General features: G+C 62.2%; 57 protein-coding genes and 1 pseudogene (2 of these 58 cut by a window edge). 14 read left to right on the top strand and 44 right to left on the bottom strand.

What is annotated here, in order from left to right; genetic code table 11:
* On the top strand, window positions 1–98 hold the final stretch of the coding sequence (locus ACT3TP_RS04000; protein WP_444619451.1) for a phosphoribosyltransferase. It extends 565 nt beyond the left edge of the window; the window shows 98 of its 663 coding nt (coding positions 566–663); its start codon lies beyond the left edge, outside the window; its stop codon occupies window positions 96–98.
* Between the two features lie 108 nt (window positions 99–206).
* Here ACT3TP_RS04000 and ACT3TP_RS03995 read toward each other — a convergent pair whose 3' ends face one another.
* The 7 genes from ACT3TP_RS03995 to ACT3TP_RS03965 all read right to left on the bottom strand — a co-directional run bounded on the left by ACT3TP_RS03995 (window position 207) and on the right by ACT3TP_RS03965 (window position 7,507).
* A complete protein-coding gene (locus ACT3TP_RS03995) occupies window positions 207–1,649 on the bottom strand; it encodes an MFS transporter (RefSeq protein ID WP_096283808.1) in 1,443 nt (480 codons plus the stop codon).
* A gap of 90 nt (window positions 1,650–1,739) precedes the next feature.
* Complete coding sequence (locus ACT3TP_RS03990; RefSeq protein ID WP_444619448.1) at window positions 1,740–2,483, bottom strand: TetR/AcrR family transcriptional regulator; 744 nt, start codon at window positions 2,481–2,483, stop codon at window positions 1,740–1,742.
* A gap of 75 nt (window positions 2,484–2,558) precedes the next feature.
* Complete coding sequence (locus tag ACT3TP_RS03985; protein ID WP_141393454.1) at window positions 2,559–3,545, bottom strand: hypothetical protein; 987 nt, start codon at window positions 3,543–3,545, stop codon at window positions 2,559–2,561.
* A 109-nt stretch (window positions 3,546–3,654) separates the two neighbouring features.
* A complete protein-coding gene (locus tag ACT3TP_RS03980; RefSeq protein ID WP_105554797.1) occupies window positions 3,655–4,548 on the bottom strand; it encodes a sugar ABC transporter permease in 894 nt (297 codons plus the stop codon).
* Window positions 4,548–6,143 carry an ABC transporter permease subunit gene (locus ACT3TP_RS03975; protein ID WP_105650790.1) on the bottom strand — a complete coding sequence of 532 codons (1,596 nt, stop codon included), beginning with the start codon at window positions 6,141–6,143 and terminating at the stop codon, window positions 4,548–4,550. Before ACT3TP_RS03975 ends, ACT3TP_RS03980 begins: the two co-directional genes overlap by 1 nt.
* 95 nt (window positions 6,144–6,238) lie before the next feature.
* On the bottom strand, window positions 6,239–6,544 hold the full coding sequence (locus ACT3TP_RS03970) for a hypothetical protein (protein WP_444619445.1): 306 nt from the start codon (window positions 6,542–6,544) through the stop codon (window positions 6,239–6,241).
* A 129-nt stretch (window positions 6,545–6,673) separates the two neighbouring features.
* Window positions 6,674–7,507 (bottom strand): sugar ABC transporter substrate-binding protein, encoded by an 834-nt coding sequence (locus tag ACT3TP_RS03965; protein ID WP_444619443.1) that lies wholly within the window; start codon window positions 7,505–7,507, stop codon window positions 6,674–6,676.
* 257 nt (window positions 7,508–7,764) lie between these two features.
* Here ACT3TP_RS03965 and ACT3TP_RS03960 point away from each other — a divergent pair, with 257 nt between their 5' ends.
* A complete protein-coding gene (locus ACT3TP_RS03960) occupies window positions 7,765–9,453 on the top strand; it encodes a glycoside hydrolase family 13 protein (protein ID WP_444619441.1) in 1,689 nt (562 codons plus the stop codon).
* Between the two features lie 82 nt (window positions 9,454–9,535).
* A complete protein-coding gene (locus ACT3TP_RS03955; protein ID WP_444619439.1) occupies window positions 9,536–10,543 on the top strand; it encodes a LacI family DNA-binding transcriptional regulator in 1,008 nt (335 codons plus the stop codon).
* Window positions 10,544–10,593: 50 nt separating this feature from the next.
* Here ACT3TP_RS03955 and ACT3TP_RS03950 read toward each other — a convergent pair whose 3' ends face one another.
* A complete protein-coding gene (locus ACT3TP_RS03950; protein ID WP_105554801.1) occupies window positions 10,594–11,934 on the bottom strand; it encodes an MFS transporter in 1,341 nt (446 codons plus the stop codon).
* A gap of 243 nt (window positions 11,935–12,177) precedes the next feature.
* Between ACT3TP_RS03950 and ACT3TP_RS03945 the strand changes: the two genes are divergently transcribed.
* Complete coding sequence (locus tag ACT3TP_RS03945) at window positions 12,178–12,912, top strand: IclR family transcriptional regulator (RefSeq protein ID WP_258133793.1); 735 nt, start codon at window positions 12,178–12,180, stop codon at window positions 12,910–12,912.
* A gap of 76 nt (window positions 12,913–12,988) precedes the next feature.
* Here ACT3TP_RS03945 and ACT3TP_RS03940 read toward each other — a convergent pair whose 3' ends face one another.
* From ACT3TP_RS03940 to ACT3TP_RS03930, 3 genes are all read right to left on the bottom strand, one after another.
* Complete coding sequence (locus ACT3TP_RS03940; protein WP_255248344.1) at window positions 12,989–14,251, bottom strand: MFS transporter; 1,263 nt, start codon at window positions 14,249–14,251, stop codon at window positions 12,989–12,991.
* A gap of 124 nt (window positions 14,252–14,375) precedes the next feature.
* The gene (locus ACT3TP_RS03935; RefSeq protein ID WP_444619436.1) at window positions 14,376–17,441 is read right to left on the bottom strand and encodes an AAA family ATPase; all 3,066 of its coding nucleotides are present in this window, start codon (window positions 17,439–17,441) and stop codon (window positions 14,376–14,378) included.
* Window positions 17,438–18,601 carry an exonuclease SbcCD subunit D gene (locus ACT3TP_RS03930; RefSeq protein WP_096283830.1) on the bottom strand — a complete coding sequence of 388 codons (1,164 nt, stop codon included), beginning with the start codon at window positions 18,599–18,601 and terminating at the stop codon, window positions 17,438–17,440. Before ACT3TP_RS03930 ends, ACT3TP_RS03935 begins: the two co-directional genes overlap by 4 nt.
* Before the next feature lie 51 nt (window positions 18,602–18,652).
* Here ACT3TP_RS03930 and ACT3TP_RS03925 point away from each other — a divergent pair, with 51 nt between their 5' ends.
* On the top strand, window positions 18,653–19,594 hold the full coding sequence (locus ACT3TP_RS03925) for an ADP-ribosylglycohydrolase family protein (RefSeq protein WP_176484083.1): 942 nt from the start codon (window positions 18,653–18,655) through the stop codon (window positions 19,592–19,594).
* A gap of 111 nt (window positions 19,595–19,705) precedes the next feature.
* On the opposite strand, the gene ACT3TP_RS03920 is transcribed toward ACT3TP_RS03925, so the two are convergent.
* The 3 genes from ACT3TP_RS03920 to ACT3TP_RS03910 form a co-directional block, all read right to left on the bottom strand.
* Window positions 19,706–20,203 carry a GtrA family protein gene (locus ACT3TP_RS03920; RefSeq protein WP_444619433.1) on the bottom strand — a complete coding sequence of 166 codons (498 nt, stop codon included), beginning with the start codon at window positions 20,201–20,203 and terminating at the stop codon, window positions 19,706–19,708.
* 51 nt (window positions 20,204–20,254) lie between these two features.
* The gene (locus ACT3TP_RS03915; RefSeq protein ID WP_444619431.1) at window positions 20,255–21,262 is read right to left on the bottom strand and encodes an exonuclease domain-containing protein; all 1,008 of its coding nucleotides are present in this window, start codon (window positions 21,260–21,262) and stop codon (window positions 20,255–20,257) included.
* Between the two features lie 421 nt (window positions 21,263–21,683).
* On the bottom strand, window positions 21,684–22,193 hold the full coding sequence (locus ACT3TP_RS03910) for an SRPBCC domain-containing protein (RefSeq protein WP_444619429.1): 510 nt from the start codon (window positions 22,191–22,193) through the stop codon (window positions 21,684–21,686).
* Window positions 22,194–22,488: 295 nt separating this feature from the next.
* On the opposite strand from ACT3TP_RS03910, the gene ACT3TP_RS03905 reads away from it, so the two are divergent.
* Genes ACT3TP_RS03905 through ACT3TP_RS03895 form a run of 3 tightly spaced genes read left to right on the top strand, consistent with a single transcriptional unit; the run spans window position 22,489 to window position 22,957 of the window.
* Window positions 22,489–22,743 carry a mycothiol transferase gene (locus tag ACT3TP_RS03905; protein ID WP_444619427.1) on the top strand — a complete coding sequence of 85 codons (255 nt, stop codon included), beginning with the start codon at window positions 22,489–22,491 and terminating at the stop codon, window positions 22,741–22,743.
* Window positions 22,706–22,831, top strand: coding sequence for a hypothetical protein (locus tag ACT3TP_RS03900; RefSeq protein ID WP_444619467.1), 126 nt, complete (start codon window positions 22,706–22,708; stop codon window positions 22,829–22,831). The genes ACT3TP_RS03905 and ACT3TP_RS03900 overlap by 38 nt, the downstream gene beginning before the upstream one ends.
* Window positions 22,832–22,855: 24 nt before the next feature.
* Window positions 22,856–22,957 (top strand): mycothiol transferase, encoded by a 102-nt coding sequence (locus ACT3TP_RS03895; protein ID WP_217990337.1) that lies wholly within the window; start codon window positions 22,856–22,858, stop codon window positions 22,955–22,957.
* A gap of 79 nt (window positions 22,958–23,036) precedes the next feature.
* Here ACT3TP_RS03895 and ACT3TP_RS03890 read toward each other — a convergent pair whose 3' ends face one another.
* The 11 genes and pseudogenes from ACT3TP_RS03890 to clpS form a co-directional block, all read right to left on the bottom strand.
* A complete protein-coding gene (locus ACT3TP_RS03890) occupies window positions 23,037–23,735 on the bottom strand; it encodes a hypothetical protein (RefSeq protein ID WP_096283840.1) in 699 nt (232 codons plus the stop codon).
* Window positions 23,723–24,652 (bottom strand): ABC transporter ATP-binding protein, encoded by a 930-nt coding sequence (locus ACT3TP_RS03885; RefSeq protein ID WP_444619425.1) that lies wholly within the window; start codon window positions 24,650–24,652, stop codon window positions 23,723–23,725. The genes ACT3TP_RS03890 and ACT3TP_RS03885 overlap by 13 nt, the downstream gene beginning before the upstream one ends.
* Window positions 24,645–25,034 carry a GntR family transcriptional regulator gene (locus ACT3TP_RS03880; RefSeq protein ID WP_255248346.1) on the bottom strand — a complete coding sequence of 130 codons (390 nt, stop codon included), beginning with the start codon at window positions 25,032–25,034 and terminating at the stop codon, window positions 24,645–24,647. Before ACT3TP_RS03880 ends, ACT3TP_RS03885 begins: the two co-directional genes overlap by 8 nt.
* Before the next feature lie 224 nt (window positions 25,035–25,258).
* Window positions 25,259–25,894 (bottom strand): RdgB/HAM1 family non-canonical purine NTP pyrophosphatase, encoded by a 636-nt coding sequence (gene rdgB / locus ACT3TP_RS03875; RefSeq protein ID WP_096283844.1) that lies wholly within the window; start codon window positions 25,892–25,894, stop codon window positions 25,259–25,261.
* Window positions 25,891–26,625, bottom strand: coding sequence for a ribonuclease PH (gene rph, locus ACT3TP_RS03870; protein WP_096283846.1), 735 nt, complete (start codon window positions 26,623–26,625; stop codon window positions 25,891–25,893). Before rph ends, rdgB begins: the two co-directional genes overlap by 4 nt.
* A 106-nt stretch (window positions 26,626–26,731) precedes the next feature.
* Entirely contained in the window at window positions 26,732–27,172 is a 441-nt protein-coding gene (locus ACT3TP_RS03865) for a PACE efflux transporter (protein ID WP_444619422.1), read from the bottom strand.
* A 196-nt stretch (window positions 27,173–27,368) separates the two neighbouring features.
* A complete protein-coding gene (locus ACT3TP_RS03860; RefSeq protein WP_444615473.1) occupies window positions 27,369–27,701 on the bottom strand; it encodes a carboxymuconolactone decarboxylase family protein in 333 nt (110 codons plus the stop codon).
* 295 nt (window positions 27,702–27,996) lie between these two features.
* Window positions 27,997–28,791: pseudogene (locus ACT3TP_RS03855) on the bottom strand (MBL fold metallo-hydrolase); the annotation flags it as partial.
* On the bottom strand, window positions 28,788–29,711 hold the full coding sequence (murI, locus tag ACT3TP_RS03850) for a glutamate racemase (RefSeq protein ID WP_444619420.1): 924 nt from the start codon (window positions 29,709–29,711) through the stop codon (window positions 28,788–28,790). The pseudogene ACT3TP_RS03855 and the gene murI, both read right to left, overlap by 4 nt.
* Window positions 29,712–29,714: 3 nt before the next feature.
* Window positions 29,715–30,293: a DUF2017 domain-containing protein gene (locus ACT3TP_RS03845; RefSeq protein WP_444619418.1), complete on the bottom strand. Its 579-nt coding sequence runs from the start codon at window positions 30,291–30,293 to the stop codon at window positions 29,715–29,717.
* Window positions 30,294–30,298: 5 nt separating this feature from the next.
* Window positions 30,299–30,583, bottom strand: a complete 285-nt coding sequence (gene clpS, locus ACT3TP_RS03840) for an ATP-dependent Clp protease adapter ClpS (RefSeq protein WP_105570124.1) — start codon at window positions 30,581–30,583, stop codon at window positions 30,299–30,301.
* Between the two features lie 117 nt (window positions 30,584–30,700).
* Between clpS and ACT3TP_RS03835 the strand changes: the two genes are divergently transcribed.
* Both ACT3TP_RS03835 and ACT3TP_RS03830 read left to right on the top strand, forming a co-directional pair.
* Window positions 30,701–31,999 carry a nicotinate phosphoribosyltransferase gene (locus ACT3TP_RS03835; RefSeq protein ID WP_444619416.1) on the top strand — a complete coding sequence of 433 codons (1,299 nt, stop codon included), beginning with the start codon at window positions 30,701–30,703 and terminating at the stop codon, window positions 31,997–31,999.
* Window positions 32,000–32,057: 58 nt separating this feature from the next.
* Complete coding sequence (locus ACT3TP_RS03830; protein ID WP_444619414.1) at window positions 32,058–32,675, top strand: isochorismatase family protein; 618 nt, start codon at window positions 32,058–32,060, stop codon at window positions 32,673–32,675.
* 62 nt (window positions 32,676–32,737) lie between these two features.
* On the opposite strand, the gene ACT3TP_RS03825 is transcribed toward ACT3TP_RS03830, so the two are convergent.
* Together ACT3TP_RS03825 and ACT3TP_RS03820 are read right to left on the bottom strand one after the other, a co-directional pair.
* Window positions 32,738–34,504 carry a DEAD/DEAH box helicase gene (locus ACT3TP_RS03825; protein ID WP_096283862.1) on the bottom strand — a complete coding sequence of 589 codons (1,767 nt, stop codon included), beginning with the start codon at window positions 34,502–34,504 and terminating at the stop codon, window positions 32,738–32,740.
* Window positions 34,505–34,543: 39 nt separating this feature from the next.
* Window positions 34,544–34,795, bottom strand: coding sequence for a DUF3039 domain-containing protein (locus ACT3TP_RS03820; RefSeq protein ID WP_096283864.1), 252 nt, complete (start codon window positions 34,793–34,795; stop codon window positions 34,544–34,546).
* Between the two features lie 265 nt (window positions 34,796–35,060).
* Here ACT3TP_RS03820 and ACT3TP_RS03815 point away from each other — a divergent pair, with 265 nt between their 5' ends.
* Complete coding sequence (locus tag ACT3TP_RS03815) at window positions 35,061–36,746, top strand: HNH endonuclease signature motif containing protein (protein ID WP_176484086.1); 1,686 nt, start codon at window positions 35,061–35,063, stop codon at window positions 36,744–36,746.
* Window positions 36,747–36,868: 122 nt separating this feature from the next.
* Here the strand turns inward: ACT3TP_RS03815 and ACT3TP_RS03810 are convergent, their stop codons facing one another.
* The 4 genes from ACT3TP_RS03810 to ACT3TP_RS03795 form a co-directional block, all read right to left on the bottom strand.
* On the bottom strand, window positions 36,869–38,434 hold the full coding sequence (locus ACT3TP_RS03810; protein ID WP_096283868.1) for a transporter: 1,566 nt from the start codon (window positions 38,432–38,434) through the stop codon (window positions 36,869–36,871).
* Window positions 38,416–39,174: an ABC transporter ATP-binding protein gene (locus ACT3TP_RS03805; protein WP_096283870.1), complete on the bottom strand. Its 759-nt coding sequence runs from the start codon at window positions 39,172–39,174 to the stop codon at window positions 38,416–38,418. The genes ACT3TP_RS03810 and ACT3TP_RS03805 overlap by 19 nt, the downstream gene beginning before the upstream one ends.
* 152 nt (window positions 39,175–39,326) lie before the next feature.
* The gene (locus ACT3TP_RS03800) at window positions 39,327–40,235 is read right to left on the bottom strand and encodes a tetratricopeptide repeat protein (RefSeq protein ID WP_444619411.1); all 909 of its coding nucleotides are present in this window, start codon (window positions 40,233–40,235) and stop codon (window positions 39,327–39,329) included.
* The gene (locus tag ACT3TP_RS03795) at window positions 40,235–42,001 is read right to left on the bottom strand and encodes a hypothetical protein (protein ID WP_444619409.1); all 1,767 of its coding nucleotides are present in this window, start codon (window positions 41,999–42,001) and stop codon (window positions 40,235–40,237) included. The genes ACT3TP_RS03800 and ACT3TP_RS03795 overlap by 1 nt, the downstream gene beginning before the upstream one ends.
* A 159-nt stretch (window positions 42,002–42,160) precedes the next feature.
* Between ACT3TP_RS03795 and ACT3TP_RS03790 the strand changes: the two genes are divergently transcribed.
* Complete coding sequence (locus ACT3TP_RS03790) at window positions 42,161–43,435, top strand: AI-2E family transporter (protein WP_444619407.1); 1,275 nt, start codon at window positions 42,161–42,163, stop codon at window positions 43,433–43,435.
* Here the strand turns inward: ACT3TP_RS03790 and ACT3TP_RS03785 are convergent.
* Window positions 43,432–43,773: an ATP/GTP-binding protein gene (locus ACT3TP_RS03785; RefSeq protein ID WP_096283878.1), complete on the bottom strand. Its 342-nt coding sequence runs from the start codon at window positions 43,771–43,773 to the stop codon at window positions 43,432–43,434. The two genes, ACT3TP_RS03790 and ACT3TP_RS03785, sit on opposite strands and share 4 nt — an antisense overlap.
* Before the next feature lie 55 nt (window positions 43,774–43,828).
* On the opposite strand from ACT3TP_RS03785, the gene nucS reads away from it, so the two are divergent.
* Together nucS and ACT3TP_RS03775 are read left to right on the top strand one after the other, a co-directional pair.
* Window positions 43,829–44,524 (top strand): endonuclease NucS, encoded by a 696-nt coding sequence (nucS, locus tag ACT3TP_RS03780; protein WP_096284256.1) that lies wholly within the window; start codon window positions 43,829–43,831, stop codon window positions 44,522–44,524.
* A 9-nt stretch (window positions 44,525–44,533) separates the two neighbouring features.
* Window positions 44,534–45,742 (top strand): N-acetylglucosamine-6-phosphate deacetylase, encoded by a 1,209-nt coding sequence (locus ACT3TP_RS03775; protein ID WP_096283880.1) that lies wholly within the window; start codon window positions 44,534–44,536, stop codon window positions 45,740–45,742.
* A gap of 82 nt (window positions 45,743–45,824) precedes the next feature.
* Here ACT3TP_RS03775 and ACT3TP_RS03770 read toward each other — a convergent pair whose 3' ends face one another.
* The 12 genes from ACT3TP_RS03770 to ACT3TP_RS03715 form a co-directional block, all read right to left on the bottom strand.
* Window positions 45,825–46,253, bottom strand: a complete 429-nt coding sequence (locus ACT3TP_RS03770) for a DUF2550 domain-containing protein (RefSeq protein WP_444615465.1) — start codon at window positions 46,251–46,253, stop codon at window positions 45,825–45,827.
* A gap of 8 nt (window positions 46,254–46,261) precedes the next feature.
* Window positions 46,262–46,531 carry a F0F1 ATP synthase subunit epsilon gene (locus ACT3TP_RS03765; RefSeq protein ID WP_096283884.1) on the bottom strand — a complete coding sequence of 90 codons (270 nt, stop codon included), beginning with the start codon at window positions 46,529–46,531 and terminating at the stop codon, window positions 46,262–46,264.
* 2 nt (window positions 46,532–46,533) lie between these two features.
* Entirely contained in the window at window positions 46,534–47,979 is a 1,446-nt protein-coding gene (gene atpD / locus ACT3TP_RS03760; protein ID WP_096283886.1) for a F0F1 ATP synthase subunit beta, read from the bottom strand.
* A gap of 37 nt (window positions 47,980–48,016) precedes the next feature.
* Window positions 48,017–48,910 (bottom strand): F0F1 ATP synthase subunit gamma, encoded by an 894-nt coding sequence (locus ACT3TP_RS03755; protein WP_096283888.1) that lies wholly within the window; start codon window positions 48,908–48,910, stop codon window positions 48,017–48,019.
* 75 nt (window positions 48,911–48,985) lie between these two features.
* Window positions 48,986–50,623, bottom strand: coding sequence for a F0F1 ATP synthase subunit alpha (gene atpA / locus ACT3TP_RS03750; RefSeq protein ID WP_096283890.1), 1,638 nt, complete (start codon window positions 50,621–50,623; stop codon window positions 48,986–48,988).
* 126 nt (window positions 50,624–50,749) lie between these two features.
* The gene (locus tag ACT3TP_RS03745; RefSeq protein ID WP_096283892.1) at window positions 50,750–51,562 is read right to left on the bottom strand and encodes a F0F1 ATP synthase subunit delta; all 813 of its coding nucleotides are present in this window, start codon (window positions 51,560–51,562) and stop codon (window positions 50,750–50,752) included.
* Window positions 51,562–52,116, bottom strand: a complete 555-nt coding sequence (locus ACT3TP_RS03740; protein ID WP_096283894.1) for a F0F1 ATP synthase subunit B — start codon at window positions 52,114–52,116, stop codon at window positions 51,562–51,564. Before ACT3TP_RS03740 ends, ACT3TP_RS03745 begins: the two co-directional genes overlap by 1 nt.
* An 82-nt stretch (window positions 52,117–52,198) precedes the next feature.
* Window positions 52,199–52,411, bottom strand: a complete 213-nt coding sequence (locus tag ACT3TP_RS03735) for an ATP synthase subunit C (RefSeq protein ID WP_013348621.1) — start codon at window positions 52,409–52,411, stop codon at window positions 52,199–52,201.
* Between the two features lie 103 nt (window positions 52,412–52,514).
* The gene (atpB, locus tag ACT3TP_RS03730; protein ID WP_105554267.1) at window positions 52,515–53,306 is read right to left on the bottom strand and encodes a F0F1 ATP synthase subunit A; all 792 of its coding nucleotides are present in this window, start codon (window positions 53,304–53,306) and stop codon (window positions 52,515–52,517) included.
* A gap of 286 nt (window positions 53,307–53,592) precedes the next feature.
* Complete coding sequence (locus ACT3TP_RS03725) at window positions 53,593–54,027, bottom strand: hypothetical protein (protein ID WP_096283898.1); 435 nt, start codon at window positions 54,025–54,027, stop codon at window positions 53,593–53,595.
* Between the two features lie 145 nt (window positions 54,028–54,172).
* Entirely contained in the window at window positions 54,173–55,291 is a 1,119-nt protein-coding gene (locus tag ACT3TP_RS03720; RefSeq protein ID WP_444615464.1) for an MraY family glycosyltransferase, read from the bottom strand.
* A protein-coding gene (locus ACT3TP_RS03715) for an L-threonylcarbamoyladenylate synthase (protein ID WP_444619404.1) crosses the window boundary here: on the bottom strand, window positions 55,288–55,466 show its 3' end. Its footprint extends 511 nt past the window's final position; 179 of the gene's 690 nt are visible here — the last part of the coding sequence; its start codon lies beyond the right edge, outside the window; it ends in the stop codon at window positions 55,288–55,290. Before ACT3TP_RS03715 ends, ACT3TP_RS03720 begins: the two co-directional genes overlap by 4 nt.

The raw sequence follows: 55,466 nt of genomic DNA, 5'->3' as shown, positions 1-55,466 counted from the left end.
ACCTCCCGCAGTATTTTGGCGCCGTGGGCCGGTTCTACGACCGATTCGATGCCACCAGCGAGCAACAAGCGCTCGCCCTCCTGCGCGCAACAAGTTGAGCACGCACGACAGCTGCCATCACCCGACCCGGGGTGATCGAGGCCTCCACAAAGTTGAACTTCAGCAGCAAGCCGATGAAGCCGGCAGCAGCGCTTTCGAGCGGTCGCTTAGGCGATCGAGATCAGGTCCCGGTGCCCTTTGCGCTGATCGATAATGGCGACAAACATGGTGATCAGCACCAGCAGCGCGATGGCTACGAAGGAGAAGCTCATCGCGTTGGTCCAGCCGGACAGATGGTTCACACCGTAGAAGATCGCGGTGATCATTGCCAGGCCCACTGCGGTGCCGACACGCTGCGAGGTCTGCATGAGCCCTCCGGCGCTGCCGGAGTTTTCCACGGGAACTTCCATCAGCGTCAAGGTCTGGTTCGGGGAAATAATGAATCCCTGCGCGATGCCGATGAAGGCCAGCGAGAGCATCATCCACCAGATGTTGAGCAGACCCCGTGCTTCGAGCTCCACCACCATAATCGTGGCCAGCAGGCCGAACAACGCGCTGCCGGCGCCGAAGACGATCAGCTTGCGTCCGACACTCATCACGTAGTTTCCCGCCAGCTGGGAACTGACTGCCGAGAGCAAGGCCGCCGGCAGGCAGATCAGCCCCGCCTGCAGGGCGCTGAAGTCCAGCGCGCTTTGCACATAGATGGCCACCAGAACCCAGACGCTGCTGACTCCCATGAAGTACAGCCCGGCGATCAGGCTTCCGTTGGTGAAGCTGGAAATCTTGAACAAGGACAACTCGACCATCGGGGCGCGTCCGCGCGCCTTGTACTTCTTCTCCCAGTGCACCCAGAAGACCAAGATCCCCAGGCCCACGACGAGCAGCGCCCACAGGGCGGGGTTTTCGCGCCCCTGCACAAAAGGCAGCAGGAAGGCGAGAAGGCCGGCCGCCAGCAATATGCCGCCCACCGGGTCCAGATCCAGCTTTCCGGTGCCGCGCACGAGCAGCGGTCGGGGAAGCCACAGCAGGGCCAAGAGCACGGCGATGATGCCCACCGGTACGTTGATCAAGAAGGTCCAGCGCCACCCGGCATCGGGGCCGAGCCAGCCGATGAGGAAGCCGCCGAGCACCGGGCCGATCGCCACGGAGACGCCGATGACGGTACCGAGCAGCCCGTAGGCGCGTCCGCGTTCGGGGCCCTTGAAATGCTGCTGGATCATGCCCATCACCTGCGGGTTGAGCAGCCCGGATCCCAAGCCCATAATGAATCTGGCAATGTTCAGGCTCGTTGGGTCCGGCGCCAGGCCAGCGAGGATGGATGAGAGCGTGAAGATGACCACGCCGGCAACGAACACCACGCCGCGGCCCAGCACGTCTCCGGCACGGCCGGCGGCCACCAGCACCACACCGAAGGTCAGCGCGTAGCCGGCCAGCACCCACTGCATATCGGCTTCGGAGGCACCGAGGGTGGTCTCGATCGATGGCAGCACCACGTTCACGATGCTGACGCTGACCAGGGACATGAACATGGTCGCCAGCAGCACCCAGAGCAGTCGCCAGCGCGCGCCGGACGACAGCGGTTCCGGTACCGTCAAAGATCGCTCGGGCATAGTCCAACTTTCCACGATTTAGCTGCGCCAGCGGCGGTGGCCGGATGGCGTGCACAAGTAGTTCAGCGCACGGAGTCGAGAACTTATTCCCTAGTGGGAGGCCACGTTCTTGGCCAGGATTGCTTCGATCGCGATGATGCGCAGCTCGATCAGGTCCTCGAACATTTCGTCGCTGGTTTGACCGGGCAACTGCAGCGCCGCGCGGCATTGCGGCGTGGCTACCTGCGCGGCGGCATCCAGCCGCGATGCTGGCATCACCCGGGTGACAAGTTCTTTATGCTCCTCCGGCAGCCGGTCATAGGTGTAGTCGAAGCGCAGCCCGAAGCCGAGCACATCCTGTTCCAGCGCGCGAACCATGGTGACCGCGGTGTTCAGCGGCAAGTTGATATCGACGTAGAACTGGAGCAATCTCTCAACCAGCAGCGCATGCCGTGGACCGATGGTCACATTGACGTTTTCCTCCATGCCCACCAGTGAGGCCCGCGGGAACGCCCGATGGAGCCGGCGCGATTCGGCATAGGCCATGCGTACGCTCGCCTGCCAGTGCGCCGGATCAAAATCGATCAGCGGCGCCTTGTCCAAGAAGAGCTCCACCGCGAGGTTGATGATTTCCTGGCAGTCCTTGACGTAGTTGTAGAGCGCGCGCGGGGTCACCTTGAACTCGGCGGCCAGGCGGTGCATGGTCACCGCCGCAAAGCCTTCGTCCCCGGCGATGGACAGCGCCCGTTCGACAAGATCCTCGCGGGCGAATGTGGTCCAGTTGGAATCCTTGCGTGGGCGGCCGCGCCCGCGCTTTGCAGAAATCTCCGGTGGCTGGTTTGTGGCTTCGCTCATAGCAACAGTCTAGGCCTAGACAGCGCCCGCTTTCGGTATCTCGCCGGCCTACCGGTTTTTATCGCAACAATGGGTCTAATACAGCGCCAGCAGCTTGCGTGCCCGCTCGTGCCAGAGATTTCCGGCGAGCGCCAGATGCCCTACGGCGAACGCGACGCCTCCGGAAGCCCATGGGCCGATGAGCGCCAGCGAGCCGATGGAGTTGAACGCGGCGACCAGGCCGGCGGCGATCACCAGAATGCCGACGCTGACCAAGAGGATGTGCGCCCACCATTGGCGGGTGGGCAGCAGCACCGCGAGCAGGCCGAGCAGGCTCGCCGGACCGATGATCAGCCAGCCGTTCAGCTCACTGGTGCGCAGCCCCGCGGAAACCACCCAGACCCCGGTGGCCAGCACGAGCAATGCCCCGGCGATCAGCCACAGCGGGCCGGGCCGGGCCATGGAGCCGCGCATCATGATCAGTGGAGTGAGCACCTGCGCCCAGAGCAGCACGGTGATGGGCAGGAAGAAGAGTCCGATGCCCGAGGACCCCACGACCACCACGAGCGTCATGAAGCTCGCGCCAAGCAACCCGATGACCGTGGAGAAAATGTTCTGCAGGTAAAGGCCCACCACGCTGAGCAGCACCGGCAGGATCGCCACCCAGATCACCTGCGCTCCGACCAGCGCTTCGAGCCGCGCTAGTCCCCCGTTCGCGCCGTCGGCGAAGGGCGTCCAGTCGCCGGCGTTTCCCGGTGCCGCAATGGGGCCGAAGTACACCACTACGGTGGTGAGCAGCGCAAAGGCGAGGATCGGCCAGCCGAGGATGCGGTTCAGGAATTCCTTGCCGCTGCGCACCTGGAGCGCCTCGGGTGCGGTGCGCTGGAATTTCGCCGCGCGCATGCCCGCGGTTCCCAGCTGTTCGATCAGCTCAACCTGGGTGCGGCCACGCCCCGGGAGCTTGTGGATTTTTGCCCGCGTCTGCTCGATGATCTTATTTCGTTCCGCAGGAGTCAGGTGGCTCAACTCGTGGCGCAGCTGCTCCACATATTTGCGCGAGGCTCGGGGAAGGCGTGACTTCATGGGGCTTACTTTACGCGGTGGACCGGCCAGTTTCGCGAAGGCGGATGGGACACCGCGTTTGCAGTGTCCCATCACGTGGCAGTCCCTTTTCAGGGCGATCGGCAGGCGCCTATTTTCCGGCCCCTGCGGTCAGCCCGCCAACGATGTACTTCTGCAGGAAAAGGAACAGCGCCATCACCGGGATCGCGGCGAGCACCGCACCGGCGGCGAACACCGACCAGTTTGAGGTGAACTCCTCGGAAACGTAGGAGTACAGGCCCACCGCCAGGGTCTGGTTTTCCGGGCTGACCAGCACCACGGAGGCGATCACGAAGTCGCTGGTGGTGGAGATGAAGGACAGCAGCCCCACCACGGCGAGGATCGGTGCGACCAGGCGCAGGATCATGGTGAAGAAGATCCGTGCATGCCCGGCCCCGTCGATCTTGGCGGCCTCGTCGATTTCCACCGGCACGGTGTTGAAGAACCCGTACATCAGATAGGTGTTCACGCCCAGCGCGCCGCCGAGGTAGACCATGATCAGCGCGATCTGGTTGTCGATGCCCAACCCCGGGTACACCTCTCCCAGCGTGGTCAGCAGGATGAAGATCGCCACCACGGCCAGCAGCTGCGGGAAGATCTGCACGACCAGCAGCGAGACCAGCCCGAAGCGCCGCCCCTTGAAGCGCATCCGGCTGAAGCTGTAGGCGGCGAGCGCGCCGAGGAAGACCGAGGCGGCGGCGGTGGTCAGCCCGATGAACATGGTGTTGGCGAACCAGGCGGCGAAGGGACGCTGTTCGTTGGCGAACAACTTGGCGTAGCTTTCGAAGCCGATGGTGGAGAAGAAGCCGTTGGAGGAGAGCAGGGTGCCATTGGGATTCAGCGAGGCGGAGAGCACGTAGAGCAGCGGGAAGGCCGCGTAGATGCACAGGGCCACACCGATCAGGTGCCGCCAGCCGGTGGCCGCGAACCATTGGCCAAAGCCCTTTTTCGGCGCCTTGCGTGGGGTGGAAATCGAAGTACTCATTAGTTCAGTTCCTCCAAGGCCTTGGTCTGCTTGAAGCTGATGACCGCGACGAGCGAGACGATCAGGAAGATGATGATGGAAAACGCGCTGGCCAGCCCGTAGTCGCGTTGCGAGCCGACGAAGGCGACCTTGTACACCATGGAGATCAAGATGTCCGTGGCCCCGACGTTCATCCCCGAATCGGCTAGCCGCGGCCCGCCCTCGGTGAGCATGTAGATCACGTTGAAGTTATTGAAGTTGAACGCGAAGGAGGAGATCAGCAGCGGGGCGACGGAGACCAGCAGCAGCGGCAATTTGATCAGCCGGAAGATCTGCCAGGGTTTGGCCCCATCGATCTTGGCCGCCTCGGCCAGTTCGTCGGGAATCGACTGCAGCGCACCGGTGCACACCAGGAACATGTACGGGAAGCCCAGCCACAGGTTGACCCAGAGCACCGAGAACTTCGCCAGCCACGGGTCGGTCAGCCACGGGATCGACGCCCCGCCGAAGAGCACCTGGTTCACGTAGCCGAAGTCCTTGTTCAGCATGCCGGCCCAGACCAGGCCGCCGAGGAAGGCGGGGAACGCGTAGGGCAGGATCGAGATCACCCGGTAGACCTTGCGCCCCTTCATCCGCAGGTCGTTGAACACGATGGCCAGGAATAGGCCGAGGAAGAAGCTGGTGGCCACCGAGAGGAAGGCGAAGCCAAAGGTCCAGGCGGTCACGGAGATCAGCGAGCCGCGGATCGAGGAGTCGGTAACCGCGCGGGTGAAGTTGTCAAAGCCGACGTTGATCGACCAGCCGGGCATGAGCTGCTCGCCGCTTGGCGCGCTATAGGCTCCGACTCCGGTATCCCGGTAGACGAGGCCGGTGGTCGAATCGGTCATCGTGTCCGCGTTTGGCTCATAGACCAGGGTGGAGGTGTATTGGTAGGCGGTGCGCCCGTCGGAGGTGCGCAGCGTTCCGTCGGCCGGGTTCTCGCTCATCGGCACCGCCAGCGAGGTGACTTCCTGCTGGCGGCCGAGCAGGTCGGCGAAGGAAAGCTGGGTGTACTGCCCTAGCGCGTCCGGGTCGATGGGTGCCAGCGGGTGCTGGACGTCGCCCATCAGCGACTGCCCCTCGCGTTCGACCAGGAGGGCCAGGCCATCGGCGCCTTCGAGCACGGTGACCGGGTAGCCGGCGGATTCCGGCACGCGCTGCTGGTTGCTTTGCAGCAGCGACATGATCGCGTCGTCCTTGTCCGAATTATGCCCGGAGCCGTAGTTGGTGAAGGCGATATACCCGGTGTAGCCGATCACGAAGACCTGGAAGATCAGCAGGAACACCGCCCCGGGAGCCAGGTACTTTGCCGGCAGCCAGCCGCGCTTGAAGTAAATGGCGTTGATGACCAAGGTGATCACCGCGATGATGCTGGCGATCAGCAGCGCATCCTTGGCTACGGCCAGGAACACCGCGAAGAGCGCCGTCGCGTCGAGGACCGCGATGGCCAGGATCTTGACGAGCATCGCTCCGAGCCCGGTGTTCAGGTTGCGCGTGAAGCCTTGGGCCGTGGAGGAAAGCCTAGCTGGTTCATCCTGCGGCGCACGGTCTTTCGGCGCGGTGGTTTTCATGGTCATCCCGGAGTTCCTCGAGCGATCTTTAGTGAGCGATAATCGATGCTGCGGCCGCCGGGGTCCGCCCAGGCGGGTCGGATCCCAGCGGCCGCTGGTGTTTACTTGGAAATTGCGGCTTCGATGTCCGCAGCCATTTCATCCCAGCGCTTGACTGGATCCTTGGCCTTGCCGGAGATGATATCCGCCTCGGCCACACCCCAGAATTCCCAGACCGCTGCCATTTCCGGCACGTTCGGCATCGGAACGCCGTTCTCGCCGACCTCGCCGAAGGCGGCAACTACCTCGTCGGCTTTGGCTGCTTCGAAGGCAGCCATGTTTGCCGGCGGGCGATCGCCGACCGCATACAATTCGGTCTGCACCTCTTCGGTGCCGATGTAGTTGGTCAAGAATTCGGTGGCTGCCAACAGGTTTTCGGTCTTGGAGGAGACGAAGAACCCCTGGACGGCGACAAATGGCTGGGCCGGTTCGCCGCCGGCGCTGGGGATCGGGTCGATGGACAGCTCGATTTTCGCTTCTTCGGCGGCCTCGACGTTCTATGGGCCGGTGATCAGGAATGGCGAGTCTCCGGAGATGAACTTCTCCTTGGCGATGTCGCTGTCCACCGAGGTTTTCAGCGTGCCTTCCTTGCCCTGCTCGGCCATCCACTTGGCGAATTCTGCACCGCCGTCGTTGCCCAGTTCCAACTTGCTGGCGTCGTAGGCGCCGGTCTCATCGGTGCCGAAGACCGGTGCGCCGAAGGAGGCCTGGAATGGGTACAGGTGGAAGGGGTCCCCGGTTTCGGAGACCTGGACCAGGAATGGGAATTCGGCACCCGATTCTTCGCCCGCCTCGATCATGTCCTCAAAGCTTTCCGGTGCTTCACCGGCCAGCTCGGTATTGCGCAGCAGCGCCAGGTTTTCGGTGGCGTATGGAACGCCGTAGGCCTTGCCCTCGTAGCTCATCGCGGTGACCGCGACGTCTTGGAAGTCCGCCGCCTTATCGCCGAGTTCGACCGGCTGCACGACGCCGTTGTTTACCAGGTTGCCCAACCAGTCGTGGGCGCCGATGGTGATGTCTGGACCCTTGCCGGTGGGAACCTGGCGAAGGAAGTCTTCCTGGATCTTGGAAAAGTCCTTGATGACCAGATCCACTTTCACGCCGCTGCTGGCGGCGAATTCCTTGGCCGCCTGTTTCAGCACCGGTTCGCGGTTGGCATCCACCCAGACGGTCAGCGATCCGGCGGATGCCGGTGCCGAGGAGGAAGCCGCCGGGGAGTTGGAGGCCGCCGGTTCGGTGCTCGTGCCGGATCCGCCGCAGGCGGTCAGCGAGAGGGCGGCGATGGCCGTCATGGCCCCGCCGACTATCAGGGAGCGAGTGTTCACCTTCATTGGGTGTACCTTTCGTGGCAACTTGGTTCATCTGCGCCGGCTGAGTCTCGATCTGCTGCGCCTGGGCCGGACTGATTTTGTGTCGTGAATCACGACGTGAATGTAAGCGTTTCCAGAGTGACACAAATCATCAGGTTTGGCAACACCTCCCGCAGGCATCCGGAATTGATCGAACCTCACCACGCCGAACCCGTCTGCGTCTTCACGGTTTAATGGAAGCGTTTACAATCGTGCGTTCATCGCCTATCGTTACCGGCATGACTCAATCGCGCACTCTTTCGGAATCCCCAGCGTCCGGGCACGGCTCGGAATGGTGGCGCACCTCGGTGATCTACCAGATCTATCCCCGTTCCTTCGCCGACGCCAACGGGGACGGCATTGGCGATCTGGCAGGCATCACCTCGCGCCTCGATTCCCTAGCCGACATGGATATCGACGCCATCTGGCTCTCCCCCTTCTTCACCTCCCCGCAAAAAGATGGCGGCTACGACGTGGCCAACTACTGCGATGTCGATCCGCTGTTCGGCACCTTGGCCGACTTCGACAAGATGGTGGCCCGGGCCCACGAACTCGGCTTGCGCGTGATCATCGATCTGGTGCCAAACCATTGCTCCGATCAGCACCCCTGGTTCCAGCAAGCTTTGAACGCCGCACCTGGATCCCCCGAAAGAGACCGCTTCATCTTCCGCGACGCCCCCGCCGGCGCGCTGCCCAACAACTGGGAGTCGGTGTTCGGCGGCCCCATGTGGACCCGCACCGCCGCACCGGATGGCTCCCCAGGCCAGGCCTATCTGCACATCTTCGATTCCTCCCAGCCCGACTTCAACTGGCATAACGAGGAGGTGCGCGCCATGTTCCGCGATGTCTTGCGCTTCTGGCTGGACCGCGGCACCGACGGATTTCGCGTGGATGTCGCCCACGGCATGATCAAGGCCGAGGGCTTGCCGGATTTCACTCCCCCGGCGCACGGCGATTCCATGGGCGGCGACGAGGTGCTCGCCCCGTGGTGGGGCCAGGACGGCGTGCACGAAATCTACCGCGACTGGCGCCAGGTGCTGGACGAGTACGAAGGCGAGCGGGTGCTTTGCGCCGAGGCCTGGGTCAGCCCGCTGGAGCTGATGGCCAAGTGGGTGCGTGATGACGAAATGCATCAGGCATTCAACTTCCCGTATTTGGGCACCGAGTGGGATGCGCCCGCGCTTCGGCAGGTCATCAACGACTCCCTGCGCGCCTTCCGCGCCGTCGGCGCGCCGAGCACCTGGGTGCTCTCCAACCACGATGTGGTGCGCCATGCCTCGCGCCTGGCATTGCGCGACGACAACCCGCAGGGCGAAGGCATCGGCCCGCTCACGCCGAATCACCCGGATCCGGCGCGCGGACTGCGCCGGGCGCGGGCGGCGTCCGCATTGATGCTGGCCTTGCCCGGCGGGGCCTACCTCTATCAGGGCGAAGAGCTCGGCCTGCCCGAAGCCATGGAGCTGCCCGATGCCGCCCGGCAGGATCCTACCTGGTTCCGCACCAACGGCGAACGCTACGGCCGCGACGGCTGCCGCGTTCCCATCCCCTGGGAAGCCGCGGCCCCGGCCTTCGGCTTCAGCGCCAGCGGGGAAAGCTGGCTGCCGCAGCCGGCCAGCTGGGAGCGCTACGCGCGTTCGGAACAAGCCGCGCAGCCCGATTCGACCCTGAATATGTACCGCTCGCTGCTGCGCCTGCGCCGCGAAAACCAGTTGGGCTCCGGCGACGTGCAATGGCTGGAGACCGGCAGCGAGCAGCTGCTGGCGCTGCGCAACCGCGCGGTGACCGTCATCGTGAATTTCGCCGGGCAACGCGCCGAGCTACCCGGCCAGCTCGCCGGCCTGCCGGTCTTGCAGGCCAGCGCCGAACAGTCACGGCCCGGGGTCATCGAGGCCGAATCGGCCTTGTGGCTTGGCGCCGAGCGCCGGTAGCGCCCGGTAGTCTCGAAAGTACGTGCGGCATCCGGGCAACGGATGCCGCACCCGCTCAGCAATTCATCGAGGAAGGGTCAACGTGGCCGGTATCAAGGACGTGGCTGAAGCCGCAGGGGTTTCCATCGCCACCGTTTCCCGAGCGCTTTCGGGCCGCGGCAACGTCTCGGCCACCACCCTGGCCGCGGTGCGCCGCGCGGCCGACGAGCTGGACTACGTCGTCTCCTCCAGCGCCTCGGGGCTGGCCTCGGGGCGAACGCGCAATATCGGGGTGCTGGTGCCGATGATCAACCGCTGGTACTACGGTTCGGTGCTCGAAGGGATCAGCACGGCGCTGATGCGCGAAGGCTACGACACCACGCTGTACCAGTTGAGCAAGGACGTCGATCAGCGCGAAAAGGTCTTCTCAGATTTCCTCTTGCGCCAACGCGTGGACGCGGTGATCGCGGTGAACGTCGAGCTCAGCGAAGCCGAGGTAGCCGCCCTGCATGCACTGGATAAACCCCTGGTGGGAGTGGGCGGGCCGCTGCCCGGGGCACCCACCTTGTATTTGAATGAGGAAGCCGTCGCGGCCCTGGCCACCGAACACCTGATCACCTTGGGCCATACGCGGATCGCGCATATCGGCGGCAGCCAGGAAACCGACCTGGATTTCCAGCTCCCCACCCAGCGCCGCGCCGGATACGAACGCGCCTTGCGCGAAGCCGGCCTGAGCGTGGACGACGAATTGTATATGGGTGCTGATTTCACCATGGCCCAAGGCTACGAGGCGGCCAAGCAGCTGCTCGGCCACCCGGGGCACCGCCCCACCGCGATCTTTGCCGCGAGCGATGAGATGGCCATCGGGGCGATGCTCGCCGCCCGGGATCTGGGCCTGCAGGTTCCCCACGATCTGTCGGTGATCGGCATCGACAATCATGAGCTCGCCGAAATGTTCGGCCTGACAACCATCGAACAGCGTCCGCATGAACAGGGCGAAACGGCCGTGGCGATGCTGCTGCGCACCATCCGCGGGCTGGAAGCCGCCGAGGGGCACCAGATCAACCATCGGCTCATCGTGCGTTCATCGACAACGCGCCCACCGGCCTAGGCCGGTGGGCGCGTCGCCGCTATTAAGTTATTGTTTTGGCCGCGGCATGACTAGCCGAGGGTGGATGCCGGAGCCTCTTCGCCTTCAACTTCTTCCAGATGCAGGTTGCGGCCCTGGGTTTCGCCAACCCACAGCACGGCGCCGGCGGAAATCACGGTCAGCACCATAATGTAGACCGCGATCGAACCGGACCAACCGGTAGCGGTCAGCAGGATCTGCGCGACGGTCGCGGCGAAGGCGCCGCCGAGGATCGAACCGAGCGCGTAGCCGATGGAGATGCCCGAGTAGCGGATGCGTGCCGGGAACATCTCGGCGTACATCGCCGACTGCGGGCCGTAGGAAAGACCCAGGCCGATGGTGAGCACAAAAATCCCGATCGTGTAGAGCACGATATTCGCGGTGTCCACGAGCATGAACATCGGAATCATCCAGACGAACACAATCCCGTAGCCGATGACGAACGTATTGCGGCGTCCGATCCTATCCGAAAGCCAGCCGCCGACCAGGGTGAAGATCAGCCAGCCGACCGAGCCGATGGTGGTCGCCAGCAGGATCGGCGCCAGCTCCATCCCCAGCACCTTGGTGGTGTAGGAGATGAAGAACGCGATCACCAGGTAACCGGCCGCGTTGTTGGAAACGAAGATCAGCGCCGCCTGCAGTACCTGCTTGAGGTTCGTGCTCATCAGTTCGCGCAGCGGGGTGTGCTCCGAAGCCTTGCGCTGTGCCATGGCCTTGAAGACCGGGGACTCTTCCACCGCGCGGCGAATCATGTAGCCGACAAGAATCAGCACCACCGACAGCAGGAATGGAATGCGCCAGCCCCATGACTGGAACTGTTCGGGAGTCATCGACACCCGCAGGATGAACAGCAGCCCGGTGGCCAGAATCATGCCGATGGGCACACCGATCTGCGGGAAGGCGCCAAAGTAGCCACGACGGGCATTCGGTGCGTGCTCCACGGCCATCAGCGCCGCTCCGCCCCATTCGCCACCTGCCGAGAAGCCCTGGATCACACGCAAGAGCACCAGCAGGATTGGCGCGCCGATGCCGATCGCAGCGTAGGTCGGCAAGACGCCGATCAGCGAGGTGGCCACGCCCATGAGGATCAGCGTCAGCACCAGGATCTTCTTCCGGCCGTAGCGGTCGCCCAGGTGGCCAGCCACGACGGCGCCCAACGGACGGAAGAAGAAGGAAATGCCGATCATGGCGAAGGAAAGGATCTGCGCCAACGCAGGGTTCGATTCACCCAGCGGTTCCAGGAACAGCGGAGTCAGCAAGGTTGCGGTGAGCTGGGCAAAAATGAAGAAGTCGTACCACTCGATGGTGGTACCGACCAGGGTGCCGGCGAGAACGCGCCGCTCTTCCTGGGTGCGGGATACGGTTGTAGACATGTGCGAGTGTCCTCAGCTGAAGATGCGATTAAATACCGACCGTTCGGACGGGTAACAAACCAATAGTAGATTATGAGTGATCATCCTCACAAGCCAACGAGGTGCGGGCCACACTTCGGGCCGTGGGGCCACGGGCGATTCAGCAGACCTGCGGGGCAAGGAAATTCAAAAAACGAATTCGCCGTTCGGATAGAGAACCCTTAGACTCGCTTTGAGAACTACTAGCGTCGAGCCCAAGGCGATTTGTCCGTCGGAATTTTCGGCGGCAGCGCCGGAATGAAGAAGATGTCATCCTCGCAAACTTTGTCTCGTGGTATCCGGGTATTGGAGATCGTTGCGGACTCCACGGTCAATCTGACCATCGCGGAAATCGCCGCCGAGCTCGACGTGCACCGTTCCATCGCCTACCGGATATTGCGCACCTTGGAAGAGCACCGTCTGCTCAGCCGCGACGAAGCCGGCCGGATTCGAACCGCCTCGGGATTAGCGGCGCTGGCCCGGTCGGTGCAGCGTGACCTGCAAACCGCCGCGATGCCGGAGCTGACCAAGATCGCCAACGAACTGTCGATGACCGCCTTCATCGCCGTCTGGGAGCATGACATGTGCACCACCTTGCAGTCGGTCGAACCGCTGCACTCGCACCGCGCCATCGTTCACCGCCCCGGTTCGGTCCATGGCATGGATATCGGTGCCCCGGGGATCGCGATCCAGTCCAAATACACGCGCGGCCAATGGGACGCGATGCAAACCGGTATCGAGTACCGGGAGCCTGCGCGCGCCGCGCGCATCGAGGGGTACGCCACCAGTGAGGATGAAGTGATCCAAGGTGTCACGGCCATTGCGGTTCCCATCTCCCACAACGGGCCAACACCTGCGGCGATCGCGGTAGTCTTCGCCACGAGCACCGTGGATGATCGCGAACGCATTGTCCGCGCGCTCAAGGAAGCTGCGCTGAACATCGGCGACGAGCTGGACTAGCGCCAGCAAAAGCACCACAGATGAGCGAAGGCTCCTTCCCACCCGGGAAGGAGCCTTCGCTGAATCACAAGCTACGCTACCGCACCCGCGACAAGGACGGCGCCCGGGAGACGATCAGCTTCATGGCCAATGCGGCGAGCAGAATCAGGAATGCGGCCGCGCTGGAGACCCAGAAGGCCCCGAGATAGCCTGCCGAGTCGGCGAGCAGCCCGGCCAATCCGTTGCCGATCGAGGTACCCACCACGATGCCCGCCGACAGCAGCGTCATCACGGTGGACAGCAACTTCGGCGGAGCGACCTCACCGCCGAGGGTCATCACCGTCACGATTACCGGCCCCACCGCGAAGCCTGCGACGAACAAGGCCAGCAGCATCCATGGGACGGTTGCCGCAAAATGCAATCCGAAGCTGGCGATAGTCAGCGCCAAGCCGCAGGTGATCCAGCGGTTGATCTGGCTGAACCCTTGCGGCCAGGCGGCCACGGACACGGCAGCCAAGGCGCTGGAAATTCCCATCGCTCCGTAGAGCAGTCCGCCCTGGTTCGAGTCCCCCTGGGCGCCGGCAAAGGCGAGGGTGCCCGCGGCCGATGAGCCAAAGACGGTGCCCAATCCGATCATGCCCAAAACCAGTGCGCCGATCGCAGCGAGCCGGGCACGACCGATACGGACCTTTCCGGTCGGCGCGGTGGCGGCGTGCAGCTTCACTGCGTCACCGGTGCGGTGCTTGGCAAAGACCGGGACGAGCACCACGGTGAGTACCGCGGCAATCAACAATGGCAAGGTGGGGTGCAGCAGCGAGGCCAGCAAGCCAACGGCCACCGGACCAAAGACGAAGCCGAGCTCGTCGAGCATGGATTCCAGGCTGAGCGCGGCGGTGAGCACCTTCGGGTTTTTCTTCTGCTGGCGAGTCATCGAAATCCAGCGCACCCGCGACATCGGGCCGACCTGCGGTCCGGTGGCCCCGGCAAGCAGGGAAATCAGCACGAGCACGCCGACCACCATGCCCGCACCGCTGTTTCCATACCAGGTGAGTATGAGCAGCAAAATGGTGTGCAGGATCGCAGCCGGAATGAGGACCGGGCGCTGGCCGAAGCGGTCAGCCAGATAGCCGAGGGTCGGTCCGCCGATCGCCGAGCCCAAGCCGACCATAGCGGCGCTCAGGCCGCCGAGTGCATAGGAACCCGAGGAGGCAGTCACCAGGGTCATGGACCCGATGGTGAGCATTGCCAGCGGAAGCCGGGCAAAAAAAGATAATGGAAGGTACGCGGTACCAACCATCGGAACCAATGATGCAAAACCTGGTTTAGGTTCGATGATTTCGTTTGGTTCGTTGGACAACATATGTTGAGTCAACAATTCTCCACAACAAAGCGTGTGTCGTCCCACGCCCCCCGACACACAAAATTTCCCAGACATGCCTGCTGGCACTACTTTCAACATACCAGCGTCTTCGGCAATGTCTAGCTCATATAGCGAGCATCACTTCCGGAGTCATATCGATGGTGGACCCATGCTGCGTCTTGGTGACCGTGACACGGTTGGAAATGCGTTGTTTCATCTCGGAAACGTGTGAAACCAAGCCGATCATGCGCCCTCCTGCGCGCAGCGACTCCAGCGCTTCCATAACCTGCTCCAGGGTCTCCGCATCGAGGGAGCCAAAGCCTTCGTCGACGAAGAGCGTCTGCATGTCCACGGCACCGCTGTGATGGGAAATGACGTCGGCCAGACCCAGCGCGAGCGCCAGCGAGGCCATGAAGGTTTCACCGCCGGACAGCGTCTGGGTATCGCGTTCCTTGCCGGTCCATGAGTCACGCACACGCAAGCCCAGACCGGACTTCGAGTTGCCGCGGGTCGAATCATCATGGTGCAAGGAGTAGCGATTCGAGGACATGATCATCAACCGCTCGGTCGCGGCCGCCGCGACTTCTTCCAAGCGCGCCGCCAGCACATAGGTGCTCAGCGTCATTTTGTACCTGTTCTCTCCCCCGCCACGAATGACCTCGGCAAGGTCGCGAAGCCGCCGATATGCGTCGATCACCGGCCCCGAATCCGAACGATACTCGGCCAGTGCCGTGACGGATTTGCGCAGCCGTTCGAGTTGGGTCTGCGCGAGCACCTCGTCCTGGCGTGCGGTCTCGAACAGCTCCTCGGCCAACTTGGCGTTCTCCCCTGCCTCGTGCAGTTCTTCCTCGCTCGGTGCCTCGATACCCGCGGCGCTGAATTCCCGGGCACGCCGGTAGTCTTCGGAGCCCTTCAGCGTTGCAATGGCGCTGGAACGTACGGTGTCCTGGTGTTGGACGCGCTCGAATTCCTCGCGCGCCTCCGTGGACAGCAGCGCTGCCGCATATTTCGCGTCCTCCGCGAATCCGGCCTCTTCGCGTTCACGAGTCCAGGTCTCTTGGGCCTTCTGCGCGGCATCCACCGCCGCAAGGTAGTCATTGAGCGTGTTCAAGGCGCGATTGAAGATCGTGAATTCTGCGCGTACCTCCAGCACTAAGTCATCGATGCCCAAATCACTGCCTTCACGCAGCTGCCTGAGTTCCTCCTCGAGCTCGGAAATCTGCGTGTTCAGGGACTCCACTTGCTTGGTACTCGCGGCATGGTCCATCGCTGCCTCGGCGACCTTCGCGGTCTCTTCTTCGATGCGGGTGCGCAGCGATTCAAGTTTTCGTACCAGCTCGGCGGTCTCGGTTTGTTTCGCGACGGCCGCATCAAGTGCTTCCTGCGCTTCGCCGGCCTTGGCCTGGCCCTCCTCGATGGTGAGTTCCTTGGCGTCCTCGGCCGCTGCCTCGAATTTGGTGGTCGCAATGTCGCGGGCCTTGGCCTTGCGTTGCTGAAGGTCGCGTTCATTCTGGACTTCTTTCTCCAGCGCCTCGAGCCGTTCGTCGTCGATCAGTTCGGCACCGGCGGCGGCCCGGGCTGGCCGCGGATGTTCCAGCGAACCGCACACCAGGCAGGGCGCCCCGTCTTCGAGCGCGGCCGCCAGACGCAGGGCGCTCTGTTCCAGCTGGGTGCGTTGCGCGGCGATGTGCGCATTTTCCGCGGCATTGAGCTTCAGGCTCTGTTCGGCATACTCAATGTCCGCTTTGGTCAGCGCAATTCGGAGCTTATCGCGGAGTTTGACCTGCCCTACCAATTCCTGCGCGGCCTTCAGTTCTTCGGATGCCCGTTGTTTTGCCGTGGCGGCTGCTACCGCGTCGAGCTTTTCCGGATCCGCAGCAAGCTCATCGCGTCCAAGGCGCAGCTGTTCTAGAATCTTCTCCGCGTCGCTGCGGAACTCCAGCTGCTTCGCGGCCAGTTCGATCGATTCTTTGAGTTCTTGGCGAAGGCGCTTCTGCTTGGCCTCATCGCTCACCGCCGCCTTGAGGACCGCGAGCCGATTGTTCAATTTCAGCGTGCGCACTCGAAGAGTCTCAAGGTCTTCGGCGTTGGGCTGGACCTGCAGTCCGTGTTCCTTCAGCAGTTGGGCTTTGCTGTCTTCCCACGGTGCTGTTCGCTCTTTCAGCGCACGTTGCGTGTCTTTGAGTTGAGCCTCATAGCCGCGGATTCCGGCGGCCCGCCCATGGTGCTCAAGGCCCTGTCCGGCAAGAACGGCTGCGGGATGCATGCGTTCATGCTCTGCCTCCAGGGTCAGCAGTTCGGCGTAGCGGGCAAATACGCGGCGGCGTTCGTCCAAGAATTGCTGGTTTTTGCGCGCCTTGTCGCGTTGCACCCGTTGCTTGGCGGAGTTTTCCTGATGCGCCGTGGCTAGAGCAAAAATTCGGGCGTCGTAACCGGCAAATTCTGCAGCTAAATCCAGTGGTTCCTCCACCTCTTCCACGGGCTCTTCCGGGTCCGCCGTTTCGTGGACCGCCAAGTACTCGGTGGCTTCCTCGCGGATGCCATTTTCGCGCGCGCTGAGCGTCGCTTCAACATCGGCAGCCTTCTTGCGTTCCTCGCCAAGCCGTATGTTGAATTCCTCCTCGATCTTCGCGTAATCGCTGGTGTCGAAGAGGTTGCTCAACAGCTCTTCACGGGCGGAAGCCTTGGCGCGCAGGAAGTCGGCGAAACCACCTTGCGGCAGCATCACCACCTTGGTGAATTGATCGCGGTCCAGTCCCAAGAGGCCCCCGAGGACCTGGCCTACCTCGTCGTTGCGTGTGGAGAGAGCTTCCCATTGCCCCTTGACCAATTCGCGCAACGCGCTGGATGCCTTTTGCTCGGTGGTGCCATTCTTGCCGCGTTTGCTCGGGCGCATCCAGGCCGGCGAACGGGTGACCTCGAATCGCCGGTCTCCGATGGTCAATTCGCAGATGATCTGTGGTTCGACTCCCAGTGCCGCATGGTCCGAACGGATCTGCCGGCTGCCGGCTCGATTCCCTGGCAAGGATCCATAGATGCCGTAGCAAATCGCGTCGAGGATGCTGGATTTCCCGGCACCGGTCGGGCCATCGAGCAAGAACAGGCCGCCGGAGGCCAGCTCGTCGAAATTGACTTCTTCGACGCCCGCGAAAGGGCCAAAAGCCTGGATTCTCAGCCGATGGATTCTCATTTGCTCACCTGTGCTTCACGAGTGCTGCGGATGACCGATTCGAGCAATTCGCGTTCGAGGTCGTCGGGGTGCCGGTCCCGGACATGCTCGATGAAGTCCGAGCAGACCTGCGCGGTGCTGGTCGCCTTGGCCATGCGTTCGGAGTAGGTAGACTTTTCCTTCGCCTTGCCGCCTTGCGGGTCGAAAGCCAGCACCACCGTGTCCGGGAATCGGGTCCGCACCTTGCTCATCGCATCGGCCGGACGCTCGGGGTCGGTCAGGGTCACCTGGCACCAGGCGTCCTGGGCATATTCGAGGGACTCATCGGCGAGCAGATCATCCAAGTTCCCCCGGAGCACGGCCAGCTTTTTAGGCACCGAGAGGATGACCTCCTGGTATCCGGTGATGCCTTCGGCTCCGGTGTCGATCAGCCACACGCCCTTGCGCTGGTTCACCTCGGAGAACGAGTAGGCCAAGGGGGATCCCGAATAGCGGATGTGTTCGGTAATGCGTTGCCGGCCATGCAGGTGTCCTAGCGCGGTGTAGTCAAAGTTCTCAAACAGGTGCGCGGGCACCACATCCAGATTTCCGGTGCTCAGCTCTCGTTCGGAGTCGCTGCCCTGTCCACCGGCGGCGAAGAGATGGGCCATGGCTACGGAGACGACGGGCGATCCTTGCTGGCGCAGTTCGGCCAGATGCCCCTCGATGCGCGCGAGCGCGGCGCCGGCCACCGCTTCATGGCTGGCCCGGTCGACCTGCAGCTCGTCCATCACCATGCGTGGCTCCAGGTACGGGATGCCGTAGACGGCCACTTGATGGTCTTCGCCGTCGAGCAGCACCGGTTCGAGCATGCGTGCCGGTTCGGCGAAGATGTGCACCCCGGCGGAATCCAGCAGTGCCGAGGCGAAGCCCAGGCGTGAGGCGGAATCGTGATTGCCGCTGGTCAGGATCAGCGTCGCCCCGGTCTTGCGAAGTTCACCCAGAGCCCAGTTGCAGAGGCGGACCGCATCGACATGCGGCAGCGCCCGGTCGTAGATGTCACCGGCCACCAGCACCGCGTCCACCTGCCGTTCGCGGGTGATGTCGATGATCTCCTGAAGTACGCTGCGCTGGGTTTCGAGCAACGACGCACCATGGAAGGTCCGTCCCAAATGCCAGTCAGAGGTGTGAAGCAATCGCATGAATCCACCTTATGCACTTGCTCCGACAGAATGAGCATTAGAATGTGGAGTGTGAATGAAACCGGTGAAATTGCACTCCTGCCAGAGAACTACTCAGACAAGGTGTTCGCGATCCTGCTCGGCATAGCCGACGGCGCAACCCACGCCCGCGACGATATCGATCCCGGCGCCACCGAACTACTCCCGCTGTATATGGCCGACGGGCTGCTCGAAGCCCTCGAATGGGCCAACGACGGTGTGGGCAGCGACGAAGCGGCCTGCATGTGGCTTGCCTCGCTGCGCGGCTACGCACAGCTGACCGGGTCTTTCCCGACCGGCGCGCCTGAGCCGCTGAAACGGTGGATCGATGCCGAGTTCGCCAAGGTTGAACTGCACGAAGGCGTCCTGCCCGGCGACCCGCAAAATATCGCCGGACTGAACTCCGCCGATATGGGCCAGCGCGTTCGCCCCACGGGTCCCAACACCGACTCTACCGGCGTGCTTCCGCGTGCGGCCGTTGCCGCACTGCTGGCCCGCGTACCCGTGGACACCACGGTTGCCGTGGCCCGCTCGGCCGCATTCTTGACTCACGATACCCAAGCTGCCAATACGGCCATCGCCGCCGCGAAGATCATTCGTTCGGCCATGGAACGCTCCGAAGGCTCCGCCGACGAATGGGAAGGCATGCTTGAAGGATTGGAAGGTCCTTCGGCCGAGGCCCTGCGCCAGGTCGTTTCGATCGTCCGGGATTCGCTGGACCTGTCCCCGACCGATGCCTACGCTGCCTACTTCGCGGACAAGGGACCCGCCGAGACCGAAGAAGAATCCGATGTCGAAGCCGAAGAGGCGCCAGCGGAGGACGAGAGCAGCTCACGTGACCCGGAAACCGATGCCTACGCCGTAGCCCTGCTGGCTGCCGTTTATGGTTCCGATGCAGTCGGCGACCGTCCTGCCTCCGCGTTGGATGACATCATCTCCGAGCTGCATGACCGTTGGATGGCCCTGATCGTCTAATCACGCAGAGATTCAAAGGGGCAGTCCGAAACCAACTATTTGGTTCCGGACTGCCCCTTTGATGTTGAAGGCCGCACGCCATGCGTGGACCTTCGGCTCTGCGCGAAGATCCTAGGGCTTTGAAACCGAAACCAATTCTTGAGCATCATCAGCGGTGGAGTCCTTCTCAGCGTCTGGGAAGACAAATTTGTGCAGCGCCCACCAACGGAAAATCATGGCCAATAGCGTGCCGATGATCGGCCCTGAAACGAAGTCGGCGATTTCCTGGTTCAGGAAGGAAACCTGGGGATAGTGAAATCCCAAGATCCAGCGGGACACATACAGCGGAGCCGAGTTGATGCCAATGCCAATCAGTGAAACCGCGAAAAATCCGCTGGCCTGGATGCGCTTGCGGAAGGCATTGTTTTGATGCTGGAAGGTGTACTGCCGGGTCAGGACGAAGGAAACGATTGTCGCAACACAGTTGGCAATGATGAAAGCGGTCGTCGGGTGCGGTTCGAGCACCGTGAATTTCAGACCGTAATTCACCACTAGCGTCACCAGAAAGCAGAAACCGCCCACGCCGACGAAACGCATAAGTCTCGTTAGCACGCGATTTTTATCGCTCACAGTTACTCCGTGGTTGTTAGTGGGTGAAGAAATTATTGCGGATGGCCGTATTTAACCCTGGACGGCCATTCCGAAGCCTTCGACCAGTTGCATGAACTCACCCTCGGAGATGATTTCCACACGTTGGCCCTTGTCACGCAGTTTCAGTACGTGCTTGGCCTTGTTGGTCAGCCGCCCGTTGGAGAGATCCTGCGGCACAAATCCATCTCCGACGACCAGCGCGGTCGTTGCCCGGGTGACCCGCGAGGCGGTCTGCGCACCGTAATTAGCGGCCCATTGCTTTGCCTTGGGTCGGGGCACGGAGAGATTGCCGGTAAAGACCATCACCTGTCCGTATAACGGATGCGTGGGATCGGCACTCGAATTCGGTTCGGGATTATCGCCTTCCTGCGGCCATGAGCCGAAGGCGTCTTGGGGCGGCAGCGGTTGGCCGCTGGCTATCCAGCCTTGTGCGTCACGGGTAGCGCGGGAAAACTCTTCGCCAGGGTTCCACGCGGCAGTCAATCCAAGCCCGACCTTGTAATGATCGGCTGCCTGCAAGACGGTGCTCGCATTGCTGCGTTGTGTTATGTCGATCATCGCCCACGCGCAAGCCTCGGCATCAGCTAAGGCTTCGTGGTGGTTTTCGATGGGGTGCCCGGCCTCTTCGGCGACGAACGGCAGCGAATAGCTCGGCAGATCATAGGCCTTGCGCGAAAGCTTGACGGTGCATAGGTGGGCAATTTGCGGTACCGATAGCTCACTGGCTTCCGAAGCTGCTCGAATGACGCCCGAGTCGAAAGCCGAGTTGTGGGCTACGAGAACATCTGAACCGACAAATTCCAGCAGGTCGCCGAGCTTCTCGCCGATGCGCGGAGCGTGTGTGACCATATCCTCGGTGATGTGGTGAATCGAGACGTTGCGTGGGTCGAAATGATCGAAACCCTCCGGAGGCCGAAGCAACCACTGTTCGGTTTCGACGATACGTCCGGAACGGACCTTTACCAGGCCGACCGAGCAGGCCGAGCCGATAAATCCGTTTGCCGTTTCAAAATCTAGCGCTGTGAAGTCCAATGACACGCCTGCCAGTTTACTCCCTTTCGCTCGATCAACGTCATCGGTGTCCCCTCGACGGCAGCTTTCGACTACAGGGCTTCCTTCTGCCACCGCGTTATTTATCTCGGTAAAAACGAACTTGACCTGCGCCCATTAAGAATCGATTCGATTCGCCGCAAATTAGGGAGAGCAAGACAGCTCACATGAGAAGGCACTGCAGTTTCAGCGGTTCGCACCGTAATACTTCACGCATTCTGATGGCGTACCGCTCAAACTGCGCATTGCCAATTCCCCTTGCTGCCTCCGTTCGCCCAGAGTCCCTACGAGAATGCATCGCCCACACGACGGCAATCGGATTTCCGGGTTTACCAGCTAGTAGCCCGGAGCTGCACCGAACACGGCAATGGTTGCCCGCGTCGCCTGCATACCCGATATACGCAGTCGGTTACTGCCCGGGCGAGGGTGTGAAGAGCGACTCGTAGTAGCTGCTAAGTGCTGGGTAATAGTCCGGCTCGAACCGGATTTCATCGGCATTGGCACCGGACACGGCTGCCACCAGCCGGTCCAGGTAGTAATCCCATCCAGGGCCCACCGAGCCGGCCATCGCCGGATCGAGCCCCGGCATTCTGAACACCAGCTGGCTGCCGTCCGTAACTTCCTCAATCGATAATTCCAACCGCCACATTTCCTCGCCTTCCCCGGTGCTGACGCTCAGAAGATAAGCAGCCCGGTCACAGCTCAGGATCTCGACTTTCTCGCGGGGCGTTCCTTCCTCGGCAGTCAAAGCCACTTCCACTTCCCCGCTGCGCGGGTTACCTTGCCAACTGCCGAACCACAAGGCAGTTCGATCCGAGGCAGCAAGGTAGGTCCAAAGTTCTGCGACTGGCACCGTGAAAACTCTGCGCAGCTCCAATGCGCCATCGGGGGCGCGCGTTCCGGTCGGCAGGGCGTTCATGGCCACTCTCCTGATTCTCCATGAGTTGCCGAGGTGGATCCTGTATCCGTTGGGCTCGACAGCGGTGTATGTAGGGTAGCAAGAAAGGTGCTATCCGTCAGTGGAGAAGAAACGCCTTGCCATGCTCGCTCAAGGTCGAGAAATGATTTGTGGCTGTTCGGCGCATCCTTGCCTTGGCGGACAGATCCACCGCGGGAAAAGCGCTATTTCAAGCCCATCGATTGCTCAGCGGCGGAGCGCCCTATCGTTTGGCACAGCATTTCCCATCCAGGCATAGACCATTCCAAGGAGCACCGTGGCTTCGCTTTCTCCCGAACGCCATGACATCTTGGGCCTGCTGGCGGAGACATGTTTCTTCCCGAAGAATACGACCCGCGGGCTGAGCGATGATCAGGCTAGGCTTCGCCCCACGGCTAATGTGCTCTGCATAGGAGGAATCACTTGGCACGTTACCGCCACTGAGGATTTCTGGGCGCGTTTTGTCGTCGAAGGCATGGTGGCCCAGTCGGTCAATGGGGGCAGATCAGACTCTGGCGGAAATCATTGCTGACTATGATGCCTACGCGGCACGCACCGAGGACGTGGTGGCCACCGTTGCAGACTTTGCCCGGCGATTCGAGCTACCGCTGGCCCCATAGAACGAACCAGGTGTGAGCCTTCGCATGCGCTGGTCACTACTGCACATCGGTTCAGAGGCTTCGCAGCATGCCGGTCACCCCGACATCATCCGCGAGTCCAGCGACGGCGCGAAGTCAATGGGATAGGGGTCGCGCGCCGCCGCGTAGCAAAATACCCAAGAAGCGAGTGATTCGCTCCCTGGGTATCAGGCCGTTTAGCTTGCGACTAGGCCACTGTTGCCTTACGCAAGGTCAGATACGAGCCGCCGGCCATCAGCACCGCTACGACGCCACCCCACAGGGTCACCCCGGCCGCAGTCCAAGTCAGCGCCCAGCTCCAGAAGTTGTCCCAAAAATCACTGAAGGTCATCAGCGCGGCAACTCCGAGGAGCGCAACTCCTAGCCCAATGAAGAAGACCACCATGCCGGTCGTCTTCCAGCGCATGTAGATCGTGGCGATCAGGAAGCCAATCATGAAGAGCAGTACCATCAGCACGAAATAGAAACCTACCTGGACCGCCGCGTTGTTGTCCGCGATCCATTCCAAGGCGAAGAACCGGGAATCCAGCCACCAACCACCGGTCGCCTTTTCCACCAGTCCCATCAGGTAGTAGAAGATCGATAGCGCCAGCGCGCAGGCCGAGAACAAGAGGACCGTTCCGAGATAGAAACTGCGCCGCGAGACACTCATGGCCTGAGAGAAGGGGAAGGTTAAGGTCAATGCCTGGATACCCAACGCCAAGAAATACCACATGGGCGCCTGAGCTCCGCCGCCATAAACGGCTCCTTCGGCTCCGGCTTCGCGGACTATCCAGAAGATCGCCAGCGAGAAAAGAAAAGAGCAGCCAAGAATCAACAGCGGGAGGCCGATAAAGACCCATTTGTTGATCAGTTGCATGCGCACTACCTTTATTACACGCTCCATTGCTTTGCCTCCTCTTCACCCTCGGGTGTAGCGCTTTGCACCGGCTGCCCTAGTGCAGTCCGTACGACCAGTTGCTGTAGTGAAACCGGGCTTAGATCAAGACCCAGCTCTCGCGCTTCGGTTTTCTGCCTCTCCGTCAGCCGCGCTCGGATGCTGATGCTCGCCAGCGTTCCCAGAGAATCTCGGTGGATGACCGGGTAGCCCTCGATAAACTCGTGCACCGTGCTCGCGTTGCCACTGACCGTCAACGCCGAACCTTGCAGGGATTCAGCATCACTGTCCATCACGATGCGACCGCCATCGATGATGATCACGTGTTCGAGGAGATTTGCGACCTCGTCAATCAGGTGGCTGGAGAGCACGATCGTGCGCGGGTAGAGCGAGAAATCTTCAACCAGCCGGTCGTAGAAGATCTGTCGAGCCACCGCATCCAGGCCCAGGTATGGCTCGTCGAAGAAGGTAATTTCGGCCCGCGACGCCAGTCCGATAATCACTCCAACGGCCGAAAGCTGGCCACGGGAGAGCTTCTTGATTTTGCGTTTGATCGGCAAGTTGAAGTCGGCAATCAGCTCCTGGGCTAGCGCCTCGTTCCAATTTTCGAAGAAGAGGGACGCTGCTTTGAACGCCTGAAAGACCTTGTACTCATCGGGGTACTTCTGCGATTCACGAATGAAGCAGATACGGGACAGCGTTGCATCATGCTCAAAAGGCGCGTGTCCGAAGATCTCGATCTCGCCGCTGCCGGGGTACCCCTGACCGGTGAGGATGGACATCAGGGTCGTCTTACCAGCGCCGTTGCGGCCGAGCAGACCGTAGATCTTGTTGGATTCCAGCTGCAGGGTAACGTCATCCAGCGCTTTGACGTCCTTGAACGTCTTGGTCAGCCGGCGCGCCGAGACTGCGATTTTCTCAGACATCACTCATACCTCCGTGGCTCGAATCCAGTGGATGTGCGGATTTGATCATGTCCATCAGCTCCTCGACACCGATGCCAAGCTTCCCCGCTTCGGCCGTCAGCGGTTGGACGTACAGGTCATTAAACTTCTGTCGACGCTTTTGCCTCAGCCGTTCCGGCGCGCCCTGTGCTACGAACATCCCGATCCCCCGTTTCTTATACAACAGCCCTTCTTCAACGAGCTTGTTAATTCCTTTGGCCGCAGTTGCCGGATTGATCCGGTAAAAGGCGGCGAATTCGTTGGTCGATGGCGCTTGGGCCTCTTCGGCAAGCACGCCGGCGAAAATGTCATTTTCGATCAGCTCAGCGATCTGCATGAAAATCGGTTTCGAATCATCGATCACGCCATGCACTTCCCCTCGTCAGTGGAACCAAATCTCCCAACAAGTTCATTGGTTCATTACTCATGTAACTAACCATAGAACCTGGCTGGGATTTACGCAATACCCTCGGCTTCCGGACACGAAAAAACCGGCCGGCTCTCCGCTTTTCCCATGTCGGGAAAATGCGGAGAACCGGCCGGTTCGCCAGAAGCCAGATGGCTATCTGCGCCAAGTCACGCTGTCGCTTATTTGACGGCTAATACCTTGCTGACCTCAGTGATAATCGCTGGCAGCAACTGCTTGAAGGCCTGGGCGCGATGCGAGATCGTGTTCTTTTCTTCTGCCGAGAACTGCGCCAGAGAACGGTTGGAATCTTTGGGCTGGAAGACCGGATCGTAGCCGAAGCCATGCTCGCCGGCACGCTCGCGGCGCAACCGTCCGACAAGTTTGCCGAGTTCCACATGCTGCGCACCGCTCGGTGTAGCCAGGGCCGCGGCGCAGACGAACGCGGCCCCGCGGTGCTCCTCGGCGATATCGCCGAGCTGCCCCAGCAGCAGGTCGATATTCGCCTCATCATCACCGTGCGCCCCGGACCAGCGAGCCGAGAAGATCCCTGGTGCACCGCCTAAGACCTCAACGCTTAATCCCGAATCGTCGGCCAGCGCGATCAGCCCGGTGGCGGCACTGATCTCCTTGGCCTTCTTCAGCGCATTGCCCTCGAAGGTGATCTGGTCTTCGACCGGGTCCGGGGCGCCGGCGGTGGCCGCGTCGATCACCTGGGTGTCAACATCCAGACCAGGCACCTGGCCGCGCAGCAGCTCGCGCAGTTCGCGCAGCTTGCCCTGGTTGCGTGAGGCTAGGACGAGAACTGCCTTGCTCATTTGGCGTTTCGCAGGGTCTCGGTCTGGATCTGGGCCAGCTCCGTGGTCCCGATCAAGGCAAGGTCCAGCAGTGCGTCGAGCTCTGCACGCTTAAACGGTGCGCCCTCCGCGGTGCCCTGCACCTCGACAAAGTCACCGGAACCGGTGACCACAACGTTCATGTCGGTCTCCGCGCGAACGTCCTCCTCATAAGGCAGGTCGAGCATCGGGGTTCCGTCGATGATGCCCACGGAGATCGCCGCGACAGAATCGGAAAGCACCTTCGCGTTGGCCTTCAGGATCCCCTCGCTGCGGGCCCATTCCAGTGCTTCGGCCAGCGCCACATAGGCGCCGGTGATCGCGGCGGTGCGGGTTCCGCCATCGGCCTGCAATACGTCGCAGTCGAGCACAATGGTATTTTCGCCCAGCTGCTTGGTGTCAACCACCGCGCGCAGCGAGCGGCCGATCAGCCGGGAAATCTCATGGGTGCGGCCCGACAGCTTGCCCTTGACCGCTTCGCGGGAGTTACGGGTGTTGGTGGCACGTGGAAGCATCGCGTATTCCGCGGTAACCCAACCGGTCCCCTCACCCTTGAGCCAGCGCGGCACGCCCTGAGTGAAGGAAGCGGTGCACAGCACGCGGGTATTTCCGAATTCGATCAGAGCCGATCCTTCGGCCTGGGTGGACCATCCACGGGTGATGGTGATGTCGCGAAGTTGCGCGGCGCTGCGGCCGTCGGCACGTAAAGTCATGCTTCCATCCTAACGAAAACACCCCGGCTTCCGGGTCTGTGACAGCACCAGATGCCAGGGTGTTTAGTCCAACAGGCAGCCAACCCTATTTGGCCGGCGGCCGGTGCTAGATCACCGGCTCTTCAACCTCGGCAGGTGAGGATTTTGTGGCCAGTACAACACGGTCAAAAAGCCAGGCAAAGACGAAGGTGTAGATCAAGAAGAACACCAGCAATCCGGCTTCCAGCACCAACGCTTCGAGCAGCGTAACCGAGAGGATCCAGGCGAGAATCGGCACAAGAATCAGTACCAATCCGCCTTCAAAGCCGAGCGCGTGGACAATCCGGCGGGCCACGGTGCGCACCTGGGACTCCTGGCGCTGTTCCCATGCCTCGAACAGGGAGGTCCAGATGTAGTTCCAGATCAGGGCCACGACCGATGAAGCCACCGCGACAATACCGGAATGCCCGCCGCCAAACCCCAAGAGGATCAAGGCCACGGAGGTCAGCACAATGGCGAAGAGCTCATAGGAAAAGACGTAAATAATGCGCCGAAGAACCGAGGACACGAGGTACTCCTTAGAAGTAGTCCATAGGAAGTCCTTGCGGGTTCGCGTCCATGGTGCAGCTAATGATTTGCCCCGCGAAGCCTCAGCGGGGTGTGCTTTCCAAGCTAGCACGCGGCAATTCTGCTCGCTAGAGTTCGGTGAGTGAAATCACCGGCCTAGCTGGCTGGCCCCTCAGCCGCGCGGTGATTTCTGGTAGTCAGGGTGCGACGGGGTATTGGCTGCGAATCGCGCTCCGATTCCAGCTGTTCATCACGATGGCAAGCCAACTGATCGCGGAGACTTGCTCCGCGCTGAGCACCGCGGTGTCCTCGGCGCGCGACGGCGGCACCTCAAGCTGTGTGACCTCTTCGGCCAAGGCCAGCGCCGCGGACTCCAACTCGCTGAAATATTGCGATTCCCACCACGTAGCCAGCGCCGCCAAGCGGTCGGAACTCTCACCGAGTTTCAGCGCATCGCGAGTGTGCATTCGCAGGCAGAAGGCGCAACCGTTGAACTGCGAAACACGGATCTTGACCAGCTCACCCAGCATCGGGTCCAGGCCGCAGGCCGCCAGCGCCGCTTCGGCTGCGCATTCAACTCGATCAGGGCTCTTGGTAAGCCTCGGGATGCTGTTTGCCCAGATTTACGCCGTTTCGCGGTGCCGATGGCCTAGTTCGGTTCCTTCGTTGGGCTGCCCGCTACTTCTTGCGCTTGAGCAGCGGGAACTTGCGGACCTTCTCATAGTTGATCTTCGGCAGCGAGCCGGTGCGGGACTTGAGGTAGTCGGTTCCGCGGTCGCCCTTGAACAGCGTCGGGTGCTTGTCCTCTTTCAGGGAGCCGGAGTAGACCCCATAGGTCACCCCGGAAATTGCCACGGCGATCCCGCGGTCATAAGTTTCCTTCGCCTCGTCGACGACCTTGTTGATATCGGTCCACACCGGAATGTGGGTCAGCAGCAGGCGCTCGGCACCCGCCTCGGCGGCCATCTGCCCGGCGCGCTTGCCGGTCAGATGCACTCCGTCGATCGCGTCGTCGCGGCCCTCCTCGAAGGCCGCTTCGCAGAGGAAGATATCCGAATCCCGGGCGGCATCCACCAGCCCCTGGCAGGTATCGGTATCCCCCGAGTAGGTCAGCACACTGGTCAGCAGTTCCCCGTCGGGGCCCGGTTCGCGGGCCTCCACGCGCAAGGCGTAGGACTCTTCGATGGGGTGGCGCACCGGGTAGGGGGTGATGGTGAATGGGCCGATATTCACCGGCTGCAGTGCGGTCCACTGGCGGAAGTCGTAGTCCTTGTGCATGGTGTCGCCCTCGGGCAGGCCGTAGGCGGTCTCGATCCGATTGGCGGTATCCGCCGGCCCGTGAACCAGCATTCTTTCGCGGTTCCAGCCGTTTGGATCCCAGCGGATGGCCACGTGCATGCCGCACAGGTCCATGCAGTGATCCGGGTGGAGATGGGAAATCATGATCCCATCGAGGTCCTTGATATCGGTATAGCGCTGCAGGACGCCCAGGGCACCGGAGCCAAGATCGAGCAGGATCTTCCAGTCGCGAGTGCCATCGAAGGCAGTGACCAGATAACAGGACGCCGGGGAGCTCGGGCCCGGGAACGACCCGGTGCACCCGATAATGGTCAGCTTCATTGCTTACTCGCTTTCGCCGCGGCAATCAGTTCCGGGGTTAGCCTGGTGATCGCACCGGTGGGATAGTGGGCGGCCACATGGTCCACATGGCGCACCTGCACTACTTCCGGTCCGAGGAATCGGCGAGCCAATACCCCAAAACTATCAGCGTTCCCGGTGGCAAGGAATTCGTGACGCGCCGCCAGCTGGTCCTCGCGTACCAATTCATGGGTCGTCAAGGCGCGGAACGCATCCTTCGCGGTCTCCTCGGCGCTGGAGACCAGGGTGACCGAATCCCCCATCACGTAGGAAATCACGCCGGTGAGCAGCGGATAGTGGGTGCAGCCCAGGATCAGCGTGTCCACCTCGGTGGCCTTCAGCGGGGCCAGGTATTCCTCGGCCTGCGCCAGCAGCTCGGCACCGGCGGTAATCCCGGACTCCACGAATTCTACAAACCGCGGACAGGCCACCGCGTGCACCTGCAACGACGGAGCGGCGGCAAAAGCGTCCTCATAGGCACGCGAGCCCACCGTCGCCTGGGTGCCGATCAGCCCGATCTTCCCATTCTTGGTCGCCGCGACCGCACGGCGCACCGCCGGCTGGATCACCTCGACCACCGGGATCCCGTAGCGCGCGGTATAGCGTTCGCGGGCATCGCGCAGCACCGCCGAGGAGGCCGAATTGCAGGCGATCACCAGCAGCTTCACCCCGGCGTCCACCAGCTCGTCCATCACGCCCAGCGCATTGGCCCGCACCTGGGCGATCGGCAGCGGGCCGTAGGGCGAGTTCGCGGTGTCCCCCACATAGATCAACGATTCGCCCGGCAGCTGGTCGATGATCGCGCGGGCCACGGTCAGTCCGCCGACCCCGGAATCGAAGATCCCGATCGGGGTATTGGCATTTGGCGCGCTGAGCGGAGAACTGGCGAAGTAGGAGTTCATCGCCTAGCGCTCCGCATTCATCAGGGCCTGCATCAAGGTGTCCTGCACCCAGGAGACCAGGTTGTACACCAACCCCAGATACTCTTGGGGCGATTGCACGGCCGCGGCATCGACCAGCTGGGCGATGCGCTCCGAATCCGCCTCGTCGCGGATCTCCAGCCGCTCGGCGAGCACCAGGCGTACATCGTTCAACGCCCGCGCGAAGCGCTGGGCGGCCGGGATCTGGAGCACCAGCTTCTCGGTTTCCAGCAAGAGCTGGGCCTCGCGTAATAAAGAAGTCTTTTCGGCGATCAGATCCGCTTCGGTCAGCCGGCGGAATTCCGCGGCCACCGCCTTGTCCTCGCTGGCATCCGGAAGCAGCCGCTTGACCGCGGCATCGGATGGTTCGGGAAGATCCGCGCTCTTCGGGCGCATCCCGGTCAGCGCGTACAGCGGATCGATATCCTCGGGCAGCTCATGCACCGCGGCGCGTTCTTCGAGCACCGTGATCACGTCGCCGAAGAGTTCGCGCAGCAGTTTCCGTTCCGAGGCGTGCAGCGTACCGGTGATTCCGCGCGCGCCGGATTTAAAGGCCTTTGCCACGGGGTTCAGGCCTCCTGGGTCATGGTTGCCTGCAATCCGAAGCCGTGCATCGCATGCACGTCGGACTCGATCGCCTCCCGGGCACCGCTGCGCACGACGCAAAAACCGTCGTTATGCACCTGCAGCATCAGCTGTTCGGCGCGCTCGCGGGTGAAGCCAAAATACGACTGGAACACATAGGAGACATAGCTCATCAGGTTCACCGGGTCGTTCCACACGATCAGGCGCCAGGCCTTATCCTGCGCCTTGAGGGTCTCGGGGTTCGTCATTACATCGGGCATAGCGGTCATAATTCTCATTTTACGCCCCATCTTGCCAGGAGGCGCGGTGCGTTGTGAATATCACCGCAAGCGTGAGGCGTTATACAGTAAAGGCCGGTCCATCCACTTTTCGATCAGGAGCACCACATGCTCACCAGCCTTTTTACCGATCACTACGAGCTGACCATGCTGCAGGCGGCCCTCGCCTCCGGCGCCGCTCACCGCCCCTCGGTGTTCGAAGCCTTCTCGCGCCGACTGCCCGAGGGACGACGCTACGGCGTGGTCGCCGGCACCGGGCGCCTGCTCGAAGGCCTCAAGGACTTCCACTTCGGCGACGCGCAGCTGCGCTTCCTCTCGGATACCAAGGTGGTGAACAAGCAAACCCTGGACTACCTGGAGAATTTCAGGTTCACCGGCGACATCACCGGCTACGCCGAGGGCGAGCTCTACTTCCCGCACTCCCCGATCCTCACCGTGCAGTCCACCTTCGCCGAGGCCTGCGTGATCGAAACCTACATCCTCTCGGTCCTGAACCACGATTCGGCCATCGCCTCGGCCGCCTCGCGCATGATCGCCTCGGCCGGCACCCGTCCGTGCATCGAGATGGGCTCCCGGCGCACCCACGAGGAATCCGCGGTGGCCGCCGCCCGCGCCGCGATCATCGCCGGATTCGATTCGACCTCCAATCTGGAGGCCGGTGCACGCTACGGCATCAAGACGGTGGGCACCTCCGCGCACTCCTTCACCCTGCTGCACGACACCGAAGAGCAGGCCTTCGCCGCGCAGATCCAGTCGCTGGGCAAAGACACCACGCTGCTGGTGGACACCTACGAGGTGGAGGCCGGGGTGCGCACCGCGGTCAAGGTGGCCGGCCCCGAGCTCGGCGGGGTGCGCCTGGACTCCGGCGACCTGGTCCAGCAGGCCGGCTGGGTGCGCGAGCTGCTCGACGACCTGGGCAACTGGAACACCAAGATCACCGTCACCTCGGATCTGGACGAATACGCGATCGCGGCCCTGGGCAGCGCACCGGTGGATTCCTACGGCGTGGGCACCGCCCTGGTCACCGGCTCCGGGCACCCGACCGCCTCGATGGTCTACAAGCTCGTCGCCCGGCAGGATTCGGCCGGCAGCTGGATTCCGGTGGCGAAGGCCTCGGCGAACAAGGCGAGCGTAGGCGGGCGCAAGCACGCGGTCCGCCAGCTCAACGATCGCAACCGTGCCACCGCGGAGATCGTCTCGCTCGAGGAGTACAGCACCGGCGGGCCCGAGCGCCAGCTTTCGGTGCCCTTCGTCACCGCGGGCCGGATCGATGAGTCCTTCATCGGCGCGGCCGGCGTGGAAAAGGCCCGGGCGCGCCACCACGCCTCGATCCAGGAAATGCCCGGGGTGGCACGCAAGCTCCAGCGCGGCGAGCCGGTCATCCCGACGATCATCCGCGAGGACTGAGCGCCGAGGCAGTATTATGGTTAAAACCCTATTCACTCGCAATGATTAGGAGCAAAACATGACTCGAGCCCTGCTAGTTGTCGATGTCCAACCGGATTTCTGCGAAGGCGGCCCGCTGGCCGTGGCCGGCGGCAACGCCGTCGCTGCCGCGATCGCCGAGGATGTGATGGCCCGCCGCGAGTCCTACAGCGCGATCATCACCACCCAGGATTGGCATATCGATCCGGGAGCCCACTTTTCCGAGGCCCCGGACTTCGCCGACTCCTGGCCGGTGCACTGCGTCGCCGGAACCGAAGGGGCGGAGCTGCACCCAAGCATCGCCGCGCTGGAAGTCGACGCGCACTTCGCCAAAGGCCGCTTCACCGCCGCCTACTCGGGGTTCGAGGCCCGGGTCCTGGATCCGGGCGCGGCGCCCGAGGACGAGTCCGGCGCCCTGCTCGGTCACTGGTTGCGCGAGCGCGGCATCACCACGGTGGATATCGTGGGCATCGCCACCGATCACTGCGTGCGCGCCACCGCGCTGGATGCCGCCCGCGCCGGATTCAGCACCACCGTGCTCGCCCCGCTGACCGCGGCGGTGAGCCCGGAGAATCTGCCCGCGGTCTACACCCAGCTGCGCGAGGCCGGAGCCATCGTGCTCACCTTGGGGTTGGAACCGCTCAGCCCCGCGCCCTGAGCATTCGTTAAACGCCAACGGCGCCCCGCAGGATGCGGGGCGCCGTTGCACGTTCGCCGGCCCTATTTGCGCCCGACGAACCAGTCCTGCAGCTTGTCGATGCGTGCCTGCAGCTGGTCCGCGGTCGCCTGGGGCACCGCCGGACCGCCGCACACGCTGCGCAGCTTGTTGTGCACCTGCCCATGCGGCACGCCGGTGCGCGAGGCCCAGGCCGAAACGTTCTTCGACAGCTTCGAGCGCAGGTCCATCATCCGCCGGTGGTCGCTGACCGGTTCGGGCTTCGTGGCCCCGCGCGAAATCTGCTTGTTCTGCTGCTCGCGCAGCAGCGCGGACACCTGCTCGGTGTCCAGCAGACCGGGAATCCCGAGGAAGCCGAGCTCCTCATCGCTGCCCAGCTCCGCACCGGTGCCGAATTCGCCGCCATCGAAGAGCACCCGGTCGAAGGAGGCCTGGGAGTTCAGCGCCTCGAATTTGGCCTTGTTCAGCTCGTCGCTGGCTTTCTCCTCGCGATTCGCCTCTTCGAGGAACGCGTCGTCCAGGCCGTCTTCGAGCTTCTCCCCTTCGCGGTCCAGCGCGTGGTCGCGTTCGATCTCCATCTCGTTGGCCAGCGCCATCAGCACCGGCACCGAGGGCAGGAACACGCTGGCGACCTCGCCGCGCTTGCGGCTACGCACAAAACGCCCGACGGCCTGCGCGAAGAACAGCGGGGTCGAGGTGGAAGTGGCATACACGCCCACGCACAGCCGGGGCACGTCCACGCCCTCGGACACCATGCGCACCGCGACCATCCAGCGCGAATCCGAGGCGGCAAAATCGTCGATCTTCTGCGAGGCCTTCGGGTCATCGGAGAGGATCGTGGTGACCTTCTCGCCGCTGATCGCCTCCAGCTGGGTGGCATAACCGCGCGCATCCTCGTGGTCGGTGGCGATCACCAGGGCACCGGCGTCCTTCACGGTGCGCCGCACCTCGGAAAGCCGGCGATCCGCCGCACGCAGCACCGAAGGAATCCAATCCCCGTGCGGGTCCAAGGCGGTGCGCCAGGCATGCGCGGTGACATCCTTGGTGAATCCGGCGCCGAGCTCGGCTTCCATCTCCTCGCCCGCCGCGGTACGCCAACGCATCGCCCCGGAATAGGCCATGAACAGCACCGGGCGCACCACGTGGTCTGCCAGCGCCTTGCCATAGCCGTAGGTGTAATCCGCCTTCGAGCGACGGATGCCATCGCCCTCGTCCGCATACTGCACAAACGGAATCGGCGCCGCGTCCGAACGGAACGGCGTACCGGTCAGCGCGAGGCGGCGGGTGGCCGGCTCGAAGGCCTCGCGAATGCCGTCTCCCCAGGAGAGCGCGTCACCTGCGTGGTGCACCTCGTCCATCACGACCAGCGTGCGCGCACCTTCGGTTTTCGCCCGGTGCACCGCTGGCTTCTGCGCCACCTGCGCATAGGTCACCACGACGCCCAAGTAGTGCGAGCCGTGCCGCCCATCAGAGTTCTTGTAGTTCGGATCCAGCGCAATTCCCACACGTGCCGCGGCATCGGCCCACTGCTTTTTCAGGTGGTCCGTGGGCGCGACGACGATCATCCGGTTGATCTTGCCCGAATCCACCAGCACCTTCGCCAGGCGCAGCGCGAAGGTAGTTTTACCCGCGCCGGGGGTCGCCACGGCCATGAAGTCCCGTGGTTCGGCATCAAAGTATTTTGCCAGCGCCTCGGCCTGCCAGGCGCGAAGCTTCGGCCCGGTCCCCCAGGCCGCCCGTTCCGGGTACGCCGGAGGGAGCTTGTCTTCCAGCGGAAGCTTGTCACCAAAATCAAAAAGTGTCTCGGTCATTTACCTTTTCCCGATGGTTCCTGCTGGTTGTCCCGCTACTTAACCCATCATGGATTCGTAGATTTCCTTGCATTCGGGGCAGACCGGGAACTTCTTCGGGTCACGGCCCGGCGTCCATACCTTGCCGCACAGCGCGATCACCGGCTCGCCGGACAGCGCCGACTCCATGATCTTTTCCTTCTGCACATAGTGCGCAAAGCGCTCATGATCGCCGGCTTCGACACTTTGATTCGTGTCAGTGCGCTCGATCGTTGATGTTCCACCACGGGTTTCTTCAGACTGTTCCACCATGCCACCAATTCTAGTACGCCAACGCCGGGCACGGCACCCTCGGCGATGGGAGCTTATCCACATTGCCTTCCCCTTGACTCGCCTGCCGCCCCGGCAGGACGCGCATGAATACCCGCGCAACCAGCACCTTTATCCGCCTCCGCCGCCGCCCTGCCCCTCCGGGCTCAGCGCATTTCAAACCCCCGATGCCACCGGGTGTGTCTGCCTTATCCACAGTCGGCCCCACCTCCAGTGTCATCCGCGCAACCGCGCGCATACTCGACTCATGAACACCACCGCCCATGAGGATGCCCTCACCGAATTGCATGCGACGCTCACCGAGCTGACCGCAGCTACCAGTGAGCCGGAAAACCTCAGCGGTGAAACCCTGCGCACTCTCTCCAACGCCGGCGCAGCCCTGTTCACTTTCCTGCGCAAACACCTTTCCACCACCACCGATCCTCGCCTCGCTCTGGAACTAGCCACCACCGGCCAGAGGCTCGAAGACGAAGCAGCCCGGATGCGCGTCACCGCCGCAGACCGACTGGCCGCCACCAACGCCCACACCCTGCACGAGACAGAACTGGACAAACTCCGCGCTGAACCGCCAGACACCACCCGCGAGGCGATCCGCTGCCCGGGCAAAGCCAGCTTCCAAACCCCCGCAGCGCTGCTCTCCTCCTGGATACGCATCCCCTTCGCGGATGCGAACAAGCTCATCAACGACGCGAGCGACCTCATTGGCCGACGAGACATGGCAGGCAACCAAGTCCCACCGCGCTTCACCCACCTGGCCACCCTGTTCGCCACCCCGGACCCGGCGCTTCATCCGGCTGTGGTGCGGGAGACCAGCCAGAAACTAGCAAAACGCGAACCAAAAGACCTGACCTTTGACGGTGCGGCCACCGAACCGACCCTGTTCCATGCCGATGGGCGCCCGGTCGAAGAACATGCAGCCACTCTGCTCTCCGCCGGACAAAGTGTGTCTGAAACCAACAAACAAGTTAACGAGCTGATCACCAGTGTGAGTACCACCGAAGGGACCTCAACCGGATCCTCGCTGCAGCGTGGGTTCTATGCGTTGCCGGTGAAAAACTCGTTGAGCCGTGAATTCTTGCTCCGGGTCTCCACTGTGGAAGGTGAATTATTTGATTCGTTGATTGCGAAGTCCAACAATTCACGCACCCGTGCCGGCGCGCAGGCTCGCATCAACCGGCCACCGGTGGACACTAGGGCCCCCGAGCAGGCTTCCAGCCCGGATTCTGCAGCCAGCGAACCCGAGCTTGCAGTGGAGCCAGAAACAGAAGCGCTAGCACCTGAGCAGACTGCAACACCTGAAACGGGATACCCGGACTTCCTACCCGAGGGCGTCGGCAACGAAGCGAAATGGGAACCAGAAACCCCAGAAACCGTGGCCACCGTCCCCGAACGCGCACTGAACGCCCTCATGGACATCCTCACCATGCTCCCCAACGGCACCGGGGAGGGAAGCTCACGGATCAGGCCCGAAATCCTCGTCCATTTGAAGCTCGAAGATTTGCATGATCTCGCCGCAGGCAATGCCCGCACCGCGCACGGGGTGCATTTGCCACCCGGGGATTTGAGACGGCTCTTATGCCAAGCGGACATCATCCCCGCGGTGTTCAATTCGAAGAGCGAACTGCTCGATTACGGCCGAGCTCAGCGGCTGGTCCCGGAGAAACTTAAACGCGCCGTGCTGGCGCGTGATCGGGGGTGTATTGTGCCTGGATGCACCGAGCCGCCTGAGAAGATCGAATTCCACCATATTCTGGCCTACTGGTTGGGCGGGGAGACGAAGCTGAGCAATCTCGGCGGCCTCTGCCGCGGCGCACATATGGACGCGGATTCGGGGCGGATCAAGATCGTGATGGTCGACGGGTTGCCGCACGTGATTATGCCCAAGCATATCGATCCGCTGCAGTTGCCACGGCGTAATGCTTACTGGGACTAACCACGTATCGACTCTGCCCTCCGCCGCCCCACGCTAATCAAGCGCCCGAGCACAAAAACGCCCGTATCAGTCGAACCAGATTTCTGCGGTTCAAATGATACGGGCGTTGCAGTGTTGACTGTCTAGCGGTTGACCAGCACCGCTTGCATCAGCTCCGGCTGACGCGCGTCCATGGTCTTGCCACCAATCTTGATCCCAAGGAACAGCATGATGGAACCGGTGATCAGGCCGACCGCGACGGTAATGTATCCGGCCAGCATCGATTGGGTCACCCAACCGAAGATATATGGCACCAGCGTTGGAATCAGCAGCACACCCATGATGCCAAAGGTGGCCAGCTGAGTCAGCGCCACGCGGGCACCATTGCCTGGCGGAGTCTTCATCGGATTGTCCCCCGGCAGCGGCACCGCGTAGGTGTATCGCGCCGAAGCGATCGAGGCGACGCCCAACGCAATCAGGAACGCTCCTAAGGACATTCCCAAATCGCCGGGAATACGCCACGGCTGACCGATCAGCGCTGCCGGCAAAACTGCGGCCAGGACCAGCGGCACGATGACCAGTGCGAAGCACGCCAGCACGCGGCCCAAACGATCGTCCTTGCCCGTCACACCGGTGAGCACATGCAACGCAAAAGCGGTGTTGTCATAGGAGACATCCGCGGAGATCGAGAATCCCATCAGAATGCCGATCAATGGACCGAGCAGCAGCATCATGGAGTAGTTTCCCGTGGTTCCGCTGGCAAAGTAAAAGATGATCGGGAGCATCGGCACCATGATCACGCTCAACGCATAGCGCGGGTCTTTGAACCAATAGGTCAGGGCGCGCGCGGCCACCGCACCGCTGGGCGTGGCCGGGGTGATTTTGAAGAACCCCAATCCCTTCGCGCTCGATGCACGCTGCGCGGCCGGCGGAGTCACCGTGGCCTTGCCGGTGGCTCGGGTCAGCAAGAGATACAGCCCGGCCAGGTAGACCAGCGCCAATGCGAGGTGCAGTCCCAACGCCGCGAACTGACCGGTGGCAAAGTCATTTGGTACGGCTGCAAAGGCACCGAGCGGGGTGAACGCAAGGACCTTGGTGGCGGGGATCAGCAGGTCGAAGATCGATTCGACGTTGGTGGCGATCGTGGTGATGATCGGGCCCAGGCTGATCAACAGCAAGAACAGCACGCCGAAAGACAGCTCGCGGAAACGGCGCTTGGCGCGCAGCGCGGTGGCCATGATCGTCAGGTACTGGCAGAGCAGAATCGCCATCACCCAGGTGCCGATCGCGCAGAGCAGCCCAACGATGAGCGTCAATGGATCCAGTCGCCAGATCGTGGAAAAGCCCAGCACCGCAAGCATCGTCAGAATGGCCGGAACCGAGATGAATCCGGCGAGGATCAGCCCGCGGGCCAAGGTCTTGGCCTCGATGCCGAAGTGGACGAAGCGCTGTGGCTCCAGGGTCAGGTCCACACCGGTGATCATCGGCGGGACCACGGCCCAACCAAGCACAATCACCGAACCGACCAGCACGCTCACCCAGCCGCGCGCCTCTAAGTTATCGGCGCTAAACCACATGGCCAGCGACAGCATCACCACCATGCCCAGCGCGTAAAGCCCACCGAAGATCACGCCCGCCAGCTGCCACGGGCTGCGCTTGAAGCCGTTGGCCAGTAGCCGCAGCTTCAGCTTTAGGATGTACGCAACCATGACAGCCCTTCACTCGTGCCACGGCCGCCGACCAGATCGACGAAGCGGTCCTCCAAGGACATCCCGTCGCGTACCTCGTCCACCGTGCCCGAGGCCTTGAGCACGCCGCCGTCGATGACCGCAACATGCGAGCACATGCGCTGGACCAGGTCCATCACGTGCGAAGAAACGATCACGGTGCCGCCGAAGGCGACGTAGTCGTTGAGGATGTCGCGGATATTCGCCGCGGAGACCGGGTCCACCGCTTCGAAGGGCTCATCGAGCACCAGCAGCTTCGGCGAGTGGATCATCGCGGTCGCCAGCGAAATCTTCTTGGTCATACCCGCGGAGTAGTCCACGACGAGTTTGTCTCCATCCGCGCTCAAATCCATCACGCGCAGCAGGTCTTCGGTGCGCGTGGTGACCTCCTCGCGGTCCATGCCGCGCAGCAGGCCGGCGTAGGTCACCAGCTGCCGGCCGGTCAGCCGGTCGAATTGTCGCACCCCGTCGGCAAGCACGCCCAGGGTCCGCTTGGCGGTGTGCGGCTCCGCCCAGATGTCCACCCCGTTGACCAGCGCGCTGCCCTGATCCGGGCGCAGCAATCCGGTCGCCATTGAAAGCATCGTCGTTTTGCCTGCGCCATTGGGGCCAACTAGTCCGTAAAAGGACTTGGCGGGCACCTGGAGGCTGACATTGTTCACCGCAACCTTGTCACCAAATTGCTTGGCAAGGTTCCTTATTTCGAGCGCCATGCTATTCATGTGTCGAGAATATCAACCTGCCAAGTCAAGACGCATCATCCTTTGGAGTTAATCTCGTAGCCCAGGCCCGTGGTAGAAGCATTCAGGCAAAATAAAACGGCCCACTTTCATCGCCTGAGCAATGAGAGTGGGCCGCCATGGGCTGCGGGTGCTTAGAACAGCACGCGGGCCAGCTTCTGGCGCGATGCGGCCACACGCGGATCCGCGTTGCCGATCACCGCGTAGAGCTCGATCAGCCTGCGGCGGATCCGTTCGCGGTCTTCATCGGCCAACCGCGAGATCAGCGAAACCAGCCGGGCGAAGGCGTCTTCCACATGTCCGCCGACCAGGTCCAAATCCGCGACGTTCAGCTGCGCGGTGAGATCATCCGGGTTCTCTGCCGCGGCGGCTCGCGCCTCGTTCAGTTCCAGGCTCTGCGTGCGGGAGAGCAAACGCACCTGGTAGACGCCGACCTGGGCGTCCTGATCGTTGGGCTTTTCGTTGAGCGCTTCAAGGTAGGCGGCCTCGGCGGCGGCGTAGTCACCGGCGTCGATTGCATCCACGGCCTTTTGGTGCAGCGGCGGCAATGGCTGCTCTTCGCTTCCGCCGGAGAAGGCCGGAACGCTCCCGGCCAAGCCCTGCTGCACGCCCAGTTCGGCCAGCTGGTTGAGCACCTGGTCGATCTGCTCGGCAGCTGCCGGGCCTTGGAAGAGCGGGACCGGCTGGCCGTTGACCAGCGCGATCACCATCGGGATCTGCTCCGCCTTGAACGCTTGGGCGATATTCGGGTACTTCTCCGCGTCCACCAGGCCGAGCACCATCTTGCCGGCACGGCGATCCACGAGGGTTTTCAGCGCGGTGTCGAGGTCTGCGGAGACCTGCACGCGGGGCGAACCCAGGGACACGATCGCCGGCACCTGCTGGGAGAGCCCGACAAACTGCTGGAATGCCGCCTCGTCCAGGGTCAGCGTCCAGCTAGCCGCCGCGCCGGGTGCGTTCTCCTCGGTGGCCTGCGGGCCATTGGCGGCCAGGGAGCCTAAATCGATGGCTCCGCGAGCCGAGGGAATATGTGGTTCGGTCATTAGTTCTCCTCCGCCTGCTTGACGCTCAGCAACACTACCTCGCTGGCGACTAGCTGAATCTTGTCGTCATTGCCGGACGCTGGGATGTACATCATCACCGGTTCGGCGTACGTGATCTCTACGTTACCGGTAGAGGTGCTCGATCCAAGCAACTTCTTGGTCAGCTCGTCGGCGCTCTCCAGCGGATCTGCATCCTCGGTGCGCTCGAATACTGCCTTCTGGTTCAGCCGGCCGGTGACGATCGCGCCGCCATCGGGGGTGGAAATCACCTGCGTGTCATTCTTGGTGACCGAGCGCGAGTACTTCACATTCGCCTCGTTGGCTTCTTCCTTTTCCTTCTTCTGCCCCGAGTGGATCGCCTTGATGAATTCGGATTCCGCAAAGTTGCCCTTGTGCTTGGACTTCTCGTTGGTCAACACGTCCGCCAGCTGGTCGAGCGCCTCTTCCGGCTTGACCTTCAGCCCTTCGGCGTTGTTGCCCAGCTGCTGGATCGAGGGGTCGCCCACCGCGATGCCCGGGAAGGTCGAGTTCGGCAGCATCTGCGCGGCGAAGCTGACCTTGTAGTTATCGCGAGCGCTGTCCTGCTTCAGGGTCAACGCCATTGGCAAGGTGGCCGGATCCGAGTCCTTTGCGGTCACCACGGAGATCACGCGCGGAAATTTTGCCTCGGAGCTATTCGGCACGGCGGCCGAGCGAATCACCGCGGTCTTCAGCGCCAGCGGCTTGGCGATCTCGATGTCGTCGTTCAGGATGTCGTAGCGCTTGGTGCGCAGGTCCTTGAAAGCACCGGAAGCGCGGGCATCCAGGTCCTTCTTCGTGTTCTTCTCGTCGGCCTTGCCGATCTGCTTCTCCACGTCGCCCAGGATCCGCTGCAGCTGCTCCTCGGTGAGCACCGGGTAGCTATCCGGTTCGGCTTCCGCGGACGTCGATTCTTCGGCAGGCTTCGAGTCGTCGGCGGGCTTGGATTCCTCGGACGGCTCCGATTCCTCGGATTTCGCGGAGTCCGAGGCCTTGGCCGATTCGGCTGGCTGGTCTTCCGAGGGTGCCATCGGCACGCTGACTCCGCCCACGGCCAACGCGAGCACCGCGGCCATGGCCAGCGAGTTCTGCGTGGTCGAGCCGCCCTTGGTGCCCGGGGACGCCGCTTCGGCGCGGCGTGCAGGCTTGGAAGGCTTGATTACGCGCATCAGCAGCAGGGCCACACCGAAGACGAGCAGCAGCGCGCCGATGATGATCAGCGGCAGCGCCCAAGGCATGGCATCGTCGTTGGCGTAGGTGACCGAAATATCGGTTGGCGCCGCCTTGGTGCCATCGGCGGCCAGCAGCAGCGACCAGTCGCCGTCATCCGGCGCGGTCCAGCGGTAGGTCATTGTGCCATCGGCCTTCTGCGAGTCGAAGAACAGGTCATCGCCAGCCGGGTTCGGGGTCTTCTTCTCCCCGTCGAGCAGTTCGGCGACCAGCTGGTGGTTTTCGCGGTCCACTCCGGTCAGCTCCACATGCGAGGCGTCGTCGACCCACGCCTCGACGTCGTAGCTGCGCGCCAGCGAGGCGGTGAATTCGCCCTCTGCGCTGATCACCAGCTCGACCGGTTCGGCGTTGGCGTTCTGCACCGACGGTTGGATAACCGTCAGCGGCGCCTCGGATTCAAATTCTGGCATGCTTGCGGTGACCGTTTCGGGCGGAGCCCAAAAGGTCTTCTGTCCGATCCCTACCACCAGGGCAACGGCCCCAAGCAGGATCGCGATCACGGAGATAACTTTTCGCACGACTTCACCTATTCGCCAACGGTCACAGCTGTTCTTTCACAAGTCTAACGAGTCCATCGCCCCAATGGTTCCGCGGGCTACCTGTGAAGTGGCTCAAATGACCATGTCGGAGTGTCATAGAGCACTTTCAGAACCCATTCCGGCGGTATGCTCGGTGCCATGGAGAGTAATCAGCCGCCCAATGAGCTTCCGGACCCGGCGGCTAACCCCGCGCATCCTTCCGCCACCGGGCCGGCCGCCGGGCGGCGCGAACCGGGTTCCGCCGAGCCCGATTCCCCCACCGCGCAGTGGGCCCGCCGGCTTTCCGCCAAGGTGAATGCGCTGCTCAAATCCCCGCGGCGCCCCAATGCGTTCGGTGAACTCCCCGATGCCACCGATCAGGAGACCCCCGAGCCGATTCCCGCCCTGCACCCGATCTCCATGGGTTTTCTGGGCACCATCGGCGTGGGATTGGCGCTGGCCGGCTACTACCTGCTGACCAATGTCGGCTCGCTGATCACCTGGATTTCGATCGCCTTGTTCATTGCCCTGGGGCTTGACCCGGTGGTGCGGTTCCTGATGCGCCGCGGGTTGAACCGGCCGCTGGCGGTCACCTCCACGATGGTCGGGCTGCTGGCGATCTTCGCGGGGTTCATGGCGCTGATCATCCCGACCCTGGTCACCCAGATCACCCAATTCATCTCCCGCGCCCCGGAAATCACCGACAACTTCCTCAATAGCCAATGGGTCAGGCAGATCGATGCGCAGTATGCGCTCTCGGCGCGCGTTAATACCGAGGTGCAGCGCTTCTTCGGCGATTCCGGCGCGGTCACCAATGTGTTCGGCGGCGTGCTGGGCGTCTCGCAGACGGTGGCCCAGTCGATGTTCGGGGTGCTCATCGTGCTGGTGCTGGCGATCTACTTCCTCGCCTCACTGCCGGGCATGATGTCGTTTTCGATGCGCCTGGTTCCGCGCTCCAAGCGGGTGCGCGCCAGCGAAATCGCCACCCGCATCACCCGCTCGGTGGGCAACTACGTCATGGGACAGGCCTCGGTGGCGGTGCTCAACGCGCTCGTGGCGCTGGCGCTGATGACCCTGCTGGAGGTCCCCTTCGCGGCGTTGCTGACCTTGCTGGTCGCGATGCTGGCCTTCATTCCGCTGGTCGGCGCGGTGATCGCCGGGGTGCTGGTCACCCTGGTCACGCTCACCCTGGGCTGGCAGACGGCGCTGATCTACGCAGTCTGCTACTTCGGCTACCTGCAGCTGGAGGCCTACTTCGTCTCCCCGCGCATTATGAACAAGGCCGTCGCGGTGCCCGGGGCCGTCGCGGTGATCTCGGTGATCGCCGGCGGCACGCTGGTGGGGATCACCGGGGCGCTGATGGCCATCCCGGTCGCCGCCTCGGCGATGATCCTGCTGCGCGAGGTGTTCATCGCCCGCCAGGACCGGCTCTAGTAGCGGTAGGAGCGCGATTCCCAGCAGTTCGGATGCCAGTGCCGGCGATTCGCGGCGGCCGCATCGTCCCCGGACCAATGATCGGCCCGCCAGGTCACCAGGTGCGCCACGCCCGGGGTGATCATTCGGTGGCAGCCCGGGCAGGTGTAGGTTTTCACCGCGTTCAGCGGAGACACCTTGCGCACATGCCATTGGCCGTCCGGGGCGTCCTGCAGGCGCACCACCCCATAGCGGGCGCGCTGCATCCAATCTTCGTCATTGCCCTGGGGCGCGTTGGACCGCGACCGAGCATTCGGTGCGGATCCTGGTTTGCGGCGCGGGCGGTTCGAACGTGGCATGCCTTTAATCATGCCGTATCGCGCACCGGCGGCACGAACCGGTAAAGTGGGTCGGGTGCGTTTAGTGGTTGCAAAGTGTTCAGTAGATTACGAGGGCCGTCTTCGAGCCCACCTCCCCCTAGCTACCCGGCTGATCATGGTCAAGGCCGATGGTTCGGTGCTGATCCATTCGGACGGCGGCAGCTACAAGCCGTTGAACTGGATGAATCCTCCGCTGGTATTGCGTGAGGCGAGTCCCGATGAGGACGCCGCCGCCCTCGGCGCGCTCAGCGTCTGGCATGTGACCAGCGCGAAGACCGATGACAAGTTGACCATCAGCTTCCATTCGATCGAGCACGATTCGGCTCATGAGCTCGGCGTGGACCCGGGGCTGATCAAGGACGGCGTGGAGGCCGATCTGCAGCGCCTGCTGGCGGAGCAGATCGGGCTGCTCGGCGACGGTCACCGGCTGGTGCGCCGCGAATACATGACCGCCATCGGCCCGGTGGACATCCTGGCACGCGACGCCTCCGGCGCCGCAGTGGCGGTGGAACTCAAGCGCCGCGGCGACATCGATGGTGTCGAGCAGCTCACCCGCTATCTGGAGCTGCTCAACCGCGATCCGCTGCTCAAACCGGTGACCGGCGTGTTCGCCGCGCAGCAGATCAAGCCGCAGGCGCGCACCCTGGCCGAGGACCGCGGGATCCGCTGCCTGACCCTGGATTACGATGCAATGCGCGGAGTCGATGACTCTGCGGGCAGACTCTTCTAAGCTAGGTACATGAATACCGCTTCGCGTTACGCCATTTTCGCCACTCTCGTCTCCGATGGACAGGAAGTCAGCGATGGTGTGCTGGCCATCGAGGACGATCGAATCCGTTTCGCGGGCAACCGCGATGACTGGCTCGCCCTGCCCGAGGCGGAAGAATTCACCGACTATCCGGTGCCCGAAGGCACGATCCTCATCCCCGGGCTGATCGATCTGCACTGCCATGGGGCCCTCGGCGCCGATTTCGCCGCCCCGGAACACGGGCAGGTCACCGACGCCCTGGAGTACCTGCACCGCGCCGGCACTACCACCCTGCTCGCCTCGCTGGTCACCGCCGAGCAGGGCGAAATGACCCGGGCGGCAGAAATTCTGGCCGAGTTCGCCGAGGCGGGCCAGATCGCCGGCATCCACGCCGAAGGCCCGTTCCTGTCCGCGGCGCGCTGCGGGGCGCAAGATCCGCGCTACCTCACCGACCCGGATCCCGGATTCGTCGAGGAGCTCGTGGCCGCCAGCCGCGGTCAGCTGCGCACCATGACCTACGCCCCGGAGCTGGCCGGCTGCGAGGAGCTGATCGAGCAGCTCGTGATCCTCGGCGTCGTGCCCTCCCTGGGCCACACGAATGCCAGCGCCGAGGTCACCGCCGCCTCCCTGCGCTACGCCCGCGACCAGCTGAGCAACGCCGGGGTGGACGGCTTCACCGAGAAGCCCACCGTCACCCACCTGTTCAACGGCATGCCTCCGCTGCATCACCGGGAGCCCGGTCCGGTGGCCGCCTGCCTGGAGGAGGCCTCGCGCGGGAACGCCTTCGTGGAACTCATCGCCGATGATGTGCATCTGTCCCCCGATACGGTCCGCCTGGTATTCAACCTGATCGGCGGGCGCCATGTGGTGCTGGTCAGCGATTCGATGGCCGCCACGGGGCTCAGCGACGGGCACTACTCGCTGGGCCCGGCGCAGGTTGAGGTCAAGGACTCGCAGGCCCGCCTGGCCGACGGTTCGCTGGCCGGAGGCACCGCCACCCTGCTAGAGGTGCTGCGCTGCACGGTCGACGCGGGCATCCCGCTGACCCGGGCGATCGAGTCCGCCACCTCCATCCCCGCCGCACTGATCGGCCTGGCCGACGAGGTCGGCAGCCTGCACTATGGCTTCTGCGCCGATGTGGTGATGCTGGATCCGAAGCTGCAGCTGCAGCAGGTGATTCGCAACGGGCAGGTCCTCTAGCCCGCACCCGGTTTAAACAGCGCATCCCGCCGTGTCCACCCAATGGGTGGAAGCGGCGGGATGCGCTTTTTGCGGTGCTGGCTCAGATTTGCCAACTACCGGCGATCGGCCCGGCTTCAAGCCAGGCGGAGAAACCCGTGTAGTCGCGGTAGTCCATCGCCAGCAGCTGCTCTTCGCCCGATTGGGTGAGCTGCACGATGACGAACCCCGGAGGAATCTGCATCGCTTCATCCTCGCTGGGCCGACGCCACCCATTCATCTCCAGTCCGCGGCGCTGCAGCACGTAGCTGGGCACCGGGGAGACAGAGAAAAACCGCAACAGGTCCAGATGTCCCCCGCCGTAGCGGCCGATCGCCATCATCCAGCGGCCCTTGGGCGTGCGGATGGAGGTGTCGAAGGTGCCCAGGGTGCGCCGCAATTGAATGCGGCGCACCCCCATGGCACCAAAGAACAACACGATGCAGGTTAGTACCAGCAGCGCTATCAGAACTGGTGCGGTTATCTCGATCAATTCAATGCCTACGCTGCGGTACCAATCACAGCGTTATCGGCGACGATCACTACGCGATCCGAATCGACGGAGCAGAAGCCACCGTCGATCTGCACCGAGAAGCGCGCTTCGGAAACTGGATCGATTTCCAGATCCCCAGCGGCAAGCACCGACAGCATCGGGACGTGACCGGGCAGAACGCCGATCTCGCCGTCAACCGAACGTGCTTTGACCAGCTTCGCTGCGCCGGACCACACGAAGTGGTCCGCCGCGACGATTTCGACCTGAAGCTCGGCCATAATTAGCTGGCCTTCTGGATTTCGGCCCACTGGCGCTCGACGTCATCAAGACCGCCGATGTTGAAGAACGCCTGCTCTGCGATGTGGTCCAGGTCGCCATCGCAAATGGCCGTGAAGCCTTCGATGGTGTCCTTGATTTCAACGGTCGAACCCTCAACACCGGTGAACTGCTTTGCGGTGTAGGTGTTCTGCGAGAGGAACTGCTGGATACGGCGTGCACGCGACACGACGATCTTGTCCTCTTCGCCCAGTTCGTCAATGCCGAGGATCGCGATGATGTCCTGCAGTTCCTTGTTCTTCTGCAAAATAGCCTTCACGCGGATGGCAGTGTCGTAGTGAGCCTGACCAATGTACTGCGGATCCAGGATTCGCGAGGTCGAGGTCAACGGATCGATCGCCGGGTACAGTCCACGCGACGCGATTTCACGCGACAGTTCGGTGGTTGCATCCAAGTGAGCGAAGGTTGCAGCTGGAGCCGGGTCGGTGTAGTCATCGGCCGGGACGTAAACAGCCTGCATCGAGGTGATCGAGCGGCCCTTCGTCGAGGTGATGCGTTCCTGCAGCAGGCCCATCTCATCGGCCAAGTTCGGCTGGTAACCCACGGCCGAAGGCATGCGGCCCAACAGGGTCGACACCTCGGAACCGGCCTGGGTGAAGCGGAAGATGTTGTCGATGAACAGCAGCACGTCCTGGTTCTGCACATCGCGGAAGTACTCCGCCATGGTCAGTGCCGACAGCGCCACGCGCAAACGAGTTCCAGGTGGCTCATCCATCTGGCCGAACACCAGGGCGGTGTCCTTCAGAACGTTGGCTTCTTCCATTTCGACCCAGAGGTCGTTGCCTTCACGGGTGCGCTCGCCCACACCGGCGAATACCGAGGTACCGCCGAAGTTACGTGCCACACGGGTGATCATTTCCTGGATCAGCACGGTCTTACCCACACCTGCACCACCGAACAGACCAATCTTGCCACCCTTGATGTAAGGGGTGAGAAGGTCGATCGACTTGATGCCGGTTTCCAGCATCTCGGTCGAGCCCTCAAGGTCTGCGAACTTAGGTGGCTGGCGGTGGATTGGCCAGCGCTCGGTGACCTGGATCTCCGAGTTGTCAACGTCCAGGGCTTCGCCCAAAACGTTGAAGATGTGGCCCTTGACGCCGTCGCCAACAGGGACGGAAATCGAAGCGCCGGTGTCGATTACCTGGGTACCGCGTACCAGGCCGTCAGTGGCCTGGAGGGATACCGCGCGGACCATGTTGTCACCGAGGTGCTGGCTGGTCTCGAAGGTAATGGTCTTGGTTACACCGGCGAGGGTTAGCTCGGCGGTGAGGGCGTTGTAGATTGAAGGCAGTGCATCGGCAGGGAACTCGACGTCCACGACCGGGCCAATCACGCGGGCAATACGACCGGTGGCCCCTGCGGTAACCTGCTCGTTGAGTTGGGCAGTCATCTTTCTCACTTCTTGTCTGGTCGGAGTAATTCGGAAACTAGCTGTTCAGCGCGTCAGCGCCGGCAATAATTTCCGAAAGCTCCTGGGTGATTTCAGCCTGACGGGCATTGTTGAGCAATCGCTTGTACTTCTTGATTAGTTCGCCAGCATTGTCGCCAGCAGCCTTCATTGCACGCTGACGAGCAGCGAGCTCCGAGGCTGCGGACTGCAGCTGGGCGTTGAACAATCGCGAATCGATGTACCGCGGAAGCAGCGCGTCAAGCACTTCCTCCGGCGATGGCTCAAATTCGTACAGTGGCAACAACTCGTCGGTTGGCGTCTCGGTCTCATCCTCGACTACCTCCAACGGCAACAGACGGATGACCGTCGGTTCCTGCGTGACCATCGACTTGAACTGGGTGTATACGACGTGGATCTCCTCCACACCGCCCTGCTCGTAATCGGTAGCGAAGTCCTCTAGGAGGATTTCGCGCAGCTCGCGTGCGGTTTCGAAACGCGGGGAATCGGTGTCCCCGGTCCACACTCGGGCGTACTCGCGCGAACGGAAATCGAAGTAAGCCTGAGCCTTGCGGCCGACCAAATAGGTCTTGACTTCCTTGCCTTCCTCACGCAGGAGTTCCACGAGATGCTCTGCCTGCTTCAGAACGCTGGCGGAGTAGGACCCGGCGAGGCCTCGGTCCGACGTCATAACCAAGACCGCGGCGCGGCGAACTTGCGCCGGCTCGGTGGTCAATGGGTGATCGACATCGGCCTGGGACGCGACGGCGGTTACTGCACGGGTAATCGCATTGGCATACGGCAGTGAAGCCGAAACACGCGCACGTGCCTTGCCGATGCGGGATGCAGCGATCAGTTCCATCGCCTTGAAGATCTTGCGCATCGACGAAGTCGAACCGATCTTCTGGCGGTAGACCCGAATCTGGGCTCCCATGTGTGTCCTTTCCTTATTCCTTACGATCGGGGCGTGGCGCCGCTAGCAGCGCCCCACCCCTGCGTAAAGAAAATGTCAGCGCTTCTGCTTGACGATCTTTTCCTGGTCGACGGACTCGGCGTTCAGAGCGTCATGCTCTTCGTGGCCGGCTGCAACCAGCTGGTCATCGCCTTCACCGAAGAAGCCAGCCTTGAAGTCGACTACGGCAGCCTTCATGGCTTCCACGGTCTCGTTCTCCAGCTTGCCAGTCTGGCCGATAACGGTCAGCACCTGAGTGCGGTGACGCAGGTAATCGATGAACTCGGTCTCGAAGCGGCGAACGTCTTCCACTGGAACATCGTCCAGGTAGCCGTTGGTGCCGGCCCAAACCGATACAACCTGATCTTCCACGGGGTACGGCTGGTACTGGCCCTGCTTGAGCAGTTCCATCAGACGTGCACCACGGGTGAGCTGCTGCTTGGAAGCGGCATCCAGGTCCGAAGCGAACATGGCGAAGGCCGCCATGTCGCGGTACTGGGCCAATTCGAGCTTCAGCGTACCGGAGACCTTCTTCATGGCCTTGACCTGTGCCGAACCACCCACGCGGGATACGGAGATACCCACGTCGACGGCCGGACGCTGGTTGGCGTTGAACAGGTCCGACTGCAAGAAGATCTGACCATCGGTGATCGAGATCACGTTGGTCGGGATGAACGCGCCCACGTCGTTTGCCTTGGTCTCGATGATCGGCAGACCGGTCATCGAACCTGCACCGAGTTCGTCGGAGAGCTTGGCACAACGCTCAAGCAGGCGGGAGTGTAGGTAGAACACGTCGCCCGGGTAGGCTTCGCGTCCTGGTGGACGGCGCAGCAACAGCGACACGGCGCGGTATGCTTCGGCCTGCTTGGACAGATCGTCAAAGACGACCAGCACGTGCTTGCCACCGTACATCCAGTGCTGGCCGATGGCCGAGCCTGCGTATGGGGCGAGGTACTTGAAGCCAGCTGGGTCGGATGCCGGGGAGGCCACGATGGTGGTGTACTCCAAAGCGCCCGCCTCTTCGAGGGTCTGACGTACGGCAGCGATGGTCGATGCCTTCTGTCCAACCGCTACGTAGATGCAGCGAACCTGCTTGGTCTCATCCCCGGTGGCCCAGTTGGCGCGCTGGTTCAAGATGGTGTCAACCGCGATAGCGGTCTTACCGGTCTGGCGGTCACCAATGATCAGCTGACGCTGGCCACGGCCGATCGGGATCATGGCGTCGATAGCCTTCAGACCGGTCTGCATTGGCTCGTGCACGCTCTTGCGCTCGGTGACGCCTGGTGCCTGGAGTTCCAGTGCACGGCGGCTCTCGGCCTCGATTGGGCCCAGGTTATCCATTGGCTCACCCAATGGGTCAACCACGCGGCCCAGGAAGGCGTCGCCTACTGGAACCGAAAGGATCTCGCCGGTGCGCTCAACCTTCTGGCCCTCTTCGATGCCGGTGAAGTCACCAAGCACGACAACACCGATTTCGCGGGTGTCTAGGTTCTGGGCCAGGCCCAGAGTTCCGTCTTCGAACTTGAGCAACTCGTTGGCCATGACGGAAGGAAGACCCTCCACCTTGGCGATGCCGTCGCTCGCGCTGACGACGCGTCCCACCTCGGTACGCTCTGCCTTACCCGGTTCGTAGGAAGTAGCGAACTCGTTTAGGGCATTACGGACGTCGTCGGCATTGATGGTCAAATCGGCCATCTGCAGTCCCTGCTCTCCTAAATTGTGATCCGTAGAAAAAGATTACGAATCGAATATGAATGAAGTCTGTTGTGGTCCTGGTTAGCTAGGACTTCGGTGCGGGGATCGCTCCCCCACCGAAAATTCCTAGCTAGCCAGTGCGCGGCGCAAATCGGCCACGCGTGATGCCACGGAAGCGTCGACAACTTCGTCGCCAACCTTGACCACCAAACCGCCGACCAACTTTGGGTCGATGGAGGTGTTGAGGTTCAGCTCGCGAGCGTAGAACTTGTTCAAGCCCTGCTGAAGTCGCTGAAGCTGAGTCTCGGAAAGCTGGACAGAGCTGGTCACCGTAGCGATCCAGCGCTGCTGGCGCTTGGCCACCAACTCAACGAAACGTTCCACCAAGGCCATTGGCTTAAGCCCACGAGGAGCTGCCACCGCTTGCTGGATCAATACCTTCGAGGTTCGCGACGCGTTAGGCACGAGCTTGAGCGCCAGGGCGCTCTTTGCTTCGGCTGGGGCCTGCGCCTCATCCAACGCACGCTGTAGTTCATGGTTAGAACGAACTACCTCGATGAAGGAGAACAGATCCTGCTCCAGCTTGGCCAGCCCCGAAGCGCCGTCCTGCTGCTCTGCCACCGCGGTTACCGCGGTGACGGCCAGCGTTTCGAGCGCATCGCTAATGTCGCGTTCCGAGCTCCAGCGGTACGAAGCCAGCTCTGCGACGATTGCTTCGGCGTCAGCCGAAACCTTTCCGTGCAACAGCTGGGCCAGAAGGCCTGCCTTAGCGGCAGCTTCACGTGCTGGATCAGTCAATGCGCGGCGAAGACCGGCATTTGCATCCAGTACTTCCAGGACCGCGAACAGATCCTTCGGCAGATCAACAGATGCCTGCGCCAGCTTTGGTTCCAAGAACTCCAAGGCCTTTGCCAATGACTCGCTCGATACACTTGCCATTAGTTCGATGCACCTGCATTCTGCTGAGCTTCCAAATCGGTCAGGAACGAATTAACCACGCGCTGTGCACGGGTATCGTCCTGCAGAGCTTCGTCAACAATCTTGCTTGCAAGCTCGGTGGCCAAAGAGCCAACATCGCTGCGAAGCGAAGCAAGGGCGCTGGTGCGCTCTGCTTCGATCTGACGCTGAGCCTGCTCGGTGATACGAGTAGCCTCATCGGTTGCTTTGGTCTTCAGATCGGCAAGGATCTGTGCACCTTCACTACGTGCTTCCTCACGGATGCGGTTAGCTTCGGTGCGCGCTTCCAGAAGCTGGGCCTTGTACTGAGCCAAGGTCTCCTCTGCTTCTTTCTGAGCGGCCTCAGCCTTCTCAAGTCCACCTTCGATCGCGGTGACGCGATCTTCATAGGACTGCTCGAACTTCGGAGCAATCACCTTGATGACGATGAAGAGCAATACCGCGAAGCCAACGCCCGTGACGAGAATCTCCCACGGGTTCGGCAACAGCGGGTTAACCGATTCGCCCGCAGCGAGGATGAATTCAGTGCTGTTCATTCTCACTATTCCTATCTACTAGTTTCCGCATGTGTGTACGCCTCGCAACAGTGGCGAGGCCACTACTACAGTCGCGAAAAGACTAGGCGCCGATAACGAAAGCGAAAACCAGGCCCAAAATTGCAAGTGCTTCGGCAAGTGCGAAGCCAAGCATTGCGATTGGCTGCAGGATGCGCTGAGCTTCTGGCTGGCGTGCAACACCATTGATGTAAGCAGCGAAGATCAAGCCCACGCCAATTGCCGAACCGATTGCAGCCAGGCCGTAGCCGATCATATTCAGGGAGCCATGCAACATGTGATTATGTTCCTTTCAAGATACCGGACTTTTGCCGGTAGGTTGTGAGGTATTCCTTGAGCGACTCAAGGAAGATCTTTAGTGGTTAGAAGAAGTGTTGGCCTTAGTGGGCGTCGGCTTCAATTGCACCCTGGAGGTAGATCGCGGTGAGCAAGGCGAAAACGAACGCCTGCAGCACCATGATCAGCAGTTCCAGGAAGTACATTGCGACCGATCCGAGGATGACCAAGATGCCAAGACCATTCATAGCCAAGGAATCCTGAACAACGATCAGGTGACGTGCGCCGGCAGCTGCCAGCATCACGATCATGTGACCGGCCAGCATCGTTGCCATCAAACGCAGCGAGTGCGTCAGTGGGCGAACGATGAAGTTAGAGATGATTTCCAGTGGAATCATCAGTGGCATGATCCAGCCCGGAACACCGGATGGAACGACGGCCAACTTGAAGTAGCGAATACCATGATTCTTCAAACCCACGGCAATCCAGGTGCCGTAGATGATGATGGCCATCGCGTATGCAGAACCAGCGTGTGAGAACGATGGAATCTGCAGGAACGGAATTGCTCCGAAGAGGTTGTTCAGCAGGACGAAGAAGAAGGTCGCGAACAGCAGAGGAATCCAAGGACGGAAGTTCTTCTCACCAATGATGTCGCGGCCAATTCCGTTACGCACGAAGGCGTAGCCGGACTCGGCGAGGTACTGCGTCTTGCTTGGAACCAGCTTCGGGTTCTTGATGGCCGCGGTGAAGAACCAAGTAATGAGCACGATCGAAAGTACGATCATGAGCATCTGCTTGCCGAAACCGGTGCCGTACTCAACCATCCAAGGGAAAATATCTGGGAGGTGGGTATCGGATACGGATGGCGGAATGAATCCGCCTTCTTCTGAGGCCATTGGGAGCGCAAACGCGAACAACGCGCTGTCCTCTCTGCAGTAACGGTCACGGGCAAAAGGCGGTGACTGGCGGTAACTGCCTCTCACCTTGTGAAGAAAAAATCAAACGGGTTCCATCAGCGCTTCTGCATAGCACATCGACGTTGATGAAGTGCCACCCTCAGGATCCCCTGAAGATGTCTTTCGGAGACGGCCCCTCGCATTTAAACGAATTGCCGAAAATGACCCGTAGTAAGCCTATCAAACTCACAGCTCACCCATGACATAAACGTCGCGGGCTATATGTCTATGACTCGTTGTAGATGGCAAGGCGCGTCTTCATGAAGGCGCGAACCTCGCCGACCTGCCAGGCAACGAGTGAGACCGCAGCTGCGAGCACGAATCCCTGACGGTTGACCCATTCGGGCAACCCCAGGTTCAACAGCACGAAGGCAATGCCAAATACCTTGATGACGAATGTTCCCAGAAACGCGGGCATCGCCCACGTGCTGCGGATTCGTCCGGCAGCCTCAGCAATCAAGATGCTGACGGCGAAGAAGCCGATCACTAAGCCGGCGGCAAACGCCCCGGAAAGTGCATATCGCAAATCAGCAAGCAGCCACGAAATCAGGAAAAATGCGGCCGTTGCGATCAACGAGTACAGCAAGGAGATACCAAGAATTGGCAGCCAGATGGACTTCGGAGCGGCAGAGGCGGTTATGCGGTCAGAACGTGAATTCATCTCCGCATCCTCCTCTGTTCACTTTTGACGATCCATCGGGCACCGGATGATGCTGATGATACTCATTTCCCCCGCGCGGTTATTGCCCGCGTGGGAGATGATCCATCATGAATTCTACACGAGATAGAAACTGCTTGGGTTCTGGTTACTTCCCAAGCTTGGCTCGAAGGTTGGCGAAACGTACCGAGACCAGCGGCCACCAGGTGAGCAAGGCGGCTCCGATAACCAGAATCACGATGACCGGAATCAGGATGACCAGGGGTATGAAGGCGATCGATACGACCGTAGCGGCCACCAGCGCCGCCCAGATGTAGAGCAACACCACACTTTTGCGCACCGAATGGCCCTGGGAGAGCATGCGGTGGTGGATGTGCTTGGAGTCCGGGGAGAAGGGCGAGCGCTTGTTGAGCAGGCGGCGCACCACCGAAAGGCTCAGATCGAGCACCGGCAGGAAGACGATCACCATCGGCAGCACCATCGGCATGTAGGCCGGCACATTGCGGAAACGATGCGCATCGAGCCCCTGCACGTCGCCGGTGACCGCGATGGCCGAAACCGACAGGATCAGCCCGATGGTCAGCACCCCGGTCTCCCCCATGAAGATGTTCGCCGGGTTGAAATTATGTGGCAGGAATCCCACACATGCACCGAGTAACAGAGCGCAAAGCAGCGCGCCGACATTCGCGTAGTCATCGGCGCTCACATGCGTGGCCAGGATGTAGGAGTAGAGGAAGAAGGTGGCCGCACCAATAGCGGCCAGACCCGCGGCGAGCCCGTCGAGCCCGTCGGAGAAGTTGATGGCGTTCATGGTCAGCACGACCAGGAACACCGTCAGGGCTCCCTGCGCCCAGGGCTCCTCGATCCGCCAGGTGCCAACCGGCAGCGAGCGGATGAGGATGCCGTGTCCGGCGATCACCGCGCCGATGGCCACCTGGCCTGCCGCCTTGTAGTACCAGCGCAGGTCGCCCACGTCATCCCACAGCCCGAGCAGCGCGATCATCACCAGGGCGATGGCGATGCCGCGGATGGTCAGGCCGTTTTCGAAGACCCCGGCGAAGAAGCTGAAGTGGCTGGCCAGCCAGAGCCCGGCGCCGAAGGCGATCATGATGGCCAGCCCGCCGAATTTCACGATCGGCGCATTGTGCTGGTCGCGTTCGCGCACCATTTGGCTGCGGGTGAAGCGGTGGCCGATCGAACGGATGATCGGGGTCAGCAAAAAGGAGGTGGCGAAGCTGAACGCGATCAGCAGGACGTAGCTTCTCATGCGTCCTGGCTCGGAGCTTGGGGCTCCTCCACATCCATGATGTTCGGGACCACGACGCGCAGTTCGCCGATGTCGATGGCGCCGGCGCGGACCACGCGGAGGGTCTCACCGGTGGCGTCGACGATGGTCGAAGGCAGGGTGGCGCCGCCATCTGAGCTGCCACGCGCGCCGCCGT

It is taken from the genome of Glutamicibacter sp. AOP38-B1-38 (assembly GCF_052377485.1).
Lineage (GTDB): Bacteria > Actinomycetota > Actinomycetes > Actinomycetales > Micrococcaceae > Glutamicibacter.
The sequence above is the reverse complement of the archived record's forward strand: the minus strand, read 5'-3'. Positions and strand labels throughout refer to the sequence as shown.

Excerpts from the sequence above, each read along its gene's own strand:
- ACT3TP_RS03735 (WP_013348621.1), bottom strand. The coding sequence starts at position 52,411 with ATGTTGCATGGCTCCCTGAATATGATCGGCTACGGCCTGGCTGCAATC.
- ACT3TP_RS03860 (WP_444615473.1), bottom strand. The coding sequence starts at position 27,701 with ATGCTGGGTGAGCTGGTCAAGATCCGTGTTTCGCAGTTCAACGGTTGC.
- ACT3TP_RS03820 (WP_096283864.1), bottom strand. The coding sequence starts at position 34,795 with ATGGTGGAACAGTCTGAAGAAACCCGTGGTGGAACATCAACGATCGAG.
- ACT3TP_RS03940 (WP_255248344.1), bottom strand. The coding sequence starts at position 14,251 with ATGTTGTCCAACGAACCAAACGAAATCATCGAACCTAAACCAGGTTTT.
- ACT3TP_RS03975 (WP_105650790.1), bottom strand. The coding sequence starts at position 6,143 with ATGACCATGAAAACCACCGCGCCGAAAGACCGTGCGCCGCAGGATGAA.
- ACT3TP_RS03825 (WP_096283862.1), bottom strand. The coding sequence starts at position 34,504 with ATGACCGAGACACTTTTTGATTTTGGTGACAAGCTTCCGCTGGAAGAC.
- ACT3TP_RS03810 (WP_096283868.1), bottom strand. The coding sequence starts at position 38,434 with ATGGTTGCGTACATCCTAAAGCTGAAGCTGCGGCTACTGGCCAACGGC.
- ACT3TP_RS03930 (WP_096283830.1), bottom strand. The coding sequence starts at position 18,601 with ATGCGATTGCTTCACACCTCTGACTGGCATTTGGGACGGACCTTCCAT.
- ACT3TP_RS03745 (WP_096283892.1), bottom strand. The coding sequence starts at position 51,562 with ATGGCAAGTGTATCGAGCGAGTCATTGGCAAAGGCCTTGGAGTTCTTG.
- ACT3TP_RS03890 (WP_096283840.1), bottom strand. The coding sequence starts at position 23,735 with ATGGAGCGTGTAATAAAGGTAGTGCGCATGCAACTGATCAACAAATGG.
- clpS (WP_105570124.1), bottom strand. The coding sequence starts at position 30,583 with ATGACCGCTATGCCCGATGTAATGACGAACCCCGAGACCCTCAAGGCG.
- ACT3TP_RS03980 (WP_105554797.1), bottom strand. The coding sequence starts at position 4,548 with ATGAGTACTTCGATTTCCACCCCACGCAAGGCGCCGAAAAAGGGCTTT.
- ACT3TP_RS03725 (WP_096283898.1), bottom strand. The coding sequence starts at position 54,027 with ATGAATTCACGTTCTGACCGCATAACCGCCTCTGCCGCTCCGAAGTCC.
- ACT3TP_RS03895 (WP_217990337.1), top strand. The coding sequence starts at position 22,856 with ATGCGCTGGTCACTACTGCACATCGGTTCAGAGGCTTCGCAGCATGCC.
- atpA (WP_096283890.1), bottom strand. The coding sequence starts at position 50,623 with ATGGCCGATTTGACCATCAATGCCGACGACGTCCGTAATGCCCTAAAC.
- ACT3TP_RS03835 (WP_444619416.1), top strand. The coding sequence starts at position 30,701 with ATGCTCACCAGCCTTTTTACCGATCACTACGAGCTGACCATGCTGCAG.
- ACT3TP_RS03775 (WP_096283880.1), top strand. The coding sequence starts at position 44,534 with ATGAATACCGCTTCGCGTTACGCCATTTTCGCCACTCTCGTCTCCGAT.
- ACT3TP_RS03785 (WP_096283878.1), bottom strand. The coding sequence starts at position 43,773 with ATGCCACGTTCGAACCGCCCGCGCCGCAAACCAGGATCCGCACCGAAT.
- ACT3TP_RS03830 (WP_444619414.1), top strand. The coding sequence starts at position 32,058 with ATGACTCGAGCCCTGCTAGTTGTCGATGTCCAACCGGATTTCTGCGAA.
- ACT3TP_RS03800 (WP_444619411.1), bottom strand. The coding sequence starts at position 40,235 with ATGACCGAACCACATATTCCCTCGGCTCGCGGAGCCATCGATTTAGGC.
- ACT3TP_RS03910 (WP_444619429.1), bottom strand. The coding sequence starts at position 22,193 with ATGAACGCCCTGCCGACCGGAACGCGCGCCCCCGATGGCGCATTGGAG.
- ACT3TP_RS03995 (WP_096283808.1), bottom strand. The coding sequence starts at position 1,649 with ATGCCCGAGCGATCTTTGACGGTACCGGAACCGCTGTCGTCCGGCGCG.
- ACT3TP_RS03990 (WP_444619448.1), bottom strand. The coding sequence starts at position 2,483 with ATGAGCGAAGCCACAAACCAGCCACCGGAGATTTCTGCAAAGCGCGGG.
- ACT3TP_RS03900 (WP_444619467.1), top strand. The coding sequence starts at position 22,706 with ATGGGGGCAGATCAGACTCTGGCGGAAATCATTGCTGACTATGATGCC.
- atpB (WP_105554267.1), bottom strand. The coding sequence starts at position 53,306 with ATGGCCTCAGAAGAAGGCGGATTCATTCCGCCATCCGTATCCGATACC.
- ACT3TP_RS03755 (WP_096283888.1), bottom strand. The coding sequence starts at position 48,910 with ATGGGAGCCCAGATTCGGGTCTACCGCCAGAAGATCGGTTCGACTTCG.
- ACT3TP_RS03885 (WP_444619425.1), bottom strand. The coding sequence starts at position 24,652 with ATGTCTGAGAAAATCGCAGTCTCGGCGCGCCGGCTGACCAAGACGTTC.
- rdgB (WP_096283844.1), bottom strand. The coding sequence starts at position 25,894 with ATGAGCAAGGCAGTTCTCGTCCTAGCCTCACGCAACCAGGGCAAGCTG.
- rph (WP_096283846.1), bottom strand. The coding sequence starts at position 26,625 with ATGACTTTACGTGCCGACGGCCGCAGCGCCGCGCAACTTCGCGACATC.
- ACT3TP_RS03935 (WP_444619436.1), bottom strand. The coding sequence starts at position 17,441 with ATGAGAATCCATCGGCTGAGAATCCAGGCTTTTGGCCCTTTCGCGGGC.
- ACT3TP_RS03740 (WP_096283894.1), bottom strand. The coding sequence starts at position 52,116 with ATGAACAGCACTGAATTCATCCTCGCTGCGGGCGAATCGGTTAACCCG.
- murI (WP_444619420.1), bottom strand. The coding sequence starts at position 29,711 with ATGAACTCCTACTTCGCCAGTTCTCCGCTCAGCGCGCCAAATGCCAAT.
- ACT3TP_RS03960 (WP_444619441.1), top strand. The coding sequence starts at position 7,765 with ATGACTCAATCGCGCACTCTTTCGGAATCCCCAGCGTCCGGGCACGGC.
- ACT3TP_RS03985 (WP_141393454.1), bottom strand. The coding sequence starts at position 3,545 with ATGAAGTCACGCCTTCCCCGAGCCTCGCGCAAATATGTGGAGCAGCTG.
- ACT3TP_RS03950 (WP_105554801.1), bottom strand. The coding sequence starts at position 11,934 with ATGTCTACAACCGTATCCCGCACCCAGGAAGAGCGGCGCGTTCTCGCC.
- ACT3TP_RS03765 (WP_096283884.1), bottom strand. The coding sequence starts at position 46,531 with ATGGCCGAGCTTCAGGTCGAAATCGTCGCGGCGGACCACTTCGTGTGG.
- ACT3TP_RS03815 (WP_176484086.1), top strand. The coding sequence starts at position 35,061 with ATGAACACCACCGCCCATGAGGATGCCCTCACCGAATTGCATGCGACG.
- ACT3TP_RS03720 (WP_444615464.1), bottom strand. The coding sequence starts at position 55,291 with ATGAGAAGCTACGTCCTGCTGATCGCGTTCAGCTTCGCCACCTCCTTT.
- atpD (WP_096283886.1), bottom strand. The coding sequence starts at position 47,979 with ATGACTGCCCAACTCAACGAGCAGGTTACCGCAGGGGCCACCGGTCGT.
- ACT3TP_RS03805 (WP_096283870.1), bottom strand. The coding sequence starts at position 39,174 with ATGAATAGCATGGCGCTCGAAATAAGGAACCTTGCCAAGCAATTTGGT.
- ACT3TP_RS03790 (WP_444619407.1), top strand. The coding sequence starts at position 42,161 with ATGGAGAGTAATCAGCCGCCCAATGAGCTTCCGGACCCGGCGGCTAAC.
- ACT3TP_RS03965 (WP_444619443.1), bottom strand. The coding sequence starts at position 7,507 with ATGAAGGTGAACACTCGCTCCCTGATAGTCGGCGGGGCCATGACGGCC.